58 protein-coding genes, 1 other RNA gene and 1 pseudogene (2 of these 60 cut by a window edge) are annotated in these 55,427 nt (G+C 67.6%); 32 read left to right on the top strand and 28 right to left on the bottom strand.

From position 1 onward, the window contains the following. The 3 genes from BMX32_RS05005 to BMX32_RS05015 all read right to left on the bottom strand — a co-directional run. Positions 1-244: the start of an acyltransferase family protein gene (locus tag BMX32_RS05005; protein ID WP_089975211.1), read on the bottom strand. The gene continues 827 nt to the left of window position 1, outside the view; 244 of the gene's 1,071 nt are visible here — the first part of the coding sequence; its start codon is at positions 242-244; the stop codon falls past the left edge of the window. A 98-nt stretch (positions 245-342) separates the two neighbouring features. Further along, positions 343-1,635, bottom strand: coding sequence for an aminopeptidase P N-terminal domain-containing protein (locus BMX32_RS05010; RefSeq protein ID WP_089975214.1), 1,293 nt, complete (start codon positions 1,633-1,635; stop codon positions 343-345). Then, the gene (locus BMX32_RS05015) at positions 1,632-2,201 is read right to left on the bottom strand and encodes a UPF0149 family protein (protein WP_089975217.1); all 570 of its coding nucleotides are present in this window, start codon (positions 2,199-2,201) and stop codon (positions 1,632-1,634) included. The genes BMX32_RS05010 and BMX32_RS05015 overlap by 4 nt, the downstream gene beginning before the upstream one ends. A 114-nt stretch (positions 2,202-2,315) precedes the next feature. Here BMX32_RS05015 and BMX32_RS05020 point away from each other — a divergent pair, with 114 nt between their 5' ends. The 11 genes from BMX32_RS05020 (at position 2,316) to BMX32_RS05070 (ending at position 11,882) form a co-directional block, all read left to right on the top strand. Continuing rightward, a complete protein-coding gene (locus BMX32_RS05020; protein WP_036116258.1) occupies positions 2,316-2,540 on the top strand; it encodes a TIGR02449 family protein in 225 nt (74 codons plus the stop codon). Positions 2,541-2,548: 8 nt separating this feature from the next. Next, positions 2,549-2,857 carry a cell division protein ZapA gene (locus BMX32_RS05025; protein ID WP_089975219.1) on the top strand — a complete coding sequence of 103 codons (309 nt, stop codon included), beginning with the start codon at positions 2,549-2,551 and terminating at the stop codon, positions 2,855-2,857. An 8-nt stretch (positions 2,858-2,865) separates the two neighbouring features. Further along, positions 2,866-3,048, top strand: a non-coding RNA gene (gene ssrS / locus BMX32_RS05030) — 6S RNA. A gap of 107 nt (positions 3,049-3,155) precedes the next feature. Further along, positions 3,156-3,767, top strand: a complete 612-nt coding sequence (locus BMX32_RS05035) for a 5-formyltetrahydrofolate cyclo-ligase (RefSeq protein WP_089975222.1) — start codon at positions 3,156-3,158, stop codon at positions 3,765-3,767. Then, positions 3,764-4,222 carry an EVE domain-containing protein gene (locus BMX32_RS05040; protein WP_089975224.1) on the top strand — a complete coding sequence of 153 codons (459 nt, stop codon included), beginning with the start codon at positions 3,764-3,766 and terminating at the stop codon, positions 4,220-4,222. The genes BMX32_RS05035 and BMX32_RS05040 overlap by 4 nt, the downstream gene beginning before the upstream one ends. Further along, on the top strand, positions 4,219-4,869 hold the full coding sequence (gene rpiA, locus BMX32_RS05045; RefSeq protein ID WP_089975227.1) for a ribose-5-phosphate isomerase RpiA: 651 nt from the start codon (positions 4,219-4,221) through the stop codon (positions 4,867-4,869). Before BMX32_RS05040 ends, rpiA begins: the two co-directional genes overlap by 4 nt. Positions 4,870-4,904: 35 nt before the next feature. Then, positions 4,905-6,353: a DNA recombination protein RmuC gene (rmuC, locus tag BMX32_RS05050; protein ID WP_089975229.1), complete on the top strand. Its 1,449-nt coding sequence runs from the start codon at positions 4,905-4,907 to the stop codon at positions 6,351-6,353. 134 nt (positions 6,354-6,487) lie between these two features. Then, positions 6,488-7,084 (top strand): GTP cyclohydrolase I FolE, encoded by a 597-nt coding sequence (folE, locus tag BMX32_RS05055; RefSeq protein ID WP_089975231.1) that lies wholly within the window; start codon positions 6,488-6,490, stop codon positions 7,082-7,084. Between the two features lie 2 nt (positions 7,085-7,086). Beyond that, positions 7,087-8,397: a hypothetical protein gene (locus tag BMX32_RS05060; RefSeq protein WP_089975233.1), complete on the top strand. Its 1,311-nt coding sequence runs from the start codon at positions 7,087-7,089 to the stop codon at positions 8,395-8,397. Next, positions 8,390-9,097, top strand: coding sequence for a hypothetical protein (locus BMX32_RS05065; protein ID WP_089975236.1), 708 nt, complete (start codon positions 8,390-8,392; stop codon positions 9,095-9,097). The genes BMX32_RS05060 and BMX32_RS05065 overlap by 8 nt, the downstream gene beginning before the upstream one ends. After that, the gene (locus tag BMX32_RS05070) at positions 9,090-11,882 is read left to right on the top strand and encodes an AAA family ATPase (protein ID WP_089975238.1); all 2,793 of its coding nucleotides are present in this window, start codon (positions 9,090-9,092) and stop codon (positions 11,880-11,882) included. Before BMX32_RS05065 ends, BMX32_RS05070 begins: the two co-directional genes overlap by 8 nt. Before the next feature lie 237 nt (positions 11,883-12,119). On the opposite strand, the gene BMX32_RS05075 is transcribed toward BMX32_RS05070, so the two are convergent. After that, on the bottom strand, positions 12,120-12,500 hold the full coding sequence (locus BMX32_RS05075; RefSeq protein ID WP_089975240.1) for a hypothetical protein: 381 nt from the start codon (positions 12,498-12,500) through the stop codon (positions 12,120-12,122). 203 nt (positions 12,501-12,703) lie between these two features. Next, positions 12,704-13,660 (bottom strand): cysteine synthase A, encoded by a 957-nt coding sequence (gene cysK / locus BMX32_RS05080; protein ID WP_089975243.1) that lies wholly within the window; start codon positions 13,658-13,660, stop codon positions 12,704-12,706. A 95-nt stretch (positions 13,661-13,755) separates the two neighbouring features. Here cysK and BMX32_RS05085 point away from each other — a divergent pair, with 95 nt between their 5' ends. The 4 genes from BMX32_RS05085 to BMX32_RS05100 all read left to right on the top strand — a co-directional run bounded on the left by BMX32_RS05085 (position 13,756) and on the right by BMX32_RS05100 (position 18,021). Further along, positions 13,756-14,097: an EF-hand domain-containing protein gene (locus BMX32_RS05085; protein WP_089975246.1), complete on the top strand. Its 342-nt coding sequence runs from the start codon at positions 13,756-13,758 to the stop codon at positions 14,095-14,097. 44 nt (positions 14,098-14,141) lie between these two features. After that, on the top strand, positions 14,142-15,323 hold the full coding sequence (locus BMX32_RS05090) for a cation:proton antiporter (RefSeq protein WP_089975249.1): 1,182 nt from the start codon (positions 14,142-14,144) through the stop codon (positions 15,321-15,323). 18 nt (positions 15,324-15,341) lie between these two features. Beyond that, on the top strand, positions 15,342-16,595 hold the full coding sequence (locus BMX32_RS05095) for a TCR/Tet family MFS transporter (RefSeq protein WP_089975252.1): 1,254 nt from the start codon (positions 15,342-15,344) through the stop codon (positions 16,593-16,595). A gap of 61 nt (positions 16,596-16,656) precedes the next feature. Further along, positions 16,657-18,021, top strand: coding sequence for a GGDEF domain-containing protein (locus BMX32_RS05100; RefSeq protein ID WP_139206673.1), 1,365 nt, complete (start codon positions 16,657-16,659; stop codon positions 18,019-18,021). Positions 18,022-18,111: 90 nt separating this feature from the next. On the opposite strand, the gene BMX32_RS05105 is transcribed toward BMX32_RS05100, so the two are convergent. Beyond that, positions 18,112-18,816 (bottom strand): VIT1/CCC1 transporter family protein, encoded by a 705-nt coding sequence (locus tag BMX32_RS05105; RefSeq protein WP_089975259.1) that lies wholly within the window; start codon positions 18,814-18,816, stop codon positions 18,112-18,114. Beyond that, on the bottom strand, positions 18,813-19,415 hold the full coding sequence (locus tag BMX32_RS05110) for an FUSC family protein (protein WP_089975262.1): 603 nt from the start codon (positions 19,413-19,415) through the stop codon (positions 18,813-18,815). Before BMX32_RS05110 ends, BMX32_RS05105 begins: the two co-directional genes overlap by 4 nt. Before the next feature lie 101 nt (positions 19,416-19,516). On the opposite strand from BMX32_RS05110, the gene BMX32_RS05115 reads away from it, so the two are divergent. Continuing rightward, positions 19,517-20,023, top strand: a complete 507-nt coding sequence (locus BMX32_RS05115) for a DUF1993 domain-containing protein (RefSeq protein WP_089975265.1) — start codon at positions 19,517-19,519, stop codon at positions 20,021-20,023. A gap of 125 nt (positions 20,024-20,148) precedes the next feature. Here BMX32_RS05115 and BMX32_RS05120 read toward each other — a convergent pair whose 3' ends face one another. Together BMX32_RS05120 and BMX32_RS05125 are read right to left on the bottom strand one after the other, a co-directional pair. Then, on the bottom strand, positions 20,149-20,910 hold the full coding sequence (locus BMX32_RS05120; RefSeq protein WP_089975269.1) for an ABC transporter permease: 762 nt from the start codon (positions 20,908-20,910) through the stop codon (positions 20,149-20,151). Further along, positions 20,907-21,863 (bottom strand): ABC transporter ATP-binding protein, encoded by a 957-nt coding sequence (locus tag BMX32_RS05125; protein ID WP_089975272.1) that lies wholly within the window; start codon positions 21,861-21,863, stop codon positions 20,907-20,909. Before BMX32_RS05125 ends, BMX32_RS05120 begins: the two co-directional genes overlap by 4 nt. Before the next feature lie 126 nt (positions 21,864-21,989). On the opposite strand from BMX32_RS05125, the gene BMX32_RS05130 reads away from it, so the two are divergent. The 5 genes from BMX32_RS05130 to BMX32_RS05150 all read left to right on the top strand — a co-directional run bounded on the left by BMX32_RS05130 (position 21,990) and on the right by BMX32_RS05150 (position 26,139). Beyond that, the gene (locus tag BMX32_RS05130) at positions 21,990-22,481 is read left to right on the top strand and encodes a DUF1993 domain-containing protein (protein WP_089975274.1); all 492 of its coding nucleotides are present in this window, start codon (positions 21,990-21,992) and stop codon (positions 22,479-22,481) included. After that, positions 22,478-23,062 (top strand): DNA-3-methyladenine glycosylase I, encoded by a 585-nt coding sequence (locus BMX32_RS05135; RefSeq protein ID WP_089975277.1) that lies wholly within the window; start codon positions 22,478-22,480, stop codon positions 23,060-23,062. The genes BMX32_RS05130 and BMX32_RS05135 overlap by 4 nt, the downstream gene beginning before the upstream one ends. An 89-nt stretch (positions 23,063-23,151) precedes the next feature. Continuing rightward, entirely contained in the window at positions 23,152-23,433 is a 282-nt protein-coding gene (locus BMX32_RS05140; RefSeq protein ID WP_089975280.1) for a DUF2188 domain-containing protein, read from the top strand. A 67-nt stretch (positions 23,434-23,500) separates the two neighbouring features. Further along, positions 23,501-25,597 (top strand): ATP-dependent DNA helicase DinG, encoded by a 2,097-nt coding sequence (dinG, locus tag BMX32_RS05145; RefSeq protein ID WP_089975283.1) that lies wholly within the window; start codon positions 23,501-23,503, stop codon positions 25,595-25,597. Next, entirely contained in the window at positions 25,594-26,139 is a 546-nt protein-coding gene (locus BMX32_RS05150; protein ID WP_089975286.1) for a HutD/Ves family protein, read from the top strand. Before dinG ends, BMX32_RS05150 begins: the two co-directional genes overlap by 4 nt. Before the next feature lie 122 nt (positions 26,140-26,261). On the opposite strand, the gene BMX32_RS05155 is transcribed toward BMX32_RS05150, so the two are convergent. After that, positions 26,262-26,648, bottom strand: a complete 387-nt coding sequence (locus tag BMX32_RS05155) for a hypothetical protein (protein WP_139206674.1) — start codon at positions 26,646-26,648, stop codon at positions 26,262-26,264. 88 nt (positions 26,649-26,736) lie between these two features. On the opposite strand from BMX32_RS05155, the gene BMX32_RS05160 reads away from it, so the two are divergent. From BMX32_RS05160 to BMX32_RS05170, 4 genes and pseudogenes are all read left to right on the top strand, one after another. After that, positions 26,737-27,273 (top strand): lipocalin family protein, encoded by a 537-nt coding sequence (locus BMX32_RS05160; protein ID WP_089975292.1) that lies wholly within the window; start codon positions 26,737-26,739, stop codon positions 27,271-27,273. Positions 27,274-27,330: 57 nt separating this feature from the next. Continuing rightward, positions 27,331-27,387 (top strand): annotated as a pseudogene (locus BMX32_RS19050) (SEC-C metal-binding domain-containing protein); the annotation flags it as partial. 36 nt (positions 27,388-27,423) lie between these two features. Then, a complete protein-coding gene (locus BMX32_RS05165) occupies positions 27,424-27,714 on the top strand; it encodes a YchJ family protein (RefSeq protein WP_343123852.1) in 291 nt (96 codons plus the stop codon). Next, a complete protein-coding gene (locus tag BMX32_RS05170) occupies positions 27,711-28,016 on the top strand; it encodes a WYL domain-containing protein (RefSeq protein ID WP_089975297.1) in 306 nt (101 codons plus the stop codon). The genes BMX32_RS05165 and BMX32_RS05170 overlap by 4 nt, the downstream gene beginning before the upstream one ends. Positions 28,017-28,174: 158 nt before the next feature. Here BMX32_RS05170 and BMX32_RS05175 read toward each other — a convergent pair whose 3' ends face one another. The 4 genes from BMX32_RS05175 to gltB all read right to left on the bottom strand — a co-directional run bounded on the left by BMX32_RS05175 (position 28,175) and on the right by gltB (position 35,984). Beyond that, positions 28,175-28,969: an SDR family NAD(P)-dependent oxidoreductase gene (locus tag BMX32_RS05175; RefSeq protein WP_089975299.1), complete on the bottom strand. Its 795-nt coding sequence runs from the start codon at positions 28,967-28,969 to the stop codon at positions 28,175-28,177. Between the two features lie 223 nt (positions 28,970-29,192). Next, positions 29,193-29,951, bottom strand: a complete 759-nt coding sequence (locus tag BMX32_RS05180) for an NRDE family protein (RefSeq protein WP_089975302.1) — start codon at positions 29,949-29,951, stop codon at positions 29,193-29,195. Between the two features lie 151 nt (positions 29,952-30,102). After that, on the bottom strand, positions 30,103-31,539 hold the full coding sequence (locus BMX32_RS05185) for an FAD-dependent oxidoreductase (RefSeq protein ID WP_089975305.1): 1,437 nt from the start codon (positions 31,537-31,539) through the stop codon (positions 30,103-30,105). Beyond that, complete coding sequence (gene gltB, locus BMX32_RS05190) at positions 31,536-35,984, bottom strand: glutamate synthase large subunit (protein WP_089975308.1); 4,449 nt, start codon at positions 35,982-35,984, stop codon at positions 31,536-31,538. The genes BMX32_RS05185 and gltB overlap by 4 nt, the downstream gene beginning before the upstream one ends. A gap of 325 nt (positions 35,985-36,309) precedes the next feature. Here gltB and BMX32_RS05195 point away from each other — a divergent pair, with 325 nt between their 5' ends. Both BMX32_RS05195 and BMX32_RS05200 read left to right on the top strand, forming a co-directional pair. After that, entirely contained in the window at positions 36,310-37,476 is a 1,167-nt protein-coding gene (locus tag BMX32_RS05195) for a murein hydrolase activator EnvC family protein (protein ID WP_089975310.1), read from the top strand. Positions 37,477-37,490: 14 nt separating this feature from the next. After that, entirely contained in the window at positions 37,491-38,846 is a 1,356-nt protein-coding gene (locus tag BMX32_RS05200; RefSeq protein WP_089976960.1) for a S41 family peptidase, read from the top strand. A gap of 3 nt (positions 38,847-38,849) precedes the next feature. Here BMX32_RS05200 and BMX32_RS05205 read toward each other — a convergent pair whose 3' ends face one another. Genes BMX32_RS05205 through BMX32_RS05225 form a run of 5 tightly spaced genes read right to left on the bottom strand, consistent with a single transcriptional unit; the run spans position 38,850 to position 41,653 of the window. Next, positions 38,850-39,476: a hypothetical protein gene (locus tag BMX32_RS05205; RefSeq protein WP_089975312.1), complete on the bottom strand. Its 627-nt coding sequence runs from the start codon at positions 39,474-39,476 to the stop codon at positions 38,850-38,852. A gap of 4 nt (positions 39,477-39,480) precedes the next feature. Continuing rightward, positions 39,481-40,239: a twin-arginine translocase subunit TatC gene (gene tatC / locus BMX32_RS05210; RefSeq protein ID WP_089975314.1), complete on the bottom strand. Its 759-nt coding sequence runs from the start codon at positions 40,237-40,239 to the stop codon at positions 39,481-39,483. Then, positions 40,226-40,660, bottom strand: coding sequence for a Sec-independent protein translocase protein TatB (gene tatB, locus BMX32_RS18870; protein ID WP_244511411.1), 435 nt, complete (start codon positions 40,658-40,660; stop codon positions 40,226-40,228). Before tatB ends, tatC begins: the two co-directional genes overlap by 14 nt. A gap of 12 nt (positions 40,661-40,672) precedes the next feature. Next, positions 40,673-40,918 carry a twin-arginine translocase TatA/TatE family subunit gene (gene tatA, locus BMX32_RS05220; RefSeq protein WP_089975317.1) on the bottom strand — a complete coding sequence of 82 codons (246 nt, stop codon included), beginning with the start codon at positions 40,916-40,918 and terminating at the stop codon, positions 40,673-40,675. 42 nt (positions 40,919-40,960) lie between these two features. Then, the gene (locus BMX32_RS05225) at positions 40,961-41,653 is read right to left on the bottom strand and encodes a lipid-binding SYLF domain-containing protein (RefSeq protein ID WP_089975320.1); all 693 of its coding nucleotides are present in this window, start codon (positions 41,651-41,653) and stop codon (positions 40,961-40,963) included. Between the two features lie 109 nt (positions 41,654-41,762). Between BMX32_RS05225 and hemH the strand changes: the two genes are divergently transcribed. Both hemH and BMX32_RS05235 read left to right on the top strand, forming a co-directional pair. Further along, the gene (gene hemH, locus BMX32_RS05230) at positions 41,763-42,884 is read left to right on the top strand and encodes a ferrochelatase (protein WP_089975322.1); all 1,122 of its coding nucleotides are present in this window, start codon (positions 41,763-41,765) and stop codon (positions 42,882-42,884) included. Further along, positions 42,877-43,713 carry an alpha/beta fold hydrolase gene (locus BMX32_RS05235; RefSeq protein ID WP_089975325.1) on the top strand — a complete coding sequence of 279 codons (837 nt, stop codon included), beginning with the start codon at positions 42,877-42,879 and terminating at the stop codon, positions 43,711-43,713. Before hemH ends, BMX32_RS05235 begins: the two co-directional genes overlap by 8 nt. Before the next feature lie 57 nt (positions 43,714-43,770). On the opposite strand, the gene cyoE is transcribed toward BMX32_RS05235, so the two are convergent. Genes cyoE through BMX32_RS05255 form a run of 4 tightly spaced genes read right to left on the bottom strand, consistent with a single transcriptional unit; the run spans position 43,771 to position 47,128 of the window. Then, positions 43,771-44,688, bottom strand: coding sequence for a heme o synthase (cyoE, locus tag BMX32_RS05240; protein ID WP_089975328.1), 918 nt, complete (start codon positions 44,686-44,688; stop codon positions 43,771-43,773). Beyond that, complete coding sequence (locus tag BMX32_RS05245; protein ID WP_089975330.1) at positions 44,685-45,833, bottom strand: COX15/CtaA family protein; 1,149 nt, start codon at positions 45,831-45,833, stop codon at positions 44,685-44,687. The genes cyoE and BMX32_RS05245 overlap by 4 nt, the downstream gene beginning before the upstream one ends. Beyond that, a complete protein-coding gene (locus BMX32_RS05250; protein ID WP_089975333.1) occupies positions 45,833-46,399 on the bottom strand; it encodes a hypothetical protein in 567 nt (188 codons plus the stop codon). Before BMX32_RS05250 ends, BMX32_RS05245 begins: the two co-directional genes overlap by 1 nt. An 18-nt stretch (positions 46,400-46,417) precedes the next feature. Continuing rightward, positions 46,418-47,128, bottom strand: a complete 711-nt coding sequence (locus tag BMX32_RS05255) for an SURF1 family protein (RefSeq protein WP_089975335.1) — start codon at positions 47,126-47,128, stop codon at positions 46,418-46,420. Positions 47,129-47,187: 59 nt separating this feature from the next. On the opposite strand from BMX32_RS05255, the gene BMX32_RS05260 reads away from it, so the two are divergent. After that, the gene (locus BMX32_RS05260) at positions 47,188-47,406 is read left to right on the top strand and encodes a twin transmembrane helix small protein (protein ID WP_036139356.1); all 219 of its coding nucleotides are present in this window, start codon (positions 47,188-47,190) and stop codon (positions 47,404-47,406) included. Positions 47,407-47,642: 236 nt separating this feature from the next. Here the strand turns inward: BMX32_RS05260 and BMX32_RS05265 are convergent, their stop codons facing one another. The 5 genes from BMX32_RS05265 to BMX32_RS05280 are packed head-to-tail and all read right to left on the bottom strand — an operon-like array spanning position 47,643 to position 51,742. Further along, a complete protein-coding gene (locus BMX32_RS05265; protein ID WP_089975338.1) occupies positions 47,643-48,533 on the bottom strand; it encodes a cytochrome c oxidase subunit 3 in 891 nt (296 codons plus the stop codon). Between the two features lie 35 nt (positions 48,534-48,568). Then, entirely contained in the window at positions 48,569-48,694 is a 126-nt protein-coding gene (locus tag BMX32_RS19000) for a hypothetical protein (RefSeq protein WP_280140819.1), read from the bottom strand. Positions 48,695-48,697: 3 nt separating this feature from the next. Beyond that, positions 48,698-50,308 carry a cytochrome c oxidase subunit I gene (ctaD, locus tag BMX32_RS05270; protein WP_089975341.1) on the bottom strand — a complete coding sequence of 537 codons (1,611 nt, stop codon included), beginning with the start codon at positions 50,306-50,308 and terminating at the stop codon, positions 48,698-48,700. 27 nt (positions 50,309-50,335) lie between these two features. Then, positions 50,336-51,235: a cytochrome c oxidase subunit II gene (gene coxB / locus BMX32_RS05275; protein ID WP_089975343.1), complete on the bottom strand. Its 900-nt coding sequence runs from the start codon at positions 51,233-51,235 to the stop codon at positions 50,336-50,338. A gap of 12 nt (positions 51,236-51,247) precedes the next feature. Beyond that, positions 51,248-51,742, bottom strand: a complete 495-nt coding sequence (locus BMX32_RS05280; RefSeq protein ID WP_170843564.1) for a DUF2244 domain-containing protein — start codon at positions 51,740-51,742, stop codon at positions 51,248-51,250. A 182-nt stretch (positions 51,743-51,924) separates the two neighbouring features. Here BMX32_RS05280 and putA point away from each other — a divergent pair, with 182 nt between their 5' ends. After that, a complete protein-coding gene (gene putA, locus BMX32_RS05285) occupies positions 51,925-55,077 on the top strand; it encodes a bifunctional proline dehydrogenase/L-glutamate gamma-semialdehyde dehydrogenase PutA (RefSeq protein ID WP_244511413.1) in 3,153 nt (1,050 codons plus the stop codon). A 156-nt stretch (positions 55,078-55,233) separates the two neighbouring features. Then, positions 55,234-55,427, top strand: partial view of a hypothetical protein gene (locus tag BMX32_RS05290; RefSeq protein WP_089975347.1) — the 5' portion only. It continues 319 nt past the right edge of the window; only the first 194 of its 513 coding nucleotides appear in the window; its start codon is at positions 55,234-55,236; its stop codon lies beyond the right edge, outside the window.

Here is a 55,427-nt window from a genome sequence, read left to right on the forward strand (position 1 = left end):
GAAGAGGCGCCTTCGCCGCACCGGCTTCGACACGAGGCACGATCGCCAGCGCGATCGAGACGCCCACGATGAAGAGAAACAAGGGAAACACGAGATCCGTCGGCGTACAGCCGTTCCACGCCGCATGTTCCAGCGGCCACCACACATGGCCCCAGTCGCCAGGATCGTTCACGAGCAACATGGCCGCGACCGTGACGCCACGAAGGACGTCGACCGATGCGTAGCGTCGGGAGGGTTCAGTCATCGAAGTCCTGGGAGCGGTGCCGGATCAGACCCGATCATACGTTGCTGGCTGGCAAGTGATCGCCCATACGATCGGCGCTTCGCCGTGCCGGCTGCGTGTCACCACTCGAGCGCGTCGGGCGCTTTCGGTACCGCGGCCGTCATGACCTCGGGGGCGTTCTTCGTCACCGCCACGTCGTCTTCGATGCGGATGCCGATGCCGCGCCAGCGTTCGTCGACGCGCTTGTCGTTCGGGGGGACGTAGATGCCGGGCTCGACCGTGACCACCATGCCCTCTTCGAGCACGCGTGGCTCGCCGTCGATGCGGTAGTCGCCGACGTCGTGCACGTCGAGACCGAGCCAGTGGCCGGTCTTGCTGGGGAAGTAGGTCTTGTAGCTCCCCTCGGCGATCACGCGGTCGGCGCCGCCGCGCAGGATGCCGACGGCGCAGAGGCCTTCGGCGATGACGCGTACCGCGGCGTCGTGCGCGTCGCCGAACGAGCGGCCCGGACGAACGGCGTCGATGGCGGCGAGCTGGGCCTCGTGCACGATCTCGTAGAGGGCCCGCTGTTCTTGCGTGAAACGGCCGCCCACCGGGAACGTGCGGGTGATGTCGGACGCGTAACAGTCGACTTCGGCGCCGGCGTCGACGAGGAGCAGGTCACCCTCTTTCAGCGTGGCGCGGTTGGCCTGGTAATGCATGACGCAGGCATTGGCGCCTCCGGCGACGGTCGGCGGGAACGCGGGGACGGCACCGCGACCGCGGATCGTGCGGAGGATTTCGCCTTCGACCTCGTACTCGGCGACGCCGGGACGCGCGACGGCCATGGCGGCGAGGTGCGCTGCGCCGGCGACCTCGGCCGAACGTCGCATCAGTGCGAGCTCGTCCTTCGATTTGAAGAGACGCAGGTCGTGCAGCAGGTGGCCCAGCGCCACGAGATCCTTCGGTACCACGCCGCCGCCCCGCGCGGTGCGCAGGCGGCGCATCCAGGCGAGCAGGCGGGCATCGAAGTCGGGCTCCTGCCCGAAATGGCAGTACACCCGCGCCCTGCCCTCGATCATCCCGGGCAGGATGTCGTCGATATCGTCGATGGGAAACGCGTCGTCGAGGCGCAGCTCGCGCGCGGCGCGGTCGGTGCCCATGCGCTCGCCATCCCAGCGCTCGCGATCGGCGTCGCGTTCCCGGCAGAACAGCACGGTTTCGCCGTGCGCCCGGCCGGGAAGCAGGGCGAGCACCGCCTCTGGCTCTCCGAAGCCCGTGAGGTAGTGGAAATCGGAATCCTGCCGGTACGGCCACGGGGCGTCGGCATTGCGCATGCGTTCGGGCGCGGCGGCGAGGATCAGCGCCGCGTCGTCGCCGGCCATGCGCATCAGTTCCCGGCGACGCCGGGCGAACTCCGCCGCGGCGATCAATGCAGGGTGTCGGTGGCCGGCCTCGTCGCGCGGCTGAGCTCGGCATGCAGCATCATGGCCCCGGCGCGCACGAATTCTTCGAGCTCGGTCAGGCTCTCGTCGTTCACGTCGTCGTCGGCGTCGAACTCGAACTCGGTGCCGGCGATGGAGGCCATGTCGCGCAGGACCTCCTTCGCGTCGTCGCTCATGCCCTGGTTGCGTTCGACCGAACCGCCCAGCCCGAGACCGCCCAGGAAACCGTGGATCCACTCCACGAGGCCCTCGGCCCGCTCGGGAATCGGCGCCTCGTCGTCGGGCAGCCACGGCGAGAAGGTCATCTCGGGATCGGCCAGCCACTCGTCGGTCTGGTGACGAAGACGGGCGAGCATGCCCTGCTCGTCGGCGGTGGGTGCCGGATCCGGCTCGAGCGCCAGGGCGTCGAGTACCGAGCCGCCGTGGGGGAAACGGCCGCCGGCGGCGAGGTAACCCACGAGCGAGCCATGGAATTCGCTCACCGTCACGGAAAGCTTGCAGCGCCCGATCAGCTCGGCGATGTCTTCGGGGTCGACGGTCTGGTTGGCCGACATGGCGCGTACTCCTCAAGGCTCGATGCACGAGTTTAATGCAGCCGCCTTCACGCCGCAGGTGCCATCGCTTCACGGGATGCCGACAGGGCCGGACGTCCTGTTATAGTCCCGCCCATGACGAACCCGGATGCCTTCAAGACCGAACTGGAAGCCCTGAGCGCCACGCTCGACCGGCTCGTCGATACCGTGCGCCGGCTGACCGAGGAGAACCGGAGCCTGCGCCACAGCCAGGAACAGCTGGCCAACGAACGCGCGGGACTCATGGCACGCAACGAACAGGCGCGTAGCCGCGTCGAAGCGATGATCCAGCGCCTGAAAGCGCTCGAGAACACGGGCTGATCCGTCCTATGAATGCCACCGCCAGCGAACCGGTATCCCTGCGACTGCTCGACCGCGAGTTCCACATCGCGTGCGCGCCCGAGGAACGCCCCGGCCTGATCGCCGCCGCCCAGTTCCTGGACGGCAAGATGCGCGAACTGAAATCCAACGCGAAGGTGCCCGGGTTCGACCGGATCGCCGTCCTGGCGGCCGTCAGCATCGCGCACGAGCTGCTTTCCCTGCGGAAGGAGCACGACTCGCAGGAACAGGTGCTGACCGACGGACTGGCCTCCCTGCGCAGAAAGCTTGATGGTCTGCTCGACGCATCGGTAAAATAGTCGTCAGGCGTTCCCTGCGGTGTTCGCCAGCGCACTTTACATTTGCCTTGTTCCTACATACGACCCCGGGTCGGCTTTTCGTGACTGTTGTGCATGTCCGCCTCGTACGGAAAGCCTTGATGTCGCGTAGCCCTCCCACCTGATCCTTTGGATCAAGGTCGTTTGGTGCGCAGCGGCATCGCGGAGAACGCCTCCCATTCCAGCCGACCGGCCCCGCGGGCCGGTCAGCGTCCCATCCGCGGCACCGGATGTGGCGGCTCGACGGCGACCTTGCCTGTGCCGTTCCGTTGAACGACCCATGTCAAAGCTTCCCGAGAGACGTGAACTGCGAGCCGACCTCGTGCAGCGACGGCGCCAGCTGAAGCCGGCCGAGCGCGTCGCGGCCGCCCAGGGCCTCCGGCAATCGCTGGAGCAGCTCCCCGAATTCCTCACCGACACGCACATCGCCGGCTATTGGGCCACGGGCGGCGAGCTGCCGCTGAACATGGCCATCGCGCCCCTCGCCGCGCGCGGCCAGACCTTCTACCTGCCCATCGTCACGAAATCGGGCGGCAAGCGTCGGCTCACCTTCGCGCCGTGGACCACGGGCGAGGACGTCGACACGAACGATCTCGGCATTCCGGAGCCGAAGGCCTCCGAGCGCATCGTCGAGGCCGACCGCCTCGATCTCGTGCTGGTGCCGCTGCTCGGCTTCGATCGCCGTGGCAACCGCCTCGGCTTCGGCGGAGGCTACTACGACCGCAGCTTCGAATTCCTTCGTGGCAAGGACCGCCCGACGCAGCCGCTGCTGGTCGGCGTCGGCTACGCCTTCCAGGAGCTGGATGCGATCGAGACGGCCGAATGGGACATCTCGCTCGATTACGTCGCCACGGACAAGGAACTGATCGACTGCACGGGTGGCGCCGCATGAAGTACTGGCTGATGAAATCCGAGCCGGACGCCTTCTCGATCGACGACCTGAAGCGCAAGGGCGTGGAAGCCTGGGACGGCGTGCGCAATTACCAGGCGCGCAACTTCATGCGCGACGGCATGAAGGTCGGCGACAGGATCTTCTTCTACCACTCGAACACCGACGTTCCCGGCATCGTCGGGATCGCGTCGGTCGCGTCTCCCGCGTACCCGGACGAAAGCCAGTTCAACCCGAAATCGAAATACTTCGACCCGAAGAGCAAGCGCGAGGAACCGCGCTGGATGCTCGTCGACGTCAAGTTCGAACGCAAACTCGCGCGCACCATCTCGCTCGAAGAGCTGAAGGGCCGCGACGAGCTCGCCGACATGCCCCTGGTGCAGAAAGGCAGCCGCCTTTCCGTGATGCCCGTGGCCAAGAGCGACTGGGATTTCATCCTCAAGCTGGAAAAAGCATGAGCCAGGACAACGAGAAGCGCCTCGCCGCCGAAACCGCCGCGTTCCGGTACGTGTCGGACATCAAGGACGGCATCATCGGCGTGGGTACCGGTTCGACGGTGAATTTCTTCATCGACGAGCTCTCGCAGTACCGCGACCGGATCAAGGCGGCCGTGTCCAGCTCCGAAGCCTCCAGCGCGCGCCTGCGCAAGCTGGGCATCGACGTCGTCGACCTCAACGCGGTTGGCCAGCTCGACCTCTACGTCGATGGCGCCGACGAATGCGATCCGCACAAGCGCCTGATCAAGGGCGGCGGCGCGGCACTCACGCGCGAAAAGATCGTCGCGGCGGCATCCCGGAAATTCGTCTGCATCATCGATGCGAGCAAGCAGGTCGACGTGCTGGGCAAGTTCCCGCTGCCGATCGAAGTGATCCCGATGGCGCGCAGCCTCGTCGCCCGCGAGATCGTCGCGCTCGGCGGCCAGCCCGTCTGGCGCGACGGCGTGGTCACCGACAACGGCAACTGGATCATCGACGTCCACAACTGGCGCATCACCGACCCGGTGGAACTGGAAGCCCGGCTCGACCAGATCGTCGGCGTGGTCACCGTCGGCCTGTTCGCGAAGCGCCCGGCCGACGTCGTGATCGTCGGCAATCGCGAGATCTGAGAGCAGGGACCTCAGGGGCTGTATCCTCTGACCCCATGACGCTCGAAACCCTCCTCCTCGTCGCGCTGCTGATCGTCGGCATCGCGTGTCTCCTGTTGCTCTTCGTCCTCCTCGCCCGGGGGCGCAGCGGCGACGACAGCGCCCGATTCGACGCCCTGCGCGACGACAGCCGCCGGCTCGAAACCCTGATCCGCGAAGAGCAGCGCGCCGGCCGTGGCGAACTCGGCGAAAGTTTCGGCCAGTTCCGGGGCCACGTGCAGGAGCAGCTCACGGCCGCCGCCGAGCGCCAGCACGAACGCATCGAAGGCTTCGGCAAGCGTCTCGACCAGCTCACCGAGCGCACGGACATCGGCCTGCAATCGCTGCGCCACGGCCTGGCCGACGATTCCCGCAAGACGCGCGAAGAATCGGCCCTCACGCTGAAGCATTTCGGCGAAGGCATCGACCAGCGTTTCGCCGCGCTCACCGCCGAGAACGAGAAACGCCTCGGCGAAGTCCGCGCCACGCTGGAGACGCGCCTCGGCGCCATCCAGCAGGACAACGCGGCGAAGCTGGAGCAGATGCGCGCCACCGTCGACGAAAAGCTGCAGGCCACGCTGGAGACCCGCCTCGGCCAGTCGTTCCAGCTGGTGTCCGAGCGCCTCGAGGCGGTTCAGCGCGGCCTCGGCGAAATGCAGGCGCTGGCCGCCGGCGTGGGCGACCTGAAGCGCGTTCTGACCAACGTGAAGACGCGCGGCACCTTCGGCGAGGTGCAACTGGGCGCGCTGCTGGAACAGATCCTCGTGGCCGAGCAGTACGCCGCCAACGTCGCCACCATCCCGGCGTCGAGCGAGCGCGTGGAGTTCGCGATCCGCCTGCCGGGCGCCGACGACGGCACGCCGGTCTGGCTGCCGATCGACGCGAAGTACCCCGTGGAGGACTACCAGCGCCTGCTCGACGCCCAGGATGCCGCCGACGTCGATGCGGCCCATGCCGCCGGCAAGGCGCTGGAACTGCGCGTTCGCGAGGAAGCCAAGCGCATCCGCACCAAGTACGTCGCGCCGCCGCACACCACCGATTTCGCGATCCTCTTCCTGCCCACCGAAGGCCTCTACGCCGAGGTGATCCGCCGCCCGGGGCTCTCCGAGCAGCTCCAGCGCGAGCATCGCGTGACCGTGGCCGGCCCGACCACCCTCACCGCCCTGCTGAACAGCCTGCAGATGGGCTTCCGCACGCTCGCCATCGAAAAGCGCTCGTCCGAGGTCTGGCACGTGCTGGCCGCGGTGAAGAATGAATTCGGCAAGTTCGCCACGGTGCTGGAAAAGACCCGCAAGCAGCTCGACACTGTCCGCAACAGCATCGACACCGCGGGGGTCCGCACGCGCGCCATCGAACGCAAGCTGCGCGGCGTGGAATCGCTCGGGTCGGACGAGAGCCAGACCCTGCTCGACATCGTGCCGGGGCTGGACGATACGGATCCGGCGGTCGACCAGGCCGAGGACTGAGCCGGTCGTCCGGTGGGAGCCAGCCTGCTGGCGATGGGTGCTCGCCGCAAGCACCCATCGCCAGCAGGCTGGCTCCCACCGGAGCGCTCGGCGCAATACAATCACCGTTTGCATTGCCCCAGGAAACCACTTCGATGAGCGACGACGCCAAGTCCCGCCCGGTCAGCCGCGAACAGGCCGAAGAGGCCGTGCGCACGCTGCTGCTCTGGTCCGGTGAAGACCCGAAGCGCGAAGGCCTCCTCGACACCCCCAAGCGTGTCGTCAAGGCGTATTCGGACTGGTTCAGGGGTTACGACGAAGATCCGGCCGAATACCTGCGCCGCACGTTCGAGGAAGTCGCCGGCTACGACGAGATGATCGTGCTCCGCGACATCGAGTTCGAAAGCCATTGCGAACACCACATGGCGCCGATCATCGGCCGCGCGCACGTGGGCTACGTGCCGAAGGACCGCGTCGTCGGCATCAGCAAGCTCGCCCGCGTGGTCGACGGCTTCGCCCGTCGCTTCCAGGTGCAGGAAAAGCTCACCGCGCAGATCGCGCACTGCATCGAGGACACGCTGCGCCCCCGTGGTGTCGGCGTGGTGATCGACGCTAGCCACGAATGCATGACCACACGCGGCGTGCACAAGCGCGGCGTGTCGATGGTCACGAGCCAGATGCTCGGCAGTTTCCGCGAAGATCCGCGCACACGGAGCGAGTTCCTCCGCTTCGTCGGCGTCGACCGTCGCTGACCTTGTCCGGCCCGACCGACACCACCGTCCACGACGAACGCCTGCAGGATCTCTTCCGCGACGGCATCGTCGCCGAGGACATCCCCTCCGTCTTCCCGCTGCTGCGTGGACGCGGACTGCTACGCGCGTTCTCCGCGCTGTTCCACGGCAGCGAGGCGCAGGTTCTGCTGCGCCTGCTCGTGCTGCGCACGCTGGGCGGCCGCCCGCATGCCACCGAGTGGACCCCGCAGGAAATCCGCGATCACCTCGCCTTCGTCGACGCGGTGAAACTCGAAACCGTGGTCCAGCGCCTCAGGGATCACGACATCCTGGTCTACGACGGCGAGACCATGCGCTATCGCGTCGGCCCGCCCGGGCGCAAGGCGCTCGCCGCGCTCGCGACGATGCTCGAGTTCGAGAACGACGACGATGACGGCCTCGGCTATCTCACCGCGCAGCTCGCCGCGGGCCAGGCCGTCGGCCGCGTGTCCGTGGACGAACTCGGCCACCTCCTCTCGCGCCTGACGGAGCTGAAGGAAGACTTCGACCGCGCCGTGCTCTCGGGCTCCGAGCATCGCATCCGCCGGGCCGCCGAGCGGCTCGACGCGGTGTGGACCTGGGTCGAGAAAGGGACCGATGTCGTCGCCGGCATCACCGAGAAGGACGACCTCGATCCCACCGCGCATCGACTCGCGCAGGCCGTGGGCCGTGCGCAGAGCGCGCTGCTTCGCCAGGCCGGTATCTTCCAGCGCGAACTCAACAAGATCGATCAGCATCGCGTGCACCTCGGGCGCACGGGCCTGTCGTCGTCGGACCTCGTCGGCTGGCTGCGTGCGCAGGACATCGACGCGCTGGCGGCCTTTGAAGACGGTCAGCTCCTGCTGCCGCTGCCCGCGCCTTTCATCCACGACCAGATCGCGCTGGACGTCGCTGAGTTCGAACTGCTCGAACGCGAGCGCCTCGCGGCCGAGAGCACCGCACTTCCCGGCGCGGAAGAACCGCCGGACACCGCCGACCTGCCGATGGACGACGAAGACCTGCGCTTCCTCGAAGACTGGCACGCGGAACTGGCCGCGATCGGCGAACCACGCGAACTCGAGGCGACGCTGGTCGGCGACGACTACGCGCTTTCCGCCTACCGGCTGTCGCTGCTCGGATTGCTCGGCGATCCCGAGTCCGCGGCCCTCGAAGGCGGCACCGCCGATCTTGCGCGACTTCCCCTCGCGCTGGAGATCGAGCCCCGCCTGATCGACACCGATCTGCCCCAGATCGCCATGGTGAGCGCCGGCCGACTACGGCCGCGCGACGCCGCGAAGGACCCTTCCGATGCATGACGACACCGCCACCCTCGTCACCCGCCTGCTCGCGCAGCGCTGGCTGCCGCGCACCGACACGCAGGCGCGCAAGGCGTTGCTGGACGAAACCTTCCGCGAAGACCTCGACCGCCGGCTCGAGGCCGTCGGTCTCGAGCTGCGCGAACATCCCTACGCCGCGTACATCGGCCTCGCCGTGGCGCGCAAGAGCGAGCGCGCCGTCTTCGGCGGCAGCGACAGCTGGATATCCAACACGCTGCAGCTGGATCGCGATGGCGTCGCGCTTCTCGTCGTCATCTGGGCGCTGATCGTGCTGCCCAAGCGGCAGCGACAGGTCGAGCGCCAGGACGCCGCGAGCGCCGCGTCGCAGGGCCAGATGTTCGCCGAAGAGAAACCCATTCCGCACGACCCGACGGTGTCGCCGGTGATCGCCGAGCGCACCCTGCTCGCCGACTTCGGCGACAAGCTCGGCGGCAAGACGCGCGTGGGCTTCAACCTCGGCACGCTGAACCGCCTCGGTTTCATCGTCCGCCGCAAGGGTGAAGTCGCCGAAGGTCCGCTGCTCGACCTCGCGTTCGACTACGAGCGCACCGCGCGCCGCATCCTCGACGGCGCGCTCGGCGACCTGCTCGCCGAAGCCGCCGCGCGACCCGCGCAACCCCTGCCCGACGAACCGGACGACGAGCCGACCGACGAGATCGAGGAACCGACCGATGTTTGATTTCCGCAGCCTCGAAGTCGTGCACTGGGACTACTGGCAGCGTTTCAGCCTTCCGCTCGACACCAACATCGTCACCGTCGTGGGGCCCAACGGCTCCGGCAAGACCACGCTGCTCGACGCGCTGCGCACGTTGCTCACGATCGACTGCGCCGGCAACCGTGACTACAAGAGCTACCTGCGCCACAACGGCAAGCCGTTCGCATGGCTGCGCGCCCGCGTCGGCAACGTACCGGGACCCAGCGGCGAGCGTCCGTTCTTTCCGCTGATGGACCGCGAGGTCACTCTGGCGTGCCGCATCCAGAAGAAGGGCGGCGAGTGGACGCGGCAGTACGCCGTGGTGGGCGGCGACGTCAGCGTCGAGGACATCGAAGCACGAGGCGACTTCCTCGGCCTGCGCGAATACCGCGTGCGGCTCGAAGGCGCCGGCCTTTCGCAGGCGATCCGTCGCGTGCTCACGCTCGAACAGGGCGCCACGGACAAACTCTGCCAGATGCCGCCCAAGGCGCTGCTCGATCTGGTGTTCGACGTCTTCGGCGACAAGGCCGTGCTCGACGATTACCAACGGGCACGCAACGATCAGATGGAGGCCGACCGCGAACAGCACGGCCTCGAACACCAGCTCTCGCTCATCGGCGTGAGCCTGCAGGAAGCCGAAGCCCGTGCGCGCTCGTACCAGGAATGGAACGCGCTGAAGACCGAGCGCGTCGACCTCGTCGCCGACGTGCTGCCGCGCACCGAACTCGCCGATCTGGGTGCCGCCATTCGCGGCACGCGCCCGCAACTCACGGGCCTGAAGCGCCGCGTCGTCGAACTCGAACGCCGCGACGCCGAGATCGCCCGCCAGCTGGGGGATCTCGATGCCGGCGGTGAGAGCCTGCGTGCCGAGCAGCACGAAGCCGATCTGGCGCGACAGCAGACGCAGAAGAGCCTGGACGCCGCGCGCGCCGAGCTCGCGCAGAACGATCTGCTGATCAAGCAGGAGACGCGCCTGCGCGAGATGGTCGCGGCGCAGGGTGGCGCGGATCACGAACGCCTTGCCGACGTCGCGCGCGACGCCCGCGCGCGTGCCAACCAGCTGCAGGCCGAAGAAACCCGTCTTCGCCAGGATCTCGCGACGCTGACGAACCAGCTGTCCGCCTGGCGCAGCGGCCGGCGTTACACGCCGGATTTCGAAGCGTCGTTCCGTCGCGCGCTCGACGAGGCCGGCATCCGGCACAGCATGCTCAGCGAGATCGTCGAGATCGACGAACCGCGCTGGCAGCCGGCCGTCGAAGCCATCCTCGCCGGGTATCGCCACGTCGTGCTCCTCGACGATCCGCGCGACCGCGAGAAAGCGTGGAGCCTCGGCGAAGCGCTCCGCTACAAGCACTTCGTCGTCGCGGACCGCGCGCCGGCGGAGAAGGCCACACGTGGCTCGCTGCTCGAGGTCGTGTCGTTCTCGGCGGCGCCGCCCGACTGGCTGTTGCGCAACCTCGACCGGATCCGCCGTGTCGAGGATGTCGCCGATGGCGCGAAGGTCGGACGCGACCAGGACTGGATCACGCCGCAGGGCTATTTCCGCGAACGTCGCGGCGGCCGCCACCTCGGTGTCGACGACATGTACTTCGGCGCGGGCGCGCGCGAGCGCCAGCTGCGCGACGGCGAGTCGAAGCTACGTGACATCGAAGCCCGCCTTCGCGACATCGCCACCGAACGGAAGGACATCCTCGCGAAGGCGGGCGATGCCGAAGCCGTGCTGCGCGGCGCGAGCGCCAGCAGCCAGCTCGCCGATCGCGCCGACGAATTCGCCGAGGCACGCGAGCAGCAGGTTCGCCTGCGTGAAGACGTGCAACGCACGGCCGACAGCCATGTCGCGGCCGAAGCGCATTACGAAGCGGTGCGCGAGAAGCGCCTGCGCACCTCGAACCTGCGCGACAACGCGGCGCGCGAGCAGCGCGACGTGCAGCGGCAGCTCGCCGACGCGGTCCGCCAGCATCACCAGCTGCGCGGCGAGCAGGCCGACCGCCTGCGTGCCTTCCGCGCCAAGCGGGTGCACGTGCCGCTCGCCCTGCGCAGTCGCGCGGCGATGACGGCGCTGCGCGAGCGCTACGAGTCGCCCGCCGCCGTGCGTCGCGAAATCGATCGCGTGGAACGACGGCTCGACGAAGGCCATTGGGAGCAGGACACCAGCGTGCTCGCGCTGCGTGAAAAGCTCTGGTCCGACCATGAGGGCCTGAAGCAGGATCTCGACAAGCGCCGCGTGCATCTGGAACGCGCATCGCGCATCACTCACGAAGCGCGCGGCGCCTATATCCAGGTGCTGCGCAACACCGTGCGTCGTTATGCCAAGAACCTGAAGGTACTTGCCGAACTCGCCGGCATCGGTGTCGACGTCGACCTGCCCGAACTCAGCAACGACGACCTGGCGCTCGCGTCGGCCGCGTTGCACGTGCGCTTCGAGTTCGACAAGAAGGGCTGGATCGGCATGGACGATGGCGAGGCGTCCGGTGGCCAGCAGGTGATGAAGTCCCTGCTCCTCCTGGTCGCGCTGATGCGCGACGAGGATCGACCCGGCGGCTTCGTCTTCATCGACGAGCCGTTCGCGCATCTCGACATCTTCAACATCGACAAGGTCGGCGCGTTCCTGAAGAGCACGCGCGCCCAGTACATCCTGACCACGCCGGCAACGCACAACGTCAACGTGTTCCAGCCGTCGGAACTGACGCTGGTGACGAGCAAGCGTCGCCCCGGCGCCGTGTGGGCACAGCCGCTGGCGGTCCTGCGACGCAGGGCGACGGCGGCTTAGGCGTCAGCGGCGAACTTCGCGCCTCGATGGAAGCCTGAGACTGGTCTGGGAGCCTTGAGGCCTATGTGGGTAGTCCGGATACCTGTCTGGGCCCGATAGTTCTGTGGGAGCGCGCTTGCGCGCGATGGGGTGCTTGCCGCGAGTACCCCATCGCGCGCAAGCGCGCTCCCACAGGTGCTTTCACAGGCGTTCCTGTAGCTGCTTCGTGTCTACGCACGTCCGCCTTGGCCGCTTCGATCAGTACAGCCCCGTCTCGCCCGGCACCGGGTTGTCCTCACCGGATCCATCCAGCGCGTCGCCGCTGCTGTTGGTCGGCCGCTGGCGCGTCGGATCGTGTTCGTCGTGCTCGTCGATGGCCTGCGCGCGACGGCGCGCGAGCAGCACGGCGGTGACGGCGGCACCGATGCCGATACCGACGGCGAGGCTCAACACCGGATGGCGACGGACACCCCGCCCGGCGCCCACGAATGCGTCCGATGCCATCAGGCCGGCCCGGCCGGCGTACTCGCGCGCGGCACCGAAGGCCTCGCGCGGATGATGACCGGTGGCGGCGCCCGCGATGCGGTGCGCGCGACCCAGCAGCTCTTCGCTCACGCTCTTGCTACGGAAGAATGTCATGGCAGTTGGTCTCCTGATGTTCGAGAAGACCAACGTGCCGCTTGTGGCGTGACGAAAGCGCAGCGCGTATGTGGGGCGCGCATGATGGCGACGTTCCATAAGGGCCGCGACCGCCCTTCGCGAAAGCCATCGGGGCCAATCGTTTCCGGCGAAACGCTTTCCCGGTCAGATGCGCTCCGGCAAAGGCCGTGCGGCGCATGGCGTCATGGCAGCGTATCGAGCCATGCCTCGTCCGTCCCCTCTTCCACGCCCTCGAAAAGGAACGTCGACAGGTAACGTTCGCCGGTATCCGGCAACATCGCCAGGATCACGCTGTCCTTCACCGCATCTTTCGCGAACGCCAGCGCGGCCGCCACGGTGGCGCCAGCCGATACGCCGACGAAGAGGCCCTCTTCCTGGGCGAGTCGACGCGCGGTGTCGCGCGCCAGCACCTCGTCGATGGCGATGTTTTCGTCGAAGATCTCGCGATTGAGGACATCGGGCACGAAGTCCGGCGTCCAGCCCTGGATCTTGTGCGGCGACCACGGCTTTCCCGACAGCAACGGCGCGGCCGCCGGCTCCGACACGACGATCTTCACGTCGGGACGCGCGAGCTTCAGCATCTCGCCCACACCCGTCAGCGTGCCACCGGTGCCCCAGCCGGTCACGAAGGCGTCGAGGCGACGTCCCGCGAAGTCCTGCATGATCTCGGCGGCCGTCGTGTTGCGGTGGTAGGCGGGATTGGCCGCGTTCTGGAACTGCCGGGGAAGGAACCAGCCGTGCTTCGCGGCCAGCGCTTCGGCCTTTCTCACCATGCCGCTACCGCGCTCGGCGGCTGGCGTGAGGATCACCTTCGCGCCATACGCGCGCATCAGCTTGCGGCGCTCGACGGAAAAGCTGTCCGCCATGGTGGCGACGAATTTGTACCCCTTCGCGGCGCACACCATCGCCAGCGCCACGCCGGTATTGCCGGAGGTGGCCTCGACGACGGTGTCGCCGGGCTTCAGCAGCCCCTTCTGCTCGGCGTCAAGGATCACCGCGATGGCGAGGCGGTCCTTGACCGATCCGCCCGGATTGAACGACTCGACCTTCGCATAGAGCGTGACATGCGCGGGGGCGATACGGTGCAGGCGCACGATGGGCGTGCGGCCGATCGTGTCGAGGATGCTGTCGAAGATCATGGCGAGGGTCCCGTCGCGGAGGGTAAGGACCTCAAATCTACTCCCGCCGCGGGCGGGGCGACAAACCCCCTCCGGATGACGCAGACTGCCGGCCCATGACCCGCCTGCCGCTCGCCCTCGCCACCGTGCTCCTCTCGTCCGTCGTCGCGGCCCAGGACTATCCCCGGACCCCGGCGGAATACCTGCGCTGGATGGACACGAACGGCGACGGCCGCATCGACGAGACCGAATACGTGCGCTACATGAGCCAGGGCTTCCTGCGCATGGACGTCAATGGCGACGGCGTGCTCGATGCCGACGATGGCCCGATGCGTCCCGGTACGAGGCCGACGCGCCTCGACCAGTTCCAGCGGAACCTCATCCAGCAGTTCCACAAGCTGGACCGCAACCACGATGGCGTGCTGAACGCGAAAGAGCTGGCACAGCCCCCTATGTAACCTCGTGAATTCGGGTAACCTCTGCCGACCCTGGGGAGGCATGGATGAATACGACCGAATTGTTCCTGATCGCGATGACGATCATTCTGGGTGTGCCGTACCTCATCTGGCGCCTCTTCCGAACCGATTACTGGGCGCCGCTCGTCGTGGTGCAGATCATCACCGGTATCGTGCTCGGACCGGGCGTACTGGGAAGGATATTTCCCGACTACTACGCCACGGTCTTCGCCCCGCCGGTGATCGGTGCGCTCAACGGTATCGCCTGGTGGGCGGTGATGGTCTTCGTCTGGATCGCCGGCATCGAACTCGATCTTCGCGAAGTGTGGCGCCAGCGTCGCGAGTGCGGCACGACCGCCGCCCTCGCGCTCGGCGCGCCGCTGGCGACCGGGTGCCTCGCGGCCCTCGCCATGCTGGCGTGGCGTGACGGCTGGATCGGCGAGACGGCGACGACCTGGCAATTCGTGCTCGGCATCGGCATGGCGTGCGCGGTGACCGCGCTGCCGATCCTCATCCTGCTTATGGAGAAGCTCGGCATCCTGCGCGAGCCGCTCGGGCAGCGCGTGCTGCGCTACGCCAGCCTGGACGATCTCGCGATCTGGGCCGTGCTTGCCGTCATCCTGCTCGACTGGCAACGCGTGGGACATCAGGTCGCCTTCCTCGCGGCATTCGCGGTCGCCGCGTCCGCCATCCGCTGGCTGATGGCGAAGATTCCCGAGCGCGATCGCTACCCCGTCGGCCTGATCTGGCTGGCCGCCTGCGGCTATGGCGCCGACTGGTGCGGCCTGCACTTCATGGTCGGCGCGTTCCTCGCCGGCGCCGTGATGGAGCGCGACTGGTTCACGCTCGACAGGCTCGACGAACTCCGCCACAACGTGCTGCTGGTGATCATGCCGATCTATTTCCTGTCGACCGGCCTGCGCACGAACTGGCAGGTCGGCGGCACCGCCGTGTTCATCGCGGCGGCGCTCCTGCTCGTCGCCTCGATCGCGGGCAAGCTGGCCGGCGTCGGCATCGCCGGCAAGCTGCTCGGCTGGGCGCGCGGCGACGCGCTGACGATCGGCTGGCTCCTCCAGACCAAGGCGCTGATCATGATCATCTTCGTCAACGTGCTGCTCGACCGTCACATCATCACGAGCGAAACGTTCACCGCGCTGCTGCTGATGGCCGTGGTCAGCACCATGCTGACGGTGCCGATCGTGAAGCCGAGGCTGAAGCGGCTCGCATAGGCCATCGACCGGAACACCATGGAACACGCCACGCATACGCCCGTCCGTCGCGCCGCCGTCGTCTTCGTCTTCGTCACGGTGCTGATCGACATCCTGGCGTTCGGCATCATCATTCCGGTGCTGCCGCACCTCATCGAGCAGATGACCGGCGGTACCGTGTCGAACGCCGCCTGGTGGGTCGGGGTGTTCGGCACCGTGTTCGCCACCATCCAGTTCGTGTTCTCCCCGATCCAGGGCGCGCTGTCCGATCGCTTCGGTCGCCGCCCGGTCATCCTGCTGTCGAACCTCGGCCTCGGGCTCGACTTCGTGTTCATGGCGCTCGCGCCTTCGCTGACGCTGCTGTTCGTGGGCCGGATCATCTCGGGCATGACGGCGGCCAGCTTCACCACCGCCAATGCGTACATCGCCGACGTCACGCCGCCGGAGAAACGCTCGGCTGCCTTCGGCCTGCTCGGGGGCGCCTTCGGTATCGGTTTCATCATCGGTCCGGCGCTCGGTGGATTCCTCGGGGGCATCGACCTGCGCCTGCCGTTCTGGGTAGCCGCCGGACTCGCGTTGACGAACTTCCTCTATGGCTTCTTCATCCTGCCCGAGTCGCTCCCGGCGGAACATCGCGCGGCCCGGTTCGAACTGCGTTCGGCCAATCCGCTGGGCGCGTTGAAGCTCCTTCGCCGGAACCGCACGGTGTTCGGCCTCTCGGTCGTGATGTTCCTCTTCTACCTCGCGCATTACGTGCTGCAGACGGTATTCGTCCTCTATGCGGACTATCGCTACGGATGGGGACCGCAGGCCGTGGGCTACGTGCTCGCGCTGGTCGGGGCCTGCGACGGCTCGGTGCAGGCGTTCCTGACCGGCCGCCTCACCGCCCGGTTCGGCGAACGCCGCATCCTGCTCGCGGGGCTGGTCTTCGGCACCGCCGCGTTCGCGACGATGGGCTTCGCGTCGGTCGGCTGGGTCTTCCTGATCGGCATCCCGCTGATGTCGCTCTGGGGCCTGGCCGGTCCGCCGATCCAGTCGATCATGACCCGGCACGTCGCGCCCGACGAACAGGGGCGCCTGCAGGGTGGCGTGACCAGCCTCGGCAGTTTCGCGGGCATCTTCGGCCCTTACCTGTTCGCGCAGATCTTCGCGTTCTGGATTTCGCCGGACCGCGTGTGGCACGTGGCGGGCATGCCATTCCTGCTCGCGGCGGTGCTCGTGGGCATCGGGATCGTGGTCGCGGCCCGGGCCACCCGGCCCGGACCGAAACCCGCGCTCGCGGGGGAAACCTGAGCTAAATCGCAAGCTTCATCGTATGATGTGACGGAATCGACACTTACGCGACGGTCGGGACGTGCGTTTGGACAACCAGCTCTGGGAAAGCAAGTATCACGAAGCCGTGGAGCGGTTGACCCGTGAGGAAGCGCAATGGCGCACCGCGGAGTCCCTGCTGCGTCAGCTCGTGGGTTGCCTCGGTCGGGTCGCGCATGGCGCGCACGACCAGGTCGACCCGCACATCGAGCGTCTGTCCGACGCATTGATCGCGCCCGTCGAGCCGATCGCCCTCGAACCCCTCGTCAACGAACTCGCACTGGCCATCAACGGCCTCGGCGAACGTCCGCGCGGCGTGCGGGAAGAACGCTCGGTCTCGATCACCCGGCCCCAGCGCACCGAGCACGGTTCGTCCGTACAGTCCGCGCTGAGCCGCCTCGTTGACCGCATCGTGGTGATGCCGCGCCTCACGGACCGCGCCAACAGCCTGCGCCACGACGTCGCCGACGCCGGCGACCTCGTCGCCCTGGCCGCGTGCGGCGACCGCCTCGCCGACCTCGTCAACGAACAGCGCCTCGGCCTGCAGCGCGAGATCGACGCGCTGCAGGGCGTGCTCCGCCACGTCACGGGCCGTCTCGACGAGATGAGCCAGTACATGTCGCGCGAACTCGCCGACCAGTCCACGGGCGAAGCGAATGGTCAGGCGCTGGATGCGTCGGTCACGCACGAGATGCGCCTGCTCGGCGAAGCCGCGCTGGAAATCGACGACGTGCACGAACTGCGCGAGCGCGTGAACCTCAGCCTCGAAACGATCGCGCATTGCTTCCGTGACTTCCGCGATCGCGAAGGCTCGCGCCTCACCGCGTACCGCGACCGCGCCGAGAAGATGCGCCAACGCATCGAGCAGCTCGAAACCGAGCGCAGCACGCTGCAACGCTCGCTCGAGCGCGAGCACGAACTGGCGCAGACCGACACCATGATCGGCATGCCCAATCGCCTTGCGTACGAGAAACGCATCGAAGCCGCCTTCGAAAGCTGGCAGACCACGGCACGCCCGCTGAGCGTCGCCGCGATCGACATCGATCACTTCAAGAGCATCAACGACACCTACGGCCATACCGCCGGCGATGCCGTGTTGCGCATCATCGGGCAGGCGCTGCTCAAGCACGTGCGCCCCTGCGATTTCGTCGCGCGTTACGGCGGCGAGGAATTCATCGTGGTGTTCGACGGAGCCGACGAGAACGAATCGCTGCAGGTGTGCGAGCGCCTTCGCGGCAAGATCCAGCACCTCGCGTTCCATGCGAGCCGTCAGCCGGTGCGCGTCACCGCCTCCATCGGTCTCGCGCAATTCCAGCCCGGCGACACGCCGCAATCCGTCTTCGACCGCGCCGACCTCGCGCTTTACACGGCGAAGAACGGCGGCCGCAATCGCTGCGTGGTGGGCTGATACCCGAGCCGGTGGTGGGAGCCAGCCTGCTGGCGAAGGCTCCTTTCCGCGAGCACCCTTCGCCAGCAGGCTGGCTCCCACCAGAATCGCTCAGGCGGCGATGTTGAACACGTGACCCACGGCCGACGTCAGCGCCATCGCCAGCGCGCCCCAGAAGAGCACGCGAGCGATGCCGCGCAGGATGTTGCCGCCGCCCATGCCGACCGACACGGCGCCCAACAGGGCGAGCGCGAGCAACGACACGCCAATGGTGATCGGTACGACCCGATCCCGCGACGAGAACGACGCGGCAAGGATCGGCAGGATCGCGCCGCACGCGAAACTCAACGCCGACGCGGCGGCCGCCTGAAGGGGGCGTGCCGAGGTGGTGACCGACAGCCCGAGTTCGTCGCGCGCATGGGCTTCGAGCGCATCGTGCGCCATCAGCTGTTCGGCGACGGTGTGAGCGAGGTCGCGATCGAGGCCGCGATGCACGTAGATTTCGGTCAGTTCCTTCAGCTCGCCTGCCGGATCGTCGCGCAGCTCCCGCGACTCCATCGCGAGCTCCGCCGCCTCGCTGTCGGCCTGCGAGCTGACGGAGACGTATTCGCCCGTCGCCATCGACATCGCGCCGGCCACCAGTCCCGCGACGCCCGCGATCAGGATGTCGCCGCGGCCGGCCTGCGCGGCAGAGGCGACGCCGACCATCAGGCTGGCCGTGGAGAGAATGCCGTCGTTGGCACCGAGCACGGCTGCGCGCAGCCAGCCGATGCGGTCGAGGCGATGCCGTTCGCGATGACGGACACGCGCGATCATGTGGCGCCCTCCTCATCCTTGCGCTCCACGCGCTCCTCCATCCGCGACACCAGCCAGCCGACCACCAGCGCGCACAGCGTGCCGAGCACGACCTCGCCCAGCCGGTAGAGCGGGATCTCCCAGCTTGGCCCCACGGCCGGCACGAGCAGCACGATGGCGGTGGTGATGCCGGCGATGCGCGCCGCCTGCCCCACGTTCGCCGCCCAGCAGACGATCGTGACCCCGGCGAGTGCGATGGCGAACGTGAGCACGTCGGCGCTCCGGCCGAGCCAGAGCCCGAGGAACCCGGCGATACCGCCGAGCACGGTGCCGATACAGCGGTCGCGACCGGCACCGCGCGAGTCGAGGTAATGGGGCTGGGTGACGGCGAGTGCACTGATGGCCGCCCAGAACGCCTGCTCGGTATGCAGCGCATGACCGATGGCGAAGGCCAGGCTCGCGCCGAGCGCGCCCTTGAACGCGAGAAAGGCGCCGGTGCGCAGACGCTTGCCCATCGGCAGTTCGCGGAACAACCGGTCCAGCGCCTGCTGCGCCCGATGCAGACGCACGGCGTGAAGCGCGGCCCGGGTTCGGGAATGGGGTGCGTCGGGTGGGCTCATGCCGCCATCCTAACCGCTGCCGTCGACGCCCTGCCAATCACCCCGCACAATACGCCGCCACGGCCAGTCCGGCCGTCTTTCCCAAAGAAGAGCTTTGCCCCATGTCGATTTCCATGTACCAGACCTGCGTGCCCGTTCTCGTCCGCGCGCTGACCAACATGTCGGCCGTCCTCGCGAAGGGCGCCGCACACGCCGCGGATCGCAAGATCGCGCCCGAGGTCCTGCTCAACACGCGCATCACCCCCGACATGTTCCCGCTGATCCGTCAGGTGCAGATCGCCACCGACATGGCCAAGGGCGCCGCGTTCCGTCTCGCCGGCCAGGAGCCGCCGAAGATGGGCGACAACGAGACCACCTTCGAGGAACTGCAGGCACGCATCGCCAGCGTCGTCGACATGCTGAAGTCGTTCAAGCCCGAGCAGATCGACGGCAGCGAGGATCGCGAGATCGTGCTCAAGCTGCGCAGCGGCGACATGCACTTCCGCGGTCAGGACTACCTGCTCGCGTTCGTGCTGCCGAACGTCTACTTCCACGCGTCGACGGCGTACGCGATTCTGCGTGGCGTGGGTGTGGTGCTGGGCAAGGCCGATTTTCTCGGCAAGCCGTAAGCGGCGTCGACGCGGCGGGGCGACGACCGATCGTTCCGCCGTGGATACCGGCGTGCGCCGGTATGACGGTGAGGGGGCGATGTCACCCCGTCGCACGCGCATGACGGTGAGACACGGTTGTCGCGTCAGGCCTTCAGCTTCCACCCGGTGCGGAAGATCCACGACACCACCGCGAGGCAGAGCACGAGGAAGCCCACCGTCGCGCCCACACTCACCACGATGTTCACGTCGGCCTTGCCGTAGAAGCTCCAGCGGAAGCCGTTGACCAGGTACACCACCGGATTGAACAGCGTGATCTTCTGCCATACCGGCGGCAGCATCGAGATCGAATAGAAGCTGCCACCCAGGAAGGTCAGCGGCGTGATCACCATCAGCGGCACGACCTGCAGTTTCTGGAAGTCGTCGGCCCACAGGCCGATGATGAAACCGAACAGGCTGAAGGTGACGGCGGTAAGCACGAGGAAGCCGAACATCCAGAACGGATGCAGGATCTCGTAGGACACGAACAGCCGCGACGTGGCGAGGATCAGCAGGCCGAGGATCACCGACTTGGTGGCCGCCGCGCCGACGTAGCCCAGCACTACTTCCACGTACGACACCGGTGCCGACAGCAGCTCGTAGATCGTGCCGGCCCACTTCGGCATGTAGATGCCGAACGAGGCGTTGGAGATGCTCTCGTTGAGCAGCGAGAGCATGATCAGGCCGGGGATGATGAACGCGCCGTAGCTCACGCCGCCGACCTCGCCCATGCGCGAGCCGATGGCCGCGCCGAAGACCACGAAGTACAGCGACGTCGACAGCACCGGCGATGCGATGCTCTGCATCAGCGTGCGGAAGGTGCGAGCCATTTCGAAGCGGTAGATGGCACGAACGCCATGGATGTTCATGCGCGTGCCCTCACGAGACTGACGAAAATGTCTTCCAGCGAGCTCTCGCTGGAATGCAGGTCCTTGAAGTCGATGCCCAGGCCGTTGAGCTTGCGCAGCAGCTCCGCGATGCCGGTGTCTTCGGACTGCGCGTCGAACGTGTACGTCAGGCAGCCGCCATCGGACGACAGTTCGAGCGGCCAGTGTTCGAGCCCCGCAGGCACGGCCTGCAGCGGTGTCTGCAACTGCAGCGACAGCTGCTTCTTGCCGAGCTTACGCATCAGCGTGTGCTTGTCTTCTACCAGCACGAGTTCGCCCTTCGTGATCACACCGATGCGATCGGCCATTTCCTCGGCCTCTTCGATGTAGTGCGTGGTGAGGATGATCGTGACGCCCGATTCGCGCAGGCGATGCACCATCTGCCACATGTCGTGGCGAAGTTCCACATCGACGCCGGCGGTGGGTTCGTCGAGGAAGAGCACACGCGGCTCGTGCGCCAGCGCCTTGGCGATGAGCACGCGGCGCTTCATGCCGCCCGAGAGCGTCATGATCTTCGCGTCGCGCTTTTCCCACAGCGATAGCTCGCGGAGGATCTTCTCGAGGTATGCCGGGTTCGGCGCCTTGCCGAACAGACCGCGGCTGAACTTCACGGTGGCCCAGACGCTTTCGAACGCGTCGGTCGACAGTTCCTGCGGCACGAGGCCGATCAGGCTGCGTGCCGCGCGGTAGTCCCGCGCGATGTCGTGGCCGTCGACGGTGACGCTGCCCTCGCTGCCGTTGACGATGCCGCAGACGATGCTGATCAGCGTCGTCTTGCCCGCACCGTTCGGGCCCAGCAGGGCGAAGATCTCGCCGCGACGGATGTCGAGGTCGACGCGCTTGAGCGCCTGGAAACCGGATTTATAGGTCTTGGACAATCCGCGCACGGCGACGATGGCGTCGGGGGCGGATACGGCTGCGTCGAGTGGCGGCATGGGAACCCGCGGGATCGGTAGGTAAGGCCATCGATGGTAGACCTGTCGACGACGGCCTGCACGTACCCGTTGTTTTTACCGCGCCGTGGCACCATGGTCCGCTCATCACCTCCCAGGGAAACGTTCATGTCGATCTCCACCTACGAGGCCTCCGCGCCCGTCTTCGTCCGCGGCTTCCGCGTCCTGGCCAACCTGCTCGACAAGGCGGAAGCCCACGGTGGCGCCGGACTGATCGAGGCGCGCCTCGCACCAGACATGCTGACCCTCGCCGGACAGATCCAGCGCGCGAGCGACACGGCGAAGTTCGCCATCGCGCGCGTGGCCGACGCCGAAGCGCCGTCGTTCGAGGACAACGAGACCACCTTCGAGGCGCTGCGCAGCCGCATCGAACGCACCGTCACCTGGATCGAATCCGTGGACCGCGCGGCGCTGGAAGCCGGTTCGACCCGCGAGTTCTCGCGTAAGGTCCGCGATACCGATTACACGTTCACCGGCGCCAGCTACCTGCTGACTTTCGCTATTCCCAACTTCTTCTTCCACGTGACCACCGCGTACGACATCCTCCGCCATGAGGGCGTCCCCATCGGCAAACTCGATTACCTCGGTCTGGCGACATGACCGATCCGCGGGTGCGCTGCCCCTGGGGCGAGGGCGATGCCCTGCTCGGGGCTTACCACGATACCGAGTGGGGCGTGCCCGAACGCGACAGCCGCAGGCTCTGGGAGAAGCTGATCCTCGACGGCTTCCAGGCAGGGCTGTCGTGGCGGACGATCCTCGCGCGTCGCGACGGCTTCCGTCGCGCGTTCGAGGGCTTCGTGCCCGAGATCGTCGCCGCGTATGGCGACGACGAGATGGCGCGCCTCATGGCGGACGAAGGCATCATCCGCTCGCGGGCGAAGATCGAGGCCACCGTGCGCAACGCCCGGGCCTTCCTCGCCATGCGGGAGGCTGGCGAGGACTTCGCGACGTTCGCCTGGTCGTTCGTGGAGGGTCGACCCCTGCTCTGGGACGGCCCGGTTCCGCCCAACAGCCCCCTGTCGGCCGAGCTATCCAAAGCGCTGAAGAAACGCGGATTCACCTTCGTCGGTCCAACCATCGTCTTTGCATGGATGGAGGCGACCGGCCTCATCAACAGCCACGTACCCGCCTGCTATCGGCGGGCGGAAATCGCCGGAAAAACCTTGCGGCACAACGATTAACGGGTTTTTTAGCCGAATCGGGGTAGGGTCGTACGACGGGCCGCGGTGGCGGCCCGCACCGTCGGCAGACCTTTCCAAGCGAGGGTTCCATGGCTTCCAGCTCCGCCCAACTGTTCATTCCGTACAGCGAATCGACACAGGGACCGTGGATCGTTCGCCGTGCGTCCATCCCTCTCGGCCGCTACGGCTCCCAGCACGACGCGATCGCCGCGGCCGAGGCCATGGCGCCGGGCCTCTCGGATAGTCTCGGCCGTCCTGTCGAGATCCATCTGCAGCAAGCCGATGGCACGTGGGAAGAACACACCTACGTCGTTGCAGGCCTTGTCGCCCGCGGCGACGCGCCCTCAAACGGGTTCAACCGCCACGCCTGAGCGTCATGGGGTGAGACCGCGATAGGGTAACCTTGCAGGGTTATCCCGCTGCTTCCTGCCCCCGACGATGCTCACCGACGACACCAAAGCCGCGATCCGCGCCGCCTATGCGCGGCTGAAGGACGGCCTTGCGGGGTTCCGCGGGCGCGCGGCGCAGCTGAAGATGATCGCCGAGGTCGCGAAGGCGCTGGCCGAGCCGGCCGGTGCGGCAGTGATCGAGGCGCCGACCGGCACCGGCAAGTCGATGGCATACCTGATCGCCGGCCTCGAGGTGGCTCGCGCCCAGAAGAAGAAGCTGGTGATCGCCACGGCCACCGTGGCGCTGCAGGAGCAGCTGGTTCAGCGCGACATTCCCCAGTACCTCGCACTGTGCGGCGTGGAAGCGAAGGTCGCCCTCGCCAAGGGCCGCGCGCGCTACCTCTGCGTGCGTAACCTGCGCATGGCGGGGTCGGAACCGGCGGCGCAGACGGGCTTCGATTTCGACGCGGACCTGGCGCTGTGGTCGCGTCCGCCGGCAGAGCGAGACACCAAGGCCGTGGAGAAGGTGGGCAAGGCCTTCGAGGCACGCGAGTGGAACGGCGACATGGACACCAGTCCCGAACCGCTGTCCGACCTCGTGCGCGGCATGCTCACCACAAGCGCGGGCGGCTGCACGGGTCGCAAATGCGGTTCGTTCGCCGTGTGCCCGTTCTTCGTGGCCCGCCGCGCGATCGGCGAAGCCGACATCGTGGTCGCGAACCAGGATCTCGTGCTCGCCGACCTCACGATGCCGCGCGACGAAGACACGTTCGGCGGCGTGATCCTGCCGAAGCCGGAAGACACGCTATACATCTTCGACGAAGCGCACCATGTGCCCGGCAAGGCGATCGATCGCGGCGCGGCCGACGTACACCTCGCCACGGCCGTGCGACGCATCGGCCGCCTGCAGAACCAGATCCACGGCGCCTATTCGCTCACCGACAAGGAAAGCATCGGCAACCTCACCCTCGAGATGGGCGACGAGAAACTGCTGTTGATGTCGAACGCGCTGGAAGAGATCGAACGCGAGATCCGTCTGTCGTGGACCCCGTCGTCCAGCGAAACGGAGCCCGTGTTCCGCGCGTCGCTGGGGCAGCTTCCGGAGAACTGGAAGATGCACGCCGAGCACCTTCACCTCGTCACGAAGGACATCCAGCGCTGGCTGCGCACGGTGCGCCGTACCGTCGTGGAAATGGAGGCTGGTGGTCCCACGCAGGAGGCCCTGTCGCGCGAGCTGGGCGTGGCACTGGAGCGCCTCGATCGGCAGGTGCGCACGTGGTACGCGTGGTCGACCGACGATCGCGAGAACGCGCCGCCGCTCGCGCGTTGGGTGAGCATGACGCCCGAGCAGCAGCTCGTGTGCCATGCCTCGGCCGTGTCCGCCGGCGGCCTGCTGCGCAGCGTGCTCTGGGACAACGCGTCGGCCGTCGTCATGACCTCGGCCACGCTGAGCGCGGGCGGCAACTTCCGTGGTTTCGCCGATTCGGTCGGCCTGCCGAACGACGCAGTCACCGTCAGCCTGCCCTCGCCTTTCGATCTCGAGAAGCAGGCGACGCTCACCGTGCCCGCGCTGAAGACGCTGCCCGACGACCGCGAAGGCCACGCGCGCGAAGTCTCCGAATGGCTGGCGAAACACCTCGACTGGGACAGCGGCAACCTCGTGCTGTTCACGTCGCGCGCCAAGCTCGACCGCGTGCTGCAGATCCTGCCGATCGAATTCGTGCGCAAGGTGCGTGCGCAGGGCTCGCTGTCGAAAGCGCAGCTGATCGCCGAACATCGCGACGACATCGAGGCCGGCAAGGGCAGCACGCTGTTCGGCCTGGCATCGTTCGGCGAAGGCCTCGACCTTCCCGGCAAGCTCTGCGAAACGGTCGTGGTCACGCAGCTGCCGTTCGCCGTGCCGACGGATCCCGTCGGTGCGACGTATGCCGAATGGCTGGAATCGCGCGGCCGCAATCCCTTCATCGAGGTGAGCGTGCCCGACGCGACGCGCATCCTCACGCAGTACTGCGGCCGCCTTATCCGCACGGAGACAGACACCGGCCGCATCGTGCTGCTCGACCGCCGCGTGGTCACCAAGCGCTACGGCACGGGCATGCTCCGCGCGCTACCGCCCTTCGCGCGCGACATCGAGCGCGTCGCATGACGATCGTCCGGTTCGACGAACTGAAGGCGGTGCCCTGGAAGAACGGGCTTGGCATCACGCGTGAGATCGCGGTGGAACCGTCGGGCGCGACGATGAACGATTTCCTCTGGCGCGTGAGCATCGCGGATGTCGACACCGCCTCGCCGTTCTCGCGTTTTCCCGGCATCGACCGCACGATCGCATTGCTCGATGGCGACGGATTCACGATGACGCTGGATGGCGATCGCTCACACGCGTTGACGACACCTTGCGAGCCGTTCGCTTTCGACGGCGAGGCGCAGGTCGACGTGTCGCTCGCGGGTGGCGCGACGCGGGATTTCAATCTGATGGTGAGGCGCGGGGTGGCGAAAGGGCACATCGATGTCGTGCGCGGCCCGGCCAGCTTCACTTTCGACGACGTCGCGATGCTCCATGTCGCACGTGGTTCGGCCGTCGTCGACGGTGAATCCTGCACGATCGGCGATTCGTCGATCGCTCCTCACGCTGCCACGCTGGACGAGCACGCCACGATGCTGGTCGTTCGAGTCGTCCACAGCCGCTGACTCGCCTCACCGTCATACCGGCGTACGCCGGTATGACGGTGAGGCGCACGAAAGAACGACGCCATACCATCGGCTCTTGCTCTACCGCGCGACGTTGACGCCAGGCTGTGGGCTGATGACGCCTAACGATCGGATGCGGGCCACAGGTCCACCGACGTCAGCTGGAACGCGACGGGCGGCACCGCGCGTTGCCAGGTCTCGATCCCCGGGAACCGCATCTGCAGGTCGGCGACGAGGCGGGCGAACCCGGGCTCGAGTTCCGACACGACGAGAGTGTCGCCGCCTGCCAGGTGGAAGAAGAGGAACACGCGCTCGTGTTCGACGTTGTCGCGGTTACCCGCCTCGATACGCACGATCCGGTCGAGCGGTACGTCGCGGCACTGGAAGCGCGCGGTACACCGCAGGATCGCATCGCTCTCGCGGTCGAAGCGCACGCCCACGGGCGTGGTGAGACGCTCGCGCAGGCGCCTGAGCAGGGGCCTGCGAGCAGGCGGTACAGGATTTCCCATGATGATCGGCCCGCCCCCAGCGGTTCGATTCGCACGACGTTCACTCCGGATAGGCATCGTAGGAGTTCGTCTTGCGGGAATCCAGTTTATGCGCCAGCTCTTCACATTCCTGACAGCCGCGATGGTCGCGGGCGCCAGCCTTGCCAGTACGCCCGTCACCGCCGTCGCACGGCTCGACATCGATCGCTATGCCGGCACGTGGCACGAGATCGCTCGCCTGCCGATGTATTTCCAGCGGAAGTGCACGGGGGCCGTAACGGCGACCTATCGCCCGCTGCCCGACGGCACCGTTGCAGTGCACAACGCGTGCATCACGGCGGATGGCAGCTCCATCGCCAGCGATGGCGTCGCGCGGCGTCCGGAGCCCTTCGCGCAGGGCAAGCTCGAAGTGCGCTTCGCGCCGAAGTGGCTCGCGTGGCTGCCCTTCGTATGGGCCGACTACTGGGTCGTCGCGCTCGACGACGACTACCGTTGGGCCATGGTCGGCCAGCCCGGCCGGAAATACCTGTGGATACTGTCGCGCAGTCCGTCCATGGACAAGGCGACGTTCGAGGCGCTGAAGTCGCGTGCCACCGCGATGGGCTACGACCTGTCCAGTCTTGTCGTCTCCGGAAGCGTGATCTAGTGGCGACGTCACGGAGCGCGTGACAGACTTGCCGCCCTTCCCTCCTCGTGATGTGTCATGGCCGATGCCTGCCCCTGTGATAGTGGCCTCGCGTACGACCGCTGCTGCGGTCCCGCACACGGTGGCACGCCGGCTTCCACGGCGAAGGCGTTGATGCGCTCGCGTTACAGCGCCTACGTGCTGGGCCTGGAGACGTACCTGCTCGACACGTGGCACGCGAGCACACGACCGGATGCGCTCGGGCTGGCGACGCAGTCGCCCAAGCCGACATGGCTGGGGCTTTCCGTCAAGCGCGACGAGAATCCCACGGCGGAAACGGCGATCGTCGAATTCGTGGCGCGCATGCGGATCGGCGGCGGTCGTGCGGAACGCATACACGAGGTCAGCCGCTTCGTGCGCGAAGACGGTCGCTGGTTCTACGTGGACGGCGACCTGTCGTGAATCGTGCCGACACGATCGTCTGCGAGGCCATCGCATCGATGCGCCTGTTGATCGTGGTGTATGGCGGGGCGACGCGGCTGGTGCAGCCGCATGTGTACGGCGACGACCATAGCGGCGCGCGGATGCTGAGTGCCTACCAGCTGTCCGGTGGTAGCACCTCAGGTGCATCGACGGGCTGGAAGTCCTTCAGGATGGATCGCGTGGCATCGGTGGCCTTGAGCGAAGAGCGCTTCCATGCGCCACGTCCGGAGTTTCAGCATGACGACGGAGCATTCGCCCGGATTCTCTGTCAGCTGGGCTGATCGCGAGGGTGTCGCACGCCCATCGCGGCCAAGGCCGCTCCCACATACCCCCTGTGGGAGCGCGCTCGCGCGCGACGGGTGCTCGCGGCAAGCACCCATCGCGGCCGAGGCCGCTCCCACACGAACCCGGTGGGAGGGCACTCGCGGTCCCGCCGAGGTCAGATGATCGAGCGCGTCACGCCGCCGTCGACGCGGATCGCCGCGCCCGTCGTGCCGGAGGCCTGTTCGGAAGCGAGGTACACCGAGACGTTGGCGACTTCTTCCACGCTGAGCAGGCGCTTGATGAGCGACGTCGGGCGGTGTGTCTGGATGAAATCGCGCTCGACGTCTTCCTGCGACTTGCCCTGGTCCTTCGCGATCTTCGCGAAGAAATCGCTGACGCCTTCGGAAAGCGTCGGGCCCGGGAGCACCGCGTTGACGGTGACGCCGGTGCCGCTGAGCACTTCGGCCAGGCCGCGCGACACGCCGAGCTGCGCCGTCTTGGTGACACCGTAGTGCACCATCTCGCCGGGAATCTGCACGGCCGATTCGCTGGAGATGAACTGCACGCGTCCCCAGCCGCGATCCTTCATGCCCTTCGCGTAATGACGCGACAGGCGAACGCCCGAGTTCACGTTCACTTCGAAGAAGCGCGACCACTCGGCGTCGTCGATGTCGAAGAAATCCTTCGGCTCGAAGATGCCGAGGTTGTTGATGAGGATGTCGGTATCGGGCACGGACGCGATAAGGGTAGCGGCGCCTTCGGCGGTGCCGAGGTCCGCGGCGACGCCCGTGACCGTCGCGTTCGGCGCGGCTTTCTTCACCGCGGCGATGGCTTCGTCGACGCGGGCCTGCGTGCGACCAGTGACGACCACGGCGGCGCCGGACTGTGCGAGGCCGGTGGCGATGGCGAGTCCGATGCCGGCGGTGGAGCCGGTGACGATGGCATGACGGGTCGACAGATCGATGTTCATGGGTGCTCCGGGAGAGAAGAAAGTGACTCCTTCATGCTCGGGGTGCCGGCACCGGGAATCAATCGCCGGGAAAGCAAAAGTCTCTGGCGCCAGGACCAAGAACGGCGCGGCCCAGGCCGCAGCGGTACGTCCACGGGAAGCGCGCTGGCGCGCTTTCCACAAGGGACCCGTGGCGAGCACTCTTCGCCAGCAGGCTGGCTCCCACCTGTGGGGTCGGGACGACTCAGGCGTCGAGGCGGGTTTCGCCGTCGGGGACGCCGTTGGGCCCGAACCGCCGCTCGAGGATCGTGGTCCGGTCCTCGTGGTCGACCAGGATCACGGTCGATGCCCGCGTCCCGTACGTCTCGCCGACAATGAACGCGCTGGAGAGGAAACGCTCGCGCTCGATGCCGATACCCGTATCGGGCAACACGTCGTCCGGCCAGCGCCCCTGGTCCGAGAGCATGGCGAACAGCGCATCCGTATCGTCGTGCCTGCCCGACGCGAGCCAGTCGGTCAGGCGGTGGACCAGTGCGCGCGTCTTCGGCCACGGTGCGTTGAAGTCCGCATTGCTCAGCCCGTGGACACCCGCATCGACGGGCTGTGCGCGGGCCGACGGGTGGTTGCCGAGGTAACGGGCATCCTCGCGATCGAAGGTGAGGAGGTTGAACGGGCGATAGTCCGCAGCCGATGCCATCAGTTCGGCGGCATGCTCGCGCACCGGAATGGTCGAGCCGAGGAAGTCGGCGACCAGCAGACCACGGGACAGTCCGCTGTGGTCGGCCGCGAGGTCGCGCACGTTGGTGATGACGCTGACGCGTCCGGGCGAGGCGACGCCCGCCCATGTGCCGCCGGCTTCGAGATCCCGGCCCGCGATGATCTGCGGAGCTTCGTCCCAGGGCGCGAGGGGCGCGGTGGGGCGGGCATGGAATTCGTCGCGATTGGCGACGAGCACGAGGCGCCAGCGCGGGTGCGCGCGCCAGGCGAAGGCGATCAGGCACATGGGGCGGCGGCCTCGGGGAGCATGGCGCCATTCTGCCAAGGCGGCGAGGTGGGCGACAGCCCGGTGGGAGCCAGCCTGCTGGCGAAGGGTGCTCGCGGCAAGCACCCTTCGCCAGCAGGCTGGCTCCCACCCGAGCCCGGGTGCGGCCCGATCAGGCCGCGACGGGTGCCTTCGTGCTCTTGCCTGCCAGCATGCGTGCGATCGATCCGGCGGCTTCGCGACCGTCGTAGACCGCGCGGACGACGAGGTCGGCACCACGCACGTTGTCGCCGCCCGCGAAGATGCGCGGGTTGCTCGTCTGCAACGGCAGGCGGCCTTCGCCGCCGACGGCGATCCGGCCGCTGCGATCGCGCTCGATGCCGAAGGCGTCGCACCAATCGGGCGGGCTCGGCTGAAAACCGAAGGCCTGGATCACGACGTCGGCGCGCAGGTCGGATTCGCTGCCTTCGACGTTCTGCGGTCGCGGGCGACCCTCGGCATCCTCGACGAGCTGCGTCTCGACCACGCGCACCGCGGTGACGCGCTCGCCGTCGCCGACCAGCGCGATCGGCTGGCGCTGGAACAGGAAGCGGACGCCCTCTTCGCGGCTGTAGCCCACCTCGCGGCGCGAGCCGGGCATGCTGGGTTCGTCGCGTCGGTACACGCAGGTGACCGAGGCGGCACCGAGGCGGATCGCGGTGCGGTTGCAATCCATGCCGGTATCGCCACCGCCCAGCACTACCACGTGCTTGCCGGCGAGATCGTATTCGGATGCCGGGGCCTCGTCGCGAAGCAGCCGCTCGGTATTGGCGATAAGGAACGGCAACGCGTCGTGCACACCGCGAAGCTCACGCCCTTCGAGCTGTCCATCCACGTACGTGTAGGCTCCGGTGCCGACGAACACGGCGTCGCAATCCGCGAGCAGCTCGTCGAATTCGATGTCGCGACCGATCTCCACGCCGAGGTGGAAGCGCACACCCATGCCCTCGAGCACCATGCGGCGCGTGCGCACCACGGTCTTGTCGAGCTTGAACGGCGGGATGCCGAAGGTGAGCAGGCCGCCGATCTCGTGCTGGCGGTCGAACACGTGCGCCTCGATGCCCGCACGACGCAAGCGGTCCGCGCAGGCGAGGCCGGCAGGACCGGCGCCGACGATCGCCACGCGGCTACCCGTTTCGCGCACGCGCGAAAGGTCGGGACGCCAGCCCTGTCGGATCGCTTCGTCGGTGACCCAGCGTTCCACGCTGCCGATCGTCACCGCGCCGAAATCGCCCTGTTCCAGGGTGCACGCGCCCTCGCAGAGACGATCCTGCGGACACACGCGGCCGCAGATTTCCGGCAGCGGGTTGGTCTCGTGCATCAGCGTGGCGGCTTCGAAAAGGCGACCGTCCTGCACCAGCTTCAGCCAGTTCGGGATGTAGTTGTGCACGGGGCACGCGTGCTCGCAGTACGGGTTGCCGCAGTCGATGCAGCGTCCCGACTGCGACGCCGCCTCCGACGACGCGAAGTCGCCCGAGATCTCGCCATAGCCGAGCACGCGGACCGCGACGGGCACCGTGCGCGGCGTCTGCCGCGGGAGGTCGAGGAAACGGAAGTCCTTGGCGCTCATGCGGCACTCCGCAGTTCTTCGGCCAGCGCGTCGAGGCTCGCGGCCTTCGGTTTCACCAGCCAGAAACGCTGCAGCAGGCCACGGAAATCGCCGAGCACGCGACGGCCCCAGGCGCTGTCGGTGAGTTCGGCATGGCGCGCGATGAGCTGGCGCAGGTGCTGCATGTAGTGCTCCATGCCTTCGTGGGAAATGCGTACGATGTCGACGAGTTCGTGGTTGTAGCAATCGACGAAGTTACGCTCGATGTCGAGCACGTATGCGAAGCCGCCCGTCATGCCCGCGCCGAAGTTCAGGCCCGTCCGTCCGAGCACGGCGACGACGCCGCCGGTCATGTATTCGCAGCAGTGATCGCCCGCACCTTCGACGACGGCGAGCGCACCGGAGTTGCGCACGGCGAAGCGTTCGCCCGCCTGCCCCGCGGCGAACAGTTCGCCGCCGGTCGCGCCGTAGAGGCACGTGTTGCCGATGATCGACGCGTCCTGGCTGGCGAACGGCGAGTCCGCCGGCGGACGCACGACGAGACGTCCGCCCGCCATGCCCTTGCCCACGCCGTCGTTGGCTTCGCCCACGAGGTCGATGTGCACGCCGCCGGCGTTCCACGCACCGAGGCTCTGGCCCGCCGATCCCGTGAGATGCAGCGTGATGGGCTTGTCGGCCATGCCGGCGTCGCCCCAGCGCCGCGCGACGTCGCCCGAGAGACGCGCACCGATCGCGCGATCGGTGTTGGCGATCGGATAGCGGAACGCGCCACCGAGGCCGTCCGCGATGGCCACGCGCGTGTCGGTGGCGATACGGCTGGCGAGCGCCGCCGGATCGCGCATCGGGTTCCGCGCGAACGTGCAGGCGAAGTCCACCTTTTCACCGAGGCCGTCTTCGGCGATGAGCGGCGAGAGGTCGAGGCGATCCTGGACCGGCGTCACGCCGTCGCGCTGTTCGAGGCGATCGCTCTGGCCGATGAGCTCGGCGAGCGAGCGCACGCCCAGCCGCGCGAGATGGCGGCGCACGTCTTCCGCCACGAAGCGGAAGTAGTTCATCACCATGTCGGGCAGGCCGAGGAAATGCTTCTGCCGCAGCACCGGATGCTGCGTGGCGACGCCCGTGGCGCAGTTGTTGAGGTGGCAGATGCGCAGGTACTTGCAGCCGAGCGCGACCATCGGGCCCGTGCCGAAACCGAAACTCTCCGCGCCGAGCATCGCGGCCTTGATGACGTCGAGACCCGTCTTCAGGCCGCCGTCGGTCTGCAGGCGGACACGTCCGCGCAGGTCGTTCAGGCGCAGCGTCTGCTGCGTCTCGGCGAGGCCGAGCTCCCACGGCGTGCCGGCGTACTTGATCGACGTGAGCGGGCTGGCGCCCGTGCCGCCATCGTGGCCGGACACCGTGATCAGATCCGCGCCCGCCTTGACCACGCCGGCCGCCACGGTACCGACGCCCGCGTGCGCGACGAGCTTCACCGAGACCAGCGCCTGCGGGTTCACTTCCTTCAGGTCGTGGATGAGCTGGGCGAGATCTTCGATCGAGTAGATGTCGTGATGCGGCGGCGGGGAGATCAGGCCGATACCGGGTTTGGCGTAGCGCAGACGCGCGATGGTCGCATCGACCTTGTGCCCCGGCAGCTGCCCGCCTTCGCCGGGCTTCGCGCCCTGTGCGATCTTGATCTGCAGCACCTCGGCGTTCACGAGGTAAGCCGGCGTGACACCGAAGCGACCCGAGGCGACCTGCTTGATCTTCGAGGCGCGATCGGTGCCATAGCGCGACGGGTCTTCGCCGCCCTCACCCGAGTTGCTGCGCGCGCCCAGACGGTTCATGGCGATCGCGAGTGCTTCGTGCGCTTCCGGCGACAGGGCACCGAGCGACATGCCGGCCGAATCGAACCGGCGCAGGATGTCCTCGACCGGCTCGACCTCGTCGAGCGGCACGGCGGTGCCTTCGCGGGGCACGAGCAGGTCGCGCAGCGCCGATGGAGGCCGCGTGTCGACGTGGCGCGCGTACGTTTCGTAATCCTTCCAGTCGCCGGTGCGCACCGCCACCTGCAGGCTCGCGATCACGTCGGGGCCATACATGTGGAACTCGCCGCCGTGCACGTACTTGAACAGACCGCCCGCGCGCAACGCCTGGGCTTCGTCCCAGGCTTCCGCGGCGAGAAGACGCTGCTCGTGCTCGAGATCGGCGAACGTCGAGCCGCCGATGCGCGACGGCGTGCCGGGGAAGCAGAGATCGACCACCTCGGGCGCCAGTCCCACGATCTCGAAGAGCTGAGCGCCGCGATACCCGGCCACCGTCGAGATACCCATCTTCGACAGGATCTTCAGCAGGCCCTTGCGGATACCCCGCCGGTAGTTGCGACCGATCTCGCGAGGCGCGCCCTCGCCGTTACGGATATACCCGCTGCGCCCCATGTCGAAGAGGCTCTGGTACGCCAGCCAGGGGTAGATCGCGGTGGCACCGAAGCCGAGCAGGCAGGCGAAGTGGTGCGGATCGCGCGGCGTGGCGGTCTCCACCATGATGTTGCACTGACAGCGCAGGCCGGTATCGACGAGGCGAGCGTGCACCGCCGCCGTCGCCAGCAGCGAATGGATCGGCAGCAGGTCGCGGCGCGGATAGCGATCGCTCAGGAACACGATGGTCACGCCGTCGCGCACGGCGGCTTCCACGTCGTCGCAGAGACGGCGCAACGCCTGCTCCAGCGTTTCGTCGTCGCCGTACATGAGGTCGAAGCGCGGCGTGTCGGCGTAATCGGGATTCGCGAGGATCTGCCGCAGCTTGCGCTGCGAGAGGATCGGCGAGTTCAGCAGGATCTGCTTCGCGTTCTCCGGACCGAGGTCGAAGATGTTCCGCTCCTGGCCGATCTGCGTCACGAGCGACATCACCAGCCGCTCGCGCAGCGGATCGATCGGCGGGTTGGTGACCTGCGCGAAACCCTGGCGGAAACGGTCGAACAGCGGACGAATCTGCCGCGACAGCACCGCCATGGGCGTGTCGTCGCCCATCGATCCGGTCGCCTCGGCTTCCGTCTCCGCCAGCACTTTCAGCACGGATTCGCTTTCTTCGCGCGACAGGCCGTAGAGCTTCTGGTAACGACGCAGTTCGTCGGCCGGCAGCGGCTCGGCGGCGAGGCTGGGATCGATCAGGTCGGACTCGAGGTAGGTGACGCCGTCGCGCAGCCATTCCCGGAACGGCGCGCGTGCACGATTGATCGCGTCGATGTCGGCGTCGCGCAGCAGGCGGTGTTCGCGGAAGTCGACCGCGATCATCTCGCCGGGCGCGAGGCGGCCCTTGGCGACGATGCGCGACGAGGGAACATCCCAGAGACCGGCTTCGGAGGCGACGATGAGGTGGTTGTCGTCGGACAGCGCCCAGCGCGCCGGCCGCAGGCCGTTGCGGTCGAGCGTGCACGCGGCGTAGCGACCGTCGCACATGACAAGGCCCGCCGGGCCGTCCCACGGCTCGCTGTGCAGCGCGTAGTACTCGTAGAACGCGGAGAGATCCTCGTCGATGTCTTCGCGCGCGGCATAGGCCGGCGGCACGAGCACGCGCATGGCGGTGAGCAGGTCCATGCCGCCCATCAGCAGCACTTCGAGCGCGTTGTCGAGGCTTTCGGAATCCGAACCCTTCTGCCGCACGAGCGGGCCGATGTCGGAAAGATCGACGAGTCCGGAGCGCATGACCGACGTGCGCGCCTGCATCCAGCGCCGGTTCGCGCGAATGGTGTTGATCTCGCCGTTGTGCGCGAGGAGGCGGAACGGCTGCGCGAGGCGCCATTGCGGCGACGTGTTCGTGGAGAAACGCTGGTGGAAGACGACGGCGTCGGCCACCAGCGCGGGATGCCTGAGATCGGGATACACGTCGCGCAGGTGGCCCGGTGCCGCCATCGCCTTGTAACCGATGACCTCGCCCGAGAGCGACACCACGTAGAAGTGGTTGTCGTCCGCCAGCGCGAGCTCGGCGCGGCGGCGCGCGCGGAACAGCGCGGCCTCGAAGGCGGCGGGCGCGAGGCCATTGGGCGCGTCGACGAACACCTGTCGGACGCGCGGCATCGACGCGGCGGCGAGCGGGCCGCACGCGGACGCGTCGACAGCGACGTCGCGCCAGCCCGCGATCGTGAGATTCACTTTCGCCAGCTCGTCTTCCAGCACGCGGGCCGCGGAGTCGTCGCCCGCCGGATCGAGGAACACGAGGCCGCTGGCGAAATGCGTGGCGAGCGGAATGCCCGAGTCGCTCGCGAGCGCGCGCAGCCATTCGACCGGGCGGCGCACGAGAACGCCGCAACCGTCGCCGCTGACGCCATCGGCGTTGACGCCGCCACGATGCGAGAGTTTCGCGAGCGCGGCGAACGCGGTGTCGACCAGCGCGGCGCTGGCGTGGCCATCGATCTGCGCGACGATGCCGAAGCCGCAGCTGTCGTGTTCGAACGCCTCGTCGTAGAGGCGCGGAGTGCCTTGCTTCACCGTCCGCCTCCTGGGGCATGGGTCGTGCTGGGTAAACGCGTGCACACGTGGCCCCGCGACCTGGAACGGTCGACACTCACGTGCACGGTAAGGACATGCGCCCCACTTTAGACATATTTGCCGCGCTGCGTCAAAGCCTTCTGGACGTCCAAACGAAATGCAAACGAAAATCCGATGGCCGGCGCCGCGACCATGCGGTCGCGCATGCGCGGCGGAAAAATCGTTTCATCCGAAACCGTGTCGGTATCGTGCTGGCGCCGTCGGGGCCGGCGCGCGTCGCAGGCCGCGCCACGCCTGCGTCTGGCGAATCAGTGATAATCGGACCATGCGCCTAAACGTCCCGCTCGCCGCCACCCTCGCCGCCCTCCTGTCGCTCGCCCCCCTCCCGCCGGCCCATGCCGCGCAGGACGGCAAGACCCGGGTGGAACAGGACGATGCCCGCCGGAAGCTCGAGGGGGTGCGCAAGGACATCGACGCCCTCACCCGGGAGCAGCGGGAGACCGCCAACAGCCGCGACAGCGCCAATGCCGCACTGGCGAAGCAGGCGGAACAGGTCGCGTCGGCCGCCCGCTCGGTCAGGGAGGCCGAAGGCGAGCTCGCACAGCGTCGCCACGACCTGGAGCAGCTGAACGCGCAGCGCGCCAGCATCCAGGCGGGGCTGGACACCCAGAAGGGGGCCCTCGGCGACCTGCTGCGCGCCACCTACACCCTCGGACGCGGGTCGGACCTCCAGCTGCTGCTGGGGGACGAGGACGTGAACCGCATTTCCCGTGCCCTCGCCTACTCCCGCTACTTCCAGGAGAACCGGGTCGAGCGCATCCGCGCGCTGCTTGCGGATCTTTCGCGGCTGCAGGAGGTCGAAACCGCGATCACGGCCGAACAGCAGAAGCTCGAGGCCACCCGGACCGAACGCGAGCAACGCGCGGCCGAGCTGGAGAAGCAGCGCCTCGCGCAGCAGAAGCTCGCCGCCGAGGCCGACTCGAAATACAAGGACCAGGCCCAGCGCATGGCCGCCCTGAAACAGAACGAGCAGGACATGAACGCCCTCGTCGCGCGCCTGCAGAAGGTGATCGACGAGGCGGCGAAAGCCGCCGAAGCGCCCCCGCCGGCCAAGGGCGCGCCGAGCGCGCCGGTGGGCAACCTGCGCGGCAACCTGCCCTGGCCGGCCAACGGCCCCGTGCACGCCTACGGCAACGGCGTGATCATCGTCGCCCCGCGCGGCAGCGAGGTGAAGGCCGTGGCGCGCGGGCGCGTGGTGTTCGCCAGCTTCCTGCGCGGTTACGGCATGATGATCATCGTCAACCACGGCAATGGTTTCATGAGCATGTACGGCAACAACGAAACGCTGCTGCACGGCGTGGGCGACACGGTGGAGGCCGGCGAATCCGTCGGTACCGCGGCGGCGCCCGCCGGCGACAACGGCGCTTACTTCGAGCTGCGTCAGGGTGGCAAGCCCATCGACGCGCGCGCATGGCTCGGCAAACGGCATTGATCATGGAGAACGGCATGCGCCAGCACCCCCTTCGCCTCGCCCTCGCGATCGCCCTCGGCGCGTTGGCCATTCCCGCCAGCGAGGCCCAGGAGGCGAAGCCGGTGCGCCAGCCCGACGCGCCCGCCGCCTCGTCGACCACGGCCGCCGCGGTCGTGCAGAAGGCCGACGACGCGGTGAGCCTCGACGACGTCCGCAATTTCACGCGGGTCTACCACATCGTCCAGCAGGCGTACGTCGAGAAGCTCGACAACAAGAAGATCATGAACGCCGCGATCGGCGGCATGCTGCAGAACCTCGATCCGCACAGCGAGTACCTCGACAAGGAGGGCCTCGACGAGCTCGACGAGGACACCACCGGCCAGTACGGCGGCCTCGGCATCGAGGTGCTCCAGGTCGACGGCATACTGAAGATCGTCGCGCCCATCGACGACACCCCCGCCTCCCGCGCCGGCATCAAACCGGGCGACACGATCCTCAAGGTCGACGGCATGGTGGTCGACAGCCAGAACATCGACGACGCCTTCAAGAAGCTGCGCGGCGAGCCGGGCAGCAAGATCACGCTCACCATCCTCCACGAGAAGTCGGACAAGCCTATCGACATGCCGCTGGTGCGCGAGCGCATCGCGGTGACGAGCGTGAAGGTCCGCGCCCTCGATCCGGGCTATGTCTACATCCGCCTCAGCCAGTTCCAGGAAGACACCTCGACGGACCTCGACAAGAAGCTCGCCGACTACATCAAGAAAAACGGCGCACCCAAGGGTGCCGTGCTCGACCTCCGCTCCAACCCCGGCGGTCTGCTGACCACGGCGGTCGGCGTGGCCGACACCTTCCTCGACGGCGGCACGATCGTCACGACGAAGGGCCGCCTGCCCGACGCCAATCTGCATTTCGACGCGCATCCGGGCGATCTGCTCAAGGGTGCTCCCATCGTGATCCTGGCGGACAACGGTACCGCGTCCGCCGCGGAGATCGTCTCGGGCGCCCTGAAGGACAATCACCGCGCGCTGATCATGGGGCGGCGCACGTTCGGCAAGGGCGTCGTGCAGACCGTGATTCCGCTCGACGACACGCACGCCGTGAAGATCACGACGGCGCGCTACTACACGCCGAACGGCACCTCGATCCAGGCCGAGGGCATCAAGCCGGACATCGCGCTCGCCGAGCTGTCGGTCAACAAGCCCGATTCGGCGCCGCAGTTGATCGGCTCCGAAGCCGACCTGCCGAATCATCTGGTCAACGAGAAGGCCTCGGCGGACGACAAGGCGACCGACGACGACGGCAAGCTGGCGCTCGAAGACTACGCGCTGTCGCAGGCGCTCAACGTGCTCAAGGGCCTGGCGCTGAACCGGCAGGCCAATCCGGCGCGCTGATCGCTACCAGATCTTCCACCACGGCCGCGTCGCCTTCTCCACGGCGGCGCGGGCTTTTCGCGGCAGATCGGGGTCGACGGGCGGCGTGGCGGTCGCTTCCACGAGCGACCACCCATCGCACGTGCCGACGCCGTAGGCCGACGCGGGAAGCCCGGCATGGAACGTGGTGACGCTCTGCGCCAGCTCGATCGGTATCGAGTAGTAATGATCGATGTCGTCGTCTTCGGCGTCCGCCGCGTCCTGCATGGATTCGATCCGCGCATAGATGGCGTCGAACGCCGGCGGAAGGCTGCCGATGGCCGCGAGCTGGCGGGTGTCCTCGCCACCGTCGTGCTCGGCGCGCCAGTTGCGCAGGCCGTTCATGTAGCACGCGGCCGAACTGACCATCACGTGGTCGTCGTACTCGCAGGTCACCACCGTGCAACCTCGCGACAGCCGGCGCACGGCGTCCTCGGCGATCAGCGGCGTGGCGAAACGCGACACCACGACGAACCATCCGCTGGGCAGCGCGAGGGAAAAACCGCGACGCGGATGCATCGCCACCTGGCCGTTGCGCACGAGCTCGAGTTCGGCCAGCACGACGTCCGCGCTCTTTCCGTTGACCGCGAGCCAGCCGATGGACGTGCCCACGACGCTACTCCGCGGGCGCCGGCTTGAGCAGGAACCGCACGGCGAGCAGTCCCACCTCGTAGAGGAGACACATGGGGACCGCGAGCATCACCATCGACAGCAGGTCGGGCGGCGTGATGAACGCCGCGATGGCGAACGCGCCGACGATCGCATAGCCACGCGCCTTGCTCAGCTTCTCGGCATCCACGACCCCGATGGCCGCCAGGATCACCACGGCCACGGGTACCTCGAAGCAAAGGCCGAAGGCGAAGAACATCAGCATCACGAAATCGAGGTAATGCGTGATGTCCGTCATCATCGCCACGCCTTCCGGCGTCACGGCGTTGAGGAACTTGAACGCCGCGGGCAGCACGATGAAGTACGCGAACGCGCAGCCCGAATAGAAGAGCACCAGCGACGCCACCAGCAGCGGCCGCGCCAGCCGCTTCTCGTGGCGGTAAAGCCCCGGGCTGACGAACGACCAGAGCTGGTACAGGATCATCGGCATGCTGATGAACAACGCGACGAAGAAGGCGAGCTTCAGCGGCGTGACGAACGGACTCGCCACCTCGGTCGCGATCAGGTGCGCGCCCTGCGGCATCCGCTCGACCAGGGGTTTGGCGAGTTCCGCGTAGAGGGTGTTCGCGATGGGCACGAGGGCCAGCAACACGAGCAGCAGCACCACGATGGCTCGCATCAGCCGCGAGCGGAGTTCCATCAGGTGGGAGAACAGACCCTCTTCGACCACGTCCTCCGGCGACGGGTCGGGTTCACGTGCGGTCATGCGATTCCGTTCCCGACGGCGTCTGGCCGTCGCGGTTCAAGGGCAGCATGTCGACCGCGGGATCCGGCTGGCGGGCGTCGGCATGGGCCGTCTGGGTCTGGGTGAGGGTCTCGCGGACGCTGTCGCCCGCGGAGCGCAGCTGCGACTCGGCGTCGCGCATGCCGGCACCGACGTTGCGGAAATCCTCGCGGACGGTGTCGTGCGCTGCACGGGCGTTGTCGGCGGTCTCGCGCAGCGTGCGCTTGATCTCTTCGGCGTGGATCTCACGCTCGACCTCGGCCTTCACGCTGTCCCAGCCGTTGCGCACGCGGCGCAGGAGGGCGCCCGCCGTGCGGGCGGCGTGCGGCAGGCGCTCGGGCCCGAGGACGATGAGCGCCACCACCGCCAGGAGCAGCAGTTTGCCGATGCTGATGTCGATCATGACGCGGGCCGATCAGGGGGTGCGGTCGCGCGGCTCGCTGGACTCGCTGTGCACCGGCGGCACCTGGCTCGCCGGCGGCGGGTCGGCGCGCAGCTTTTCGTCGCCCTGACGGGCCTGGCGCGTTTCTTCGTCGCCGTCCATGCCCTTCTTGAAGTCGCGCATGGCGCCGCCCAGATCCGAGCCGATGTTACGCAGCTTCTTCGTGCCGAAGATAAGGACGACGACGAGGAGCAGCAGGACGATGTGGGTAATGCTCATGGAAACCTCGGGGGCCCGGATCGGGCGCCATTGGGACAGGGACTACTTCTGAGTGTACTCCTCCAGTTTATCCCTGAACTCGACCACTTCGCTTGGAACATTCGTGACACCGCCCTCGAAAATGCGACGGGCCGTGATTCCGGGGCCGTAGATCTCCTCATTGGAGTCGTCGTCGATGCTTATGCGCGATCCGTCGAGGGAAATGCCCGCGAACAGTCCCTTGGCCCGAGAATAGGTGTAGATCTCGGCGTTCATCTTGCCGTTGGTCGCGGCCATGGCGGAGCGGCCGACCGGGCCGGCGGCCGCGGAGGCGCTGGCGCCCATCGTGAACTGGCCGTCGATGATCTGGTCGACGCCCTTGTGGGTGCGGAAGACGAGGATCACGTCGACCGACTGGATGCCGGCCTGGAAACCGACGCCGGCTGCCGCGGTGGAGATGAAGTTCGGGTTCGACCATTCACCGGAGCAGTCGCGCTTCTGGGCGATGAGACCCTCACCCTTGGCGCCCGAGAAGACAAAACCGCCCTTGACCATTCCCGGGATGATCGCGACGGCGCAGGCGTTTTTCAGCAGATCCGACGGGATCGACTTGTCCGGGGCGTCGTTCATCATCTCTTTGAGCACGCGGATGGCCTCGGTCGCCTGCTTTCTCGGCGGATCGGCCGCCTGCACGGCCATGGTGGGCACGAGGGCGAGAAGGCCGAAGGCGGTCAGCGAAAACAGGCGTGGGGACATCGGAGGCTCCTTTCGTACGCGGGAGGGCACCGGCTGCGGCAATCCATGCGAGCCCCGCATCCGTCGCCGTATGGCAGACTGCTGCGATCCCCGCGAGCGCCGTACGCCGATGCCAGGTTCAACGAACTATACCGGCCTTGCCGGTTATTCCCACGACATCCCGCCCAGGATCGGGGTACTGCTGGTTAACCTCGGTACACCTGAGGCACCCACGGCCGCGGCCGTCCGGCCGTACCTCGCGCAGTTCCTCGGCGATCCGCGTGTCATCGAATACCCGCGCCTGCTCTGGCTGGCGATCCTGCACGGCGTGATCCTGCGCGTGCGACCCAAGCGATCCGCGCATGCCTATGCCCGGATCTGGACGGCCGAAGGCTCGCCGTTGCGCACCGGCAGCGAAGCGCTCGCCGCCGCGCTGCAGGCCGAGCTGTCCGCCCGCGCGCCCGGTCCGGTCCGCGTGGCGCTGGCCATGCGCTACGGCAAGCCCGACGTCGCCGGCAGGATCGCCGAACTGCAACGGGACGGCGTCCGCCGCCTGATCGTGTTGCCGCTCTATCCGCAGTACTCCGGGACCTCCACCGGCAGCGTCTTCGACGCCGTCGCGGACACGGTCAAAGGCCTGCGCTGGCCGCCGGAGCTGCGCCAGATCAACGATTACCACGCCGAGCCAGGCTACATCGCGGCGCTGGCGGCGAGCGTGCGGGCGCATTGGGCCACGCATGGGCGCGGCGAAAAGCTGCTCATGAGCTTCCACGGCATCCCGGAGCGCTATCTTCGCGCCGGCGATCCCTATTTTTGCCAGTGCCACGCCACCGCGCGACTGCTGCGCGAGGCCCTCGGCGTCACCGAGGACGAGGCTCCGATCAGTTTCCAGTCGCGCGTGGGCCGTGAACGCTGGCTGCACCCGTACACCGACGAGACGGTGAAGGCCTTCGGCAAGCAAGGCCTCAAGCGCATCGACGTGATCAGCCCCGGATTCGCCGTGGACTGCCTCGAAACGCTCGAGGAAATCGCGATGCAGAACGCGGAGTTCTTCCGCGAGGCCGGCGGCGAGACGCTGAGCTACGTCCCATGCCTCAACGCCGCGCCCGCGCACGTGGCCGCCCTCGCGGACCTGGTGTGGCGGCACGGCCAGGGCTGGCCCGAATTCTCGGCGGACTTCGACCCCGCGGCCGCGGCCGTGCGCCAGGCCGCGGCCCGCGAGCGGGCCCGCGCGGTGCGCAGCGATGCGTGAGCTGAAGATCGCCATCCCGGGCCTCGAACTCGCCGGGCTCAGCTGGGGCGAGCCCGACGCCCAGCCCCTGATCCTGCTGCACGGCTGGCTCGACAACGCCGCGAGTTTCGCCCTGCTGGCACCGCGACTGGCCGATCGCTTCCACGTGATCGCGCTCGACCTGCCCGGTCACGGGCATGCCGGCCACCTGCCCGAAGGCACGATCTACCAGCATGTGGATTATGCGCGCGCGGTACTCGCCGCCGCGGATGCGCTCGCCTTGCCGCGTTTTCATCTCCTGGGCCATTCGCTCGGTGCCGGCGTCGCGACGATGGTCGCGGTGGCCGCACCGGAACGCATCCGCGCCCTGGCGCTCATTGAAGGTCTGGGTCCGCTCGGCGACGACGGCTCGCGCACGCTCGACCGCTTTCGCGAGGCCCTGGCGTCACGCGCCGAAGGCAACCGGCCCCTGCGTGTGTTTCCCACCATCGACGATGCGGCGCGTGCGCGCGCACTGGCCAGCGGCCTCGATGCCACCCTCGCGCGGCATATCGTCGAACGAGGGCTGCGCGAGGTCGAGGGCGGCTACAGCTGGCGCAGCGACCCGCGCCTCTCGCGCCCGACGGCCATCCGTCTCGCCGAGACGCAGATCATGTCGCTGCTGCTGGGGCTCGCCGCCCCCACGTCGCTGCTGCTGGCGCGCCCCCACCCGCCCTACCTGGAGCCCGAGGCCCTGCAGATCCGCATCGATTGCGTCGACGACATCCGTGTCACGCACATGGACGGCGGCCACCACCTTCACCTCGAACATCCGGAAGCGGTAGCGAACTGGCTTCACGCCGCCTTGTAGCGACGGCCCCGGCCGCGATCGGTCAGGCGAATGGCTTCGCGCCCAGGTGCCCTGGGCTCAGGCTACCGGGTCGAAGCGGAAACCGGTCTGGATGACCGGGTCGACAAGCCAGTGGTCGGCGAGAAGAAACGCGAACAACACCATCAGGTACACGATGGAGTAGTTGAACGTCTTCATCGCGAAGAGCTCGTCCGGCGGATTGAGCAGGCGGATCGCGTACCAGAGGAAGCCCGCGCCCAGGACGACCGCGCCGAAGAGGTAGATCAGGCCGCTCATGCCCGTGAAGAACGGCAGGAGGGTCACGACGAAGAGCAGAATCGTATAGAACAGGATGTGCCAGCGGGTGTACGTGACGCCATGGGTCACCGGCAGCATCGGTACCTGCGCGCGCAAGTAATCGTCGACGCGGAAGATCGCCAGCGCCCAGAAGTGCGGCGGTGTCCAGACGAAGATGATCAGCAGCAGTTGCAGCGCGTAGGGGTGCAGCGAGTCGGTGACCGCGGTCCAGCCGAGCATCGGCGGCGCGGCGCCGGCGATGCCGCCGATCACGATGTTCTGCGGCGTGGCGCGCTTGAGGTAGGCGGTGTAGATCACCGCGTAGCCGATCAGGGAACAGAACGTCAGCACGGCGGTGAGCATGTTCACCAGGAACACGAGCACGAGCATCGACACGATGCCGAGGCTCATTGCGAAGACGAACACCTGCATCGACGTGAGCTGCCCCGTCGCCAGCGGACGGTGCGACGTGCGTGCCATCACCTTGTCGATGCGCTGGTCGATGAGGTGGTTGAACGCCGCGGCCGATGCCGACGCGAGCCAGATGCCCAGCGTGCCGAAGACCGCCGCGTGCCAGGTGGGCAGGATGCGCTGGCCGTCCTGGTCCACGGCGAGGAACATGCCGATGACCGCGCAGAAGACCAGCAGCGCGACGACGCGCGGCTTGGTCAGTTCGAGATATTGACCGACGGTACTCACGGTGACTCCGGGGCGGGCAGGCGCTGCGTGCTTGCCAGGGCCGCCAGCAGTGTGAAGAGCAGGAGGGCGGCGACGCCATTGTGCGCCGTGGCGACGGGCAGCGGCAGGCCGAGATGCACGTTGCCGACGCCGAGCAGCACCTGCGCGACGAGAACGACCGCGACGGCGACGCCCACCTTTCGCAGGCCGGCGCGGGCCAGCCGGTGCGAGAGCCAGCCGAGATAGCAGAACGTGACCAGCGCGCCGATGCGATGGGCGATCTGGATCGCGCTGCGCGCCGCCATGTCGAGCACGCCGCCTTCGTAGTTCACGCCGATGCCCCGCCACAGCACGAACGCCTGCGGAAAGTCGGTCTGCGGCCACCACTGGCCGAGGCATTTCGGGAAGTCCGTGCCGCAGGCGAGCGCGGCGTAGTTCGAGCTGGTCCATCCGCCGAGCGCGATCTGGCAGACGAGCACGGCGATGCCGACGGCGACGGGCGTGCGCAGCGCGGCGAACCGATCGTCGACGGACCCGACGCGCCACCAGCGCAGCGCGGCCCACGCGAGCAGACCGAACGTCGCGAGCCCGCCCAGCAGGTGCCCCATCACCACGATGGGCTTGAGCAGCAACGTGACGGTCCACATGCCCAGCATCGCCTGGAAGATGATGACCGCCAGCGCGACGACACCGATCTTCCACGCACCGGGACGATCGAGCGTCGCCGCGGCGACCAGCGGCAACGCGATGGCGAGCGCGGACAGGAACGAAGAGAAAAGATGCTCGCCGCGCATGTACATCACGACCCCGACGGCGGCGAATACCGCCGCGGCGATCACCGCGACCGTCGCGAAGCGGCGGCGCCATGCGGCGATCAGGGCGATGGCGAGCACCATCACGCCGAGGCTGCCGGCGAGGAAACGATGGACCTGCTCGCGCCACGCCTTGTGCGTCTCGTAGGGGCGATCGGGGAAGGCCTCGTTCGCACGGGCGATGTCCTGCGCATGGCCCGGCCAGGTGGCCTTGCCGTAGCAGGTGGGCCAGTCGGGGCACGAGAGTCCCGCGTTGGACAGGCGCACGAACGCGCCGAACATCACGACGCAGAACGCGAACAGCGCGGCGAGCAGCGCGAGGGTGCGAAGCGTCTTCACGGCACGCGGCGACATCAGCGAATCACCTTCTGCAGGTCCTTGCGGAGGCCGTTCGGGTCGAACCCCGCCGGGTACCACGCGAGCGCGGTGGCGTTGGATTCGACGAGCACGGCGGCGACGCTGTCCGGCCCGGTCGGACGGAACGCGTCGAAGGCGTTGGCGGGATCGGTGCCGACCTTGTAATCGCGCATGACCGTCGCGGCATCGGTCGCCGTCGGTTCCGGACCGATGTAGAGCAGCCGCAGACGGTCGGCGTTGCGGTTGAGCACGATGCGCGCGTTGCGCATGAGGGCGAGCGTCTTCACGCATTCGGCCGCGCAGCCGGGACCCGGCAGCGCCACCAGCGTGAGGCGCGGCTCGCTGTCTCGCCATGCCCAGGGCTTTCCGTCGACATCCACGCGCACGTCGGCGAGGCTGCGCTGCGGCACGATCGGCTGGCCGTTACCCTTGCCCTGCGGCTGCCATCCCGACAACGTCAGCAGCCCGGCCGCGACGATGGGCGCGAGGAACACCAGCATGATCAGCACCAGCTTCAGCCGGCCGGTGCGCGAGGGAGTGGATCGGACGTTCGGATCGGTCATGGTTTCTCGGGCCGCTTCTTAGCGTCGCTTGCGATGCAGGAGAACGAAGATCACCAATGCGGCGAACGCGAAGGTGAACCACTGGAAGGCGTACGCGCGATGACGGGCCGGCGGCATGAAGCCGGGTGTCCAGTCGCGAGCGTAGAGGGTCGCCGGGTCGGGATCGAGCAGCAGCACGCGAGGATACAGCGAGCGGGCGAGGTCGACGCCGATCTCGCCCAGATCGACGTACACCATCGACTTTTCCGCACCCTGCTGCGCGGGCAGCGGATTGCCGCCCATGCGGATGCCCACGCCGGGCGGCGGCACGTACAGGCCCCGCACGCGCGTCTCGCCCGTGGGCAGGGGCGGCAGGCGCGGGTTCGCGCCGCGTTCCTTCGGGAGGAAACCGAGGTCGACAAGCAGCCAGCGGCTCTTGCCGTCCGGCGCGAACGGCGCGTACGCGTGCACCCCGACCTGGCCGGCGTGCGTCTGGTCGTCCAGCAGGTACACATGACCGGGCACGAAGGTGCCGCGGAGGTCCAGCCGCGGGTAGCGGTCCACCGGCGGCGTCTCCGCGATCATGCCGAAGTCCTCGACCCCCGCCGCGGCGGATGCGGCGAAGCGCCGCAGGAGCTCGTCCTTCTCGCCGGCGCGATCGAGCTGCCATACGCCGAGGCGCACGAAAACCAGCACGCCCACCACCGTGAGTGCGACAGCGAACCACGTCGGACGACGCAGAAAGGTCATGCAAGACCCCGCGTGGCCACCGCTATACTCGGATTGTCGCAATCGGGCGGAAGGGTCACGTGGAAACCATCTACAAATACGCGCTGGTGATCCTGCTGCTGGTGGTGCTGTTCAACCTCGGGCAGGCGCTGTTCTTCATGATGACCGACAAGGGCCAGAGCAAGCGCACCGTCTGGGCGCTCACCCGCCGAATCGGACTGTCGCTGCTGCTCATCGCCATGGTCGCCCTGGGGATCTTCATGGGCTGGCTGCACCCCCACGGGGTCGGGCAATTCTAACGCGCACAGCCGGGGGGCCAAGGCGCGGTGCGGCATTTGGTGCATTCAAGCCGTGAGTCCTGAATGCCGGAGGCGCGTCGCCGCCTTGTGGGAGCGCGCTCGCGCGCGAATGGGTGCTCGCGATAGCCCGGCCCGCTGCCGCGGGTTCGCCGGCAAGCCAGCTCCCACAGGGTCATCGCAAGCCTGGAGTGTCGCTACGCCGCAAAAAAAAGCCGCCTTTCGGCGGCTTTTTCGTGTCAAAGCACGTAGACGAAGAGGAACAGCGCCAGCCAGACCACGTCGACGAAGTGCCAGTACCACGCCACGGCTTCGAAGCCGAAATGATCGTCCTTCGAGAAGTGACCCTTCGCGCAGCGGACCCAGATGATCGCCAGCATGATCGTGCCGAGCGTCACGTGCATGCCGTGGAAGCCGGTGAGCATGAAGAACGTGGCGCCATACACGCCGCTGCCCAGCGTGAGGTTGAAGTGCTCGTACGCCTCGGCGTACTCGTGCGCCTGGAACCACAGGAACAGGCAACCCAGCAGCACCGTGGCGCCGAGACCGATCAGCAGCGTCCTGCGATGGCCCGCCTTCAGCGCATGGTGCGCGATGGTGATCGTGACGCCCGACGACAGCAGGATCAGCGTGTTCAGCAGCGGCAGGCCCCACGCGGGGATCGTCTGGAACGCGCCGCCGATCTTCTGGGGACCACCGCCGCCCGATGCGCCCCAAGAGGCGTTGTAGCCTTCCCAGAGGAACTGGTGGGTGAGCACGCCGTGGCCTTCGCCACCGAGCCAGGGCACCGCGAACAGGCGCGCGTAGAACAGCGCGCCGAAGAACGCCCCGAAGAACATCACCTCGGAGAAGATGAACCACATCATTCCCATGCGGAACGAGCGGTCGACCTGGCCGTTGTAGCTACCGGACAGCGATTCGTTGATCACCGAACGGAACCAGCCGAAGAACATGCCCAGGATCATGGCGATGCCGACCCAGAACAGGGGTTCGCCAAAGCTGGCCTGGCCCGGCTGCGCGTTCAGCCAGTGCGCGGCACCGAAGACGGTGACGAACATCGAGACCGCGGCCACGATGGGCCAGTAGCTCTTGCTCGGTACGAAATAGACGTCGTGTTGCTGGTGACCCATGGTGGTTTCCCGTGGATGTCGCTTGGTTTAGCCGGTCAGACCTTCAGCATCTGCACGATCGAGAGCAGGAACACCGCCAACGCGAAGCCGCCCGCGATCAGCGCGGTGCGGCGGGCGCGCCGGCGGCGCGCCTCGATGTCGGCGTCCGTCGTGCCCTGCATCGGTCAGTGTTCCGTGTTGCCGTGGGCGAGCTCGTCGTCGTGGATGACGGGCGGCACGTCGAACGTATGGAAGGGCGCCGGCGACGGCACCGTCCACTCGAGACCCTTGGCACCTTCCCACGAGCGATCGGCGGCCTTCTTCTTCGAGAAGAACACGCAGTGGATCACCACGCCCAGGAAGATCAGCTGCGAGGCGCCGAACCAGAAGCCGCCGATCGAGCTGATCATGTTGAAGTTGGCGAAGGCCACGTTGTAGTCGGGGATGCGTCGCGGCATGCCGGCCAGGCCGAGGAAGTGCTGCGGGAAGAACAGCACGTTGACCGAGATGACGCTCGACCAGAAGTGGATCTTGCCCCACGTCTCGCTGTACATGTTGCCCGACCACTTCGGCAGCCAGTAGTACGCGGCGGCCATGATCGAGAACGCGGCGCCGGTCACCAGCACGTAGTGGAAGTGGGCGACCACGAAGTACGTGTCGTGGTACTGGAAGTCCGCCGGCGCGAGCGCGAGCATCAGGCCCGAGAAGCCGCCGATGGTGAAGAGGATCACGAACGCGATCGAGAACAGCATCGGCGTCTCGAAGGTCATCGAGCCGCCCCACATCGTGGACACCCAGTTGAACACCTTCACGCCCGTGGGCACGGCGATCAGCATCGTGGCGTACATGAAGAAGATCTCGGCGCCCATCGGCAGGCCCACGGCGAACATGTGGTGCGCCCAGACGATGAACGAGAGGAACGCGATCGAGGCGATCGCGAACACCATCGCGCGGTAGCCGAAGATCGGCTTGCGGGCGAAGGTGGGGATGATCTCCGAGATGATCCCGAACGCGGGCAGGATCATGATGTAGACCTCGGGATGCCCGAAGAACCAGAAGATGTGCTGGAACAGCACCGGATCGCCGCCGCCGGCGGCGTTGAAGAAGTTGGTGTGGAAGTACTTGTCGGTCAGCAGCATCGTGACCGCGCCGGCGAGCACCGGCATCACCGCGATCAGCAGGAACGCCGTGATCAGCCAGCTCCACACGAACACCGGCATCTTCAGCAGGTCCATGCCCGGGGCGCGCATGTTGAGGATGGTGGCGATGATGTTGATGGCGCCCATGATGGAGCTGATACCCATCAGGTGGACCGCGAAGATCGTGTACGCGATCGATTCGCCCTGCAGCGACAGCGGCGGGTACATCGTCCAGCCGCCGGCGGGGCCGCCGCCCGGCATGAACAGCGTCGAGAGCAGCAGGATGAACGCGAACGGCATGATCCAGAACGACAGGTTGTTCATGCGCGGCAGCGCCATGTCGGGCGCGCCGACCATGAGCGGGATCATCCAGTTCGCCAGGCCGACGAACGACGGCATGATGGCGCCGAAGATCATCACCAGCGCGTGCATCGTCGTCATTTCATTGAAGAAATACGGCTGCACGAGCTGCATGCCCGGCTTGAACAACTCCGCGCGGATGACCATCGCGAAGGCGCCGCCGATGAAGAACATCGTCAGCGAGAAGATCAGGTACAGCGTGCCGATGTCCTTGTGATTCGTGGACATCACCCATCGCTGGAAGAACCCCTTGGGAGCTCCGTGGTGATCGTGGTCGTGGGTGGCTGCGTGCGCCATGGCCTTGCACCTCTACCTTAACTTGGATTAGCCCTGGGGGGCCTGGGCGGGGACGGTCTGGGCGGTCTGCGCGGCCTTCTGGATCTTGGCCTCGTCTTCCTGCGTCGCCAGCCACTGTTCGAATTCGGCCTTCGGGACGGCCTTGACCACGATCGGCATGAAGCCGTGGTCCTGGCCGCAGAGCTCGGCGCACTGGCCACGGTAGACACCGGGCTCCTTGATGTTCGTCCAGGCCGAATTGACGATGCCCGGGATCGCATCCATCTTCCAGCCCAGCGCCGGCACCCACCACGAGTGGATGACGTCGCCGCCGACGATGACGAAGCGGATCTTGGTGCCCACGGGCACCACCAGCGGCTTGTCGACGTCGAGCAGGTAGGTGTTGTAGCCGTCGACCTTGATCTTGTCCGGGTCGAGGTTGGACTTCAGCTGGCGCGTGCGATCGGAGGTTTCTTCCAGCTTCGACATGAAGCCGACCTGGTCGACGCTCTTGCCCTTGTAGTCGACGTAGTCGTAGCGCCATTTCCACTGGAAGCCGGTGACCTTGATGGTCATCTCGGATTTGGTGGTATCGGCGAACGACGTGAGGCCACCCGTGGCGAGGTGGGCCAGGAAAATGAGGATGATGACGGGGAGGACCGTCCACACCACTTCGAGCTTGGTGCTGTGCGACCACTTTTCGGCGACGGCGCCGCGCGACTTGCGGAAGCGGAACATGGCGATGAACATCGCGCCGAACACGACGATGCCGATGACCACGCAGACCCACAACGCCACCATGTGCATGGCGTAAGGGGACCATTCGGCGGCGCCCTTGGTCATGTTCAGCTGGTTCGGTTCCGGGTTGGCCCAGGCCGTCCCTCCGAACAGCGCGAAGGCGAGTGCCGCCCACGCAGATACCGATCGTCCGATGCCGCCAGATGTCATGTGTCTTGCACCTTAGTTGAACCTACCTGCGCGGCCGTCTTCAGAGACTTCGGACAGCAGCACCATGAGTTTCCTTGACACCTCGGCCCGCTCCTCTTCCCCAAGGAAGGCGCCGATTTCGAGCTCGTTGCCATGCGACGCGAGCAACAGGCGCTGGCGCCCATTCCCCTGTTTCAGCCCGACCCGTACCCAGTACGTCTGGAAACGGACCGTCCGGCGACCCGGCATGGCACGAACCTCCAGCGTATCCGGACCGATCGCGATGCGCTCACCCCTGCCGCCGGCCCGCCAGGCCGCGCCAAGCGCGAACCCCACGGCGAAGGCTTCGATCAGGGCGAACAGGGGAGCGAACACGTTTCCCTGCCACGCACCGAGCGACGCCGTCGCCAGGGCTATCGCCGCGAGGCCGATGATCGTCCGACGCAGACCGCGCTTGTCCAGCGCACGGTTGGGCCGGAGCCACAACACGCGCGGGTGACCCGCGACGGTCGGTCGAAGCACGAACATGGGAGCCTACGCGTGCCTGGAACCTTCGGGATGATAGGGCGCTATTTAAGATGCAGCAAGGTTGGAAGGCGGCGCTTTGTCGCACCCGGGAAACGCTGACCCGCCGGGCCGGCGGGACGACGACACACGAAACCCCGCCAGACCTTACAATGGGCGGTCTCCCCCGGCCCTACACGTCCCCAGTGAACCCGACCATTCTTCGTCCCGAACTTCCGACCGGCGTCGAGCCGGCGCGTGCGCGCATCACGGCCGCCTGGCTGCGCGACGAAACCGAGGCCGTGAACGACCTGCTGGCGCAGGCCACCCTGCCCCCGACCGAGCGCGAGCACGTCATCGACGTCGCCGCCGGCCTGGTGACGCGCGTTCGCGCGCGGGCGAAGGACCAGAGCGCCGTCGAGTCGTTCATGCGCCAGTACGACCTCTCGTCCGAGGAAGGCGTGCTGCTGATGTGCGTGGCGGAAGCCCTGCTGCGCATCCCCGACAAATCCACCGCCGACAAGCTGATCCGCGACAAGCTCGGCGACGCCAACTGGAAGAAACACCTGGGGCAGAGCGAGTCGCTGTTCGTCAACGCCTCCACCTGGGGCCTGATGCTCACCGGCCACCTGGTGAACCTCGCCGAGGAAACCCGCCACGACTTCACCTCCGGCCTGCGCCGCCTGGTGGGTCGCGCCGGCGAGCCGGTGGTGCGCCTCGCCGTGCGCCAGGCCATGCGCATCATGGGCCACCAGTTCGTGATGGGCCGCACGATCAAGGAAGCCCTCGATCGTTCCGCCGAGAAGGAACACGCGGTCTACCGCTACTCTTACGACATGCTCGGCGAGTCGGCGCTCACGCAGGCCACCGCGGAGCGCTACCAGCAGGACTATCGCGACGCGATCAACGCGCTCGGCGCCCGCGGCCCGTTCCCGAACAACCTCGAGGCCCCGTCGATCTCGGTCAAGCTCTCGGCGCTGCATCCGCGCTACGAGGTCGCCAACCGCGCCCGCGCACGCGCGGAACTCGGCGCGAAGCTGCTCGAACTGTCGCAGCTGGCGTTCCGGAACGGCATCGCCCTCTCGGTCGACGCCGAGGAGACGGATCGCCTCGAGCTGTCACTCGACATCATCGGCGACGTCTTCGAGCACCCGTCGCTCGAAGGCTGGAACGGCCTCGGCATCGTGATCCAGGCGTACCAGAAGCGCGCGCCGTTCGTCATCGACTGGGTGACCGAGAAGGCCCGCGCCACCGGTCGCCGCTGGTTCGTGCGCCTGGTGAAGGGCGCCTACTGGGACGCCGAGATCAAGCGTTCGCAGGAAGGCGGCCTGGCCGGCTACCCCGTTTATACGCGCAAGCCGAACACCGACGTGTCTTACCTCGCTTGCGCCCGCCGTCTGTTCGCCGCCGGCGCCGACGCGGTGTACCCGCAGTTCGCCACGCACAACGCGCATACCATCGCCGCGATCCATCACATCGCGCAGGGCCGTGCGTACGAGAACCAGCGCCTGCACGGCATGGGCGCCGACCTCTACGCGGAGGTCATCGGCAAGGACAAGCTCAACGTGCCCTGCCGCGTCTACGCGCCGGTGGGCAGCCACGAAGACCTGCTGCCGTACCTCGTCCGCCGCCTGCTCGAGAACGGTGCCAACACGAGCTTCGTCAACCGCGTCGTCGACGAGACGGTGCCGGTGCGCGACCTCGTCGCCGATCCCTGCGAGATCGTGCGCGCCTTCGCCTCCATTCCCCACCCCCGTATCCCCCTGCCGGTCAATCTCTACGGCGAACTCCGGAAGAACTCCATGGGCATGAACTTCGCTAACGACAACGAGCTCAACGAGCTCGCCGACGCCGTGAACCGTCACAGCGGTCCGTGGAACGCCACGCCGCTCGTCGCCGGCACCAGCACCGGCGGCACGAAGTCCGAGGTCACCGACCCGTCGGACCGCCGTCGCATCATCGGCACGGTCGAGAACGCCGATCCGGCGCTCGTCGACACCGCGCTCGCCGCCGCCACGAAGGCGCAGCCGGGCTGGGACCGCCTGCCGGCCGCCAGCCGCGCCGCGATCCTGGAGCACGCCGCCGAGCAGCTCGAGCACAACCGCGCGGAATTCATCGCGCTGTGCGTGCGCGAGGCTGGCAAGAGCCTGCCGGATGCCATCGCCGAGATCCGCGAAGCGGCCGACTTCCTCCGTTACTACGCCACCATGGCGCGCCGCCTCTTCGGGCAGCCCGAGCAGCTTCCGGGTCCCACCGGCGAGAGCAACCAGCTCTTCCTCAACGGCCGTGGCGTGTTCGTCTGCATCAGCCCGTGGAACTTCCCGCTCGCGATCTTCCTGGGCCAGGTCGCCGCGGCGCTCGCCGCCGGCAACGCGGTGATCGCGAAGCCTGCGGAGCAGACCTCGCTCGTCGGGTTCGTCGCGGTGAAGCTGCTGCACGCCGCCGGCGTGCCGACCGACGTGCTGCAGTTCCTGCCGGGCGACGGCGCGACCGTCGGCGCCGCGCTCACGCGCGATCCGCGCGTGGCCGGCGTGGCCTTTACGGGCTCCACCGAGACGGCCTGGGCGATCAACCGCGCCCTCGCCGCGCGCAACGCCCCGATCGCCGCGCTCGTCGCCGAAACGGGCGGCCAGAACGCGATGATCGCCGACTCGTCGGCGCTGCCCGAGCAGATCGTGAAGGACGTCATCGCCTCGGCGTTCCAGTCGGCCGGCCAGCGTTGCTCCGCCGCGCGCGTGCTGTTCGTGCAGGAAGACATCGCCGACAAGGTGATCTCGATGCTCGCCGGCGCGATGGCCGAGCTCAAGGTCGGCGACCCCGGCCTGCTGTCGACCGACGTCGGCCCGGTGATCGACGAAGACGCCCGCAAGATCCTCGTCGACCACGTCGCCCGCATGGATCGCGAAGCGACGAAGATCGCGGAAGTTCCGGTGCCCGACACGGTCGCCCACGGCACGTTCTTCGCGCCGCGCGCTTACGAGATCCCTTCGCTGGCCGCGCTCACGCGCGAGATCTTCGGCCCCGTGCTGCACGTCATCCGCTGGAAGGGCTCGGAGCTCGAGAAGGTGGTCGACCAGATCAACGCCACCGGTTTCGGCCTGACGCTGGGCATCCACAGCCGCATCGACGACACGATCGAGTTCATCCAGACGCGTGCGCGCGTCGGTAACTGCTACGTCAACCGCAACCAGATCGGCGCGGTGGTCGGCGTGCAGCCGTTCGGCGGCGAAGGTCTCTCGGGTACCGGTCCGAAGGCCGGTGGCCCGCACTACCTGCTCCGCTTCGCCGGCGAGCGCACGCTCACCATCAATACGACGGCCGCGGGCGGCAACGCGTCGCTGCTGACGATCGGCGAATAACGCCCGTCGCGATGGAAATGAAAGCCGCCTTCCGCGAGGAAGGCGGCTTTTTTTGTCAACGGCTCCTGCACGGCGCGTGCCGCATCTGTGCCTTCGTCGCGTCGCGCGCCGGGCAGACTGGGCGGCTCCATAGCCACCCCCAGGGAGCAGCACGACATGCACCGTCACGCCTTCATCGCCATCGTCGGCGCGTTCGCCCCGACCGCGCCCATCGCACAGACCGCCGTCGAATGCTTCGACCACCTTCCTCCGGTAACGATCGGCATCGGACAACCGCTGGAGCTCGACCGATTCCGCATCGAGGTGCCTTTCGGCGGTCGTAGCGCGGCGATACGCGCCGCTCCCATTGT

The organism is Luteibacter sp. UNCMF331Sha3.1 (assembly GCF_900109915.1).
In the GTDB taxonomy this organism is placed as follows: domain Bacteria; phylum Pseudomonadota; class Gammaproteobacteria; order Xanthomonadales; family Rhodanobacteraceae; genus Luteibacter.

Coding starts and splice junctions, on each gene's coding strand:
- BMX32_RS05015 (WP_089975217.1), bottom strand. CDS start 2,201: ATGTCGGCCAACCAGACCGTCGACCCCGAAGACATCGCCGAGCTGATC.
- BMX32_RS05020 (WP_036116258.1), top strand. CDS start 2,316: ATGACGAACCCGGATGCCTTCAAGACCGAACTGGAAGCCCTGAGCGCC.
- BMX32_RS05025 (WP_089975219.1), top strand. CDS start 2,549: ATGAATGCCACCGCCAGCGAACCGGTATCCCTGCGACTGCTCGACCGC.
- BMX32_RS05035 (WP_089975222.1), top strand. CDS start 3,156: ATGTCAAAGCTTCCCGAGAGACGTGAACTGCGAGCCGACCTCGTGCAG.
- BMX32_RS05040 (WP_089975224.1), top strand. CDS start 3,764: ATGAAGTACTGGCTGATGAAATCCGAGCCGGACGCCTTCTCGATCGAC.
- rpiA (WP_089975227.1), top strand. CDS start 4,219: ATGAGCCAGGACAACGAGAAGCGCCTCGCCGCCGAAACCGCCGCGTTC.
- rmuC (WP_089975229.1), top strand. CDS start 4,905: ATGACGCTCGAAACCCTCCTCCTCGTCGCGCTGCTGATCGTCGGCATC.
- folE (WP_089975231.1), top strand. CDS start 6,488: ATGAGCGACGACGCCAAGTCCCGCCCGGTCAGCCGCGAACAGGCCGAA.
- BMX32_RS05065 (WP_089975236.1), top strand. CDS start 8,390: ATGCATGACGACACCGCCACCCTCGTCACCCGCCTGCTCGCGCAGCGC.
- BMX32_RS05070 (WP_089975238.1), top strand. CDS start 9,090: ATGTTTGATTTCCGCAGCCTCGAAGTCGTGCACTGGGACTACTGGCAG.
- BMX32_RS05075 (WP_089975240.1), bottom strand. CDS start 12,500: ATGACATTCTTCCGTAGCAAGAGCGTGAGCGAAGAGCTGCTGGGTCGC.
- cysK (WP_089975243.1), bottom strand. CDS start 13,660: ATGATCTTCGACAGCATCCTCGACACGATCGGCCGCACGCCCATCGTG.
- BMX32_RS05085 (WP_089975246.1), top strand. CDS start 13,756: ATGACCCGCCTGCCGCTCGCCCTCGCCACCGTGCTCCTCTCGTCCGTC.
- BMX32_RS05090 (WP_089975249.1), top strand. CDS start 14,142: ATGAATACGACCGAATTGTTCCTGATCGCGATGACGATCATTCTGGGT.
- BMX32_RS05095 (WP_089975252.1), top strand. CDS start 15,342: ATGGAACACGCCACGCATACGCCCGTCCGTCGCGCCGCCGTCGTCTTC.
- BMX32_RS05105 (WP_089975259.1), bottom strand. CDS start 18,816: ATGATCGCGCGTGTCCGTCATCGCGAACGGCATCGCCTCGACCGCATC.
- BMX32_RS05110 (WP_089975262.1), bottom strand. CDS start 19,415: ATGAGCCCACCCGACGCACCCCATTCCCGAACCCGGGCCGCGCTTCAC.
- BMX32_RS05115 (WP_089975265.1), top strand. CDS start 19,517: ATGTCGATTTCCATGTACCAGACCTGCGTGCCCGTTCTCGTCCGCGCG.
- BMX32_RS05120 (WP_089975269.1), bottom strand. CDS start 20,910: ATGAACATCCATGGCGTTCGTGCCATCTACCGCTTCGAAATGGCTCGC.
- BMX32_RS05125 (WP_089975272.1), bottom strand. CDS start 21,863: ATGCCGCCACTCGACGCAGCCGTATCCGCCCCCGACGCCATCGTCGCC.
- BMX32_RS05130 (WP_089975274.1), top strand. CDS start 21,990: ATGTCGATCTCCACCTACGAGGCCTCCGCGCCCGTCTTCGTCCGCGGC.
- BMX32_RS05135 (WP_089975277.1), top strand. CDS start 22,478: ATGACCGATCCGCGGGTGCGCTGCCCCTGGGGCGAGGGCGATGCCCTG.
- BMX32_RS05140 (WP_089975280.1), top strand. CDS start 23,152: ATGGCTTCCAGCTCCGCCCAACTGTTCATTCCGTACAGCGAATCGACA.
- dinG (WP_089975283.1), top strand. CDS start 23,501: ATGCTCACCGACGACACCAAAGCCGCGATCCGCGCCGCCTATGCGCGG.
- BMX32_RS05150 (WP_089975286.1), top strand. CDS start 25,594: ATGACGATCGTCCGGTTCGACGAACTGAAGGCGGTGCCCTGGAAGAAC.
- BMX32_RS05155 (WP_139206674.1), bottom strand. CDS start 26,648: ATGGGAAATCCTGTACCGCCTGCTCGCAGGCCCCTGCTCAGGCGCCTG.
- BMX32_RS05160 (WP_089975292.1), top strand. CDS start 26,737: ATGCGCCAGCTCTTCACATTCCTGACAGCCGCGATGGTCGCGGGCGCC.
- BMX32_RS05175 (WP_089975299.1), bottom strand. CDS start 28,969: ATGAACATCGATCTGTCGACCCGTCATGCCATCGTCACCGGCTCCACC.
- BMX32_RS05180 (WP_089975302.1), bottom strand. CDS start 29,951: ATGTGCCTGATCGCCTTCGCCTGGCGCGCGCACCCGCGCTGGCGCCTC.
- BMX32_RS05185 (WP_089975305.1), bottom strand. CDS start 31,539: ATGAGCGCCAAGGACTTCCGTTTCCTCGACCTCCCGCGGCAGACGCCG.
- BMX32_RS05195 (WP_089975310.1), top strand. CDS start 36,310: ATGCGCCTAAACGTCCCGCTCGCCGCCACCCTCGCCGCCCTCCTGTCG.
- BMX32_RS05200 (WP_089976960.1), top strand. CDS start 37,491: ATGCGCCAGCACCCCCTTCGCCTCGCCCTCGCGATCGCCCTCGGCGCG.
- tatC (WP_089975314.1), bottom strand. CDS start 40,239: ATGACCGCACGTGAACCCGACCCGTCGCCGGAGGACGTGGTCGAAGAG.
- tatB (WP_244511411.1), bottom strand. CDS start 40,660: ATGATCGACATCAGCATCGGCAAACTGCTGCTCCTGGCGGTGGTGGCG.
- tatA (WP_089975317.1), bottom strand. CDS start 40,918: ATGAGCATTACCCACATCGTCCTGCTGCTCCTCGTCGTCGTCCTTATC.
- BMX32_RS05225 (WP_089975320.1), bottom strand. CDS start 41,653: ATGTCCCCACGCCTGTTTTCGCTGACCGCCTTCGGCCTTCTCGCCCTC.
- hemH (WP_089975322.1), top strand. CDS start 41,763: ATGCCAGGTTCAACGAACTATACCGGCCTTGCCGGTTATTCCCACGAC.
- BMX32_RS05235 (WP_089975325.1), top strand. CDS start 42,877: ATGCGTGAGCTGAAGATCGCCATCCCGGGCCTCGAACTCGCCGGGCTC.
- BMX32_RS05245 (WP_089975330.1), bottom strand. CDS start 45,833: ATGTCGCCGCGTGCCGTGAAGACGCTTCGCACCCTCGCGCTGCTCGCC.
- BMX32_RS05250 (WP_089975333.1), bottom strand. CDS start 46,399: ATGACCGATCCGAACGTCCGATCCACTCCCTCGCGCACCGGCCGGCTG.
- BMX32_RS05255 (WP_089975335.1), bottom strand. CDS start 47,128: ATGACCTTTCTGCGTCGTCCGACGTGGTTCGCTGTCGCACTCACGGTG.
- BMX32_RS05265 (WP_089975338.1), bottom strand. CDS start 48,533: ATGGGTCACCAGCAACACGACGTCTATTTCGTACCGAGCAAGAGCTAC.
- BMX32_RS19000 (WP_280140819.1), bottom strand. CDS start 48,694: ATGCAGGGCACGACGGACGCCGACATCGAGGCGCGCCGCCGGCGCGCC.
- ctaD (WP_089975341.1), bottom strand. CDS start 50,308: ATGGCGCACGCAGCCACCCACGACCACGATCACCACGGAGCTCCCAAG.
- coxB (WP_089975343.1), bottom strand. CDS start 51,235: ATGACATCTGGCGGCATCGGACGATCGGTATCTGCGTGGGCGGCACTC.
- BMX32_RS05280 (WP_170843564.1), bottom strand. CDS start 51,742: ATGTTCGTGCTTCGACCGACCGTCGCGGGTCACCCGCGCGTGTTGTGG.